Raw genomic sequence first — 56,944 nt, forward strand, 5'->3', positions numbered from 1 at the left:
GGGCACCGCAACATTGCCGCCGGCCTCCGCCACGTCTCCTACGACCCCTTCAGCAGGCCGCTGGACCTGCTCAACATCCCCTGACCTGGCCGCCTACATGATTACCGGGACTTTGAAACACCCCTGGCCGACCGGCCACGGCCGCGTCGAGACCGGCCCTGCCCCGCCGGCGCACGACCGCGGAGCTCGGACTGCTGCGCGCCCGGCTTCGACGGCGTGCCCGTCCGTCAGTGACCTCCCCGTGCCGATTGTCATCGGTCACAATCATCGGCCCCGAATTCTGGGCGCCTCCCAGTCCTGCATTTCGGATGGTCACCCCACCATGGTTGCCAGTTGGTTTACCGATCGGTAACCCGACTGACGCAGACGGTTCACCCTGCCCCCTCGGGACCAACGACCGTCGCACCCCCATGAGAGGAACGGTCCACCATGAGACTGACGCGCAGAGATCGCGGCGACCGGCCACCGGTCGCCCGCAGGCGGACCTGGATAGCAAGCGCCGCAGCGGCGACAGCTCTCGCCCTGCTCGTCGCCGCCCCGTCGGCGACCGCGTCCACCCCCGCCTACCCGGTCGGCGACCTCGGCACCGCAGTCAGCAACTTCCTCCTCAGCCCTGACGCGGTCGCCGGCGCCAACGGCTGGCACTGCACGCCCAGCCCCCAGCACCCGACCCCCGTGGTGCTCGTGCACGCCACGTTCGTCGACCTCGGCGCGAACTGGGCCGTCCTCTCGCCGACGCTGGCCAACGAGGGGTACTGCGTCTACGCGTTCAACTACGGCATGAACTGGCTCTCCGCCGGACGGATCGGCGGCCTGGGCGACATACCGCAGTCCGCCAGGACCCTGCAGTCGTTCGTCGACACGGTACTGCGGCGCACCGGCGCGTCCAAGGTCGACCTCGTCGGGCACTCCCAGGGCGGCCTGATGCCGAACTACTACCTCAAGCGGCTCGGCGGAGCGGCCAAGGTCGGCCGCTTCGTCGCCCTCGCTCCCAGCAACCACGGCACGACCCTGAACGGGATCGTGACGCTCGGGCAGAATCTCAATGCCCTCGGGTTCGCCAACAACGTCCTCAGCCTGCTCCAGCTACCGGGTCTGGTGCAGCAGGAGCAGGGATCGGCCTTCGAGCAGGCGCTGTTCCGTGACGGCGACACCGTCCCGGGTCCCCGGTACACCGTCATCGAGACGAACAAGGACACCGTGGTCACCCCCTACACCCACGCGTTCCTCTCCGGCCCCGCCGTCCGCAACATCCTCATCCAGGACCAGTGCGCCGACGACCCGGTCGGCCACGTCGGCATGTTCGCGGACAGCCCCACACTCCAGAACGTCCTCAACGCCCTCGGCGCCGACGACCCCGCCTTCCGGGCGACCTGCTCCGGCTACGGCCTGCCCCTGTGACAGCACAGCGTGTGCCTTCCCCCGGGAGGGCACACGCCCGCCACCCGCACCCGACCCGCCGTTCGCCGGCGTGTGAACCAGCCTGCCGACCGCGGCACGGCGCATTGCCCTGAACGGGTCGAGGCCATCGTCTTCCGCCCGGTCCCGGTGTTCTTCGCGGCCGCGCTGGTGACGCGCCAGGGTGCTGCCGGGGCCGACCCCCTAACCGGCCAGGCCGCGGGCGGTGGCGACGAGGACCTCGTCCAGCCCGGTCGGGCGGACGCCGAGAGCCAGTTCGGTCACGGTGGAGTCCAGGACGTGCGGCTGCTCTGTGGCATAGAGCATTTCGACGAACTCGCCGTAGACCGGCGCACCGACGGCGAGTTCGGCCAGAGCGCCCCGGTCCAGCCGTTCAAGACGCGGCGCGGGTGCGCCGTTGACCTTCGCGTAACGTTCTGCCAGCGCGCCCGCGGAGAGGTTGGCCACGGCGGGGACGTGCCAGGCGTGTCCCCACGAGCGGTCGCTGCGCGCGGCCGCCACCAGCGTGCGGGCGACGTCTCCGACATCCGCCCAGCAATGCGCGACATCCAGGCGGCCGGGGTACGTCGCGGTCTCTCCGGCGAGGACCTGCGGCGCGATGCCCAGCGTGAAGGTGCTTACAGCGCCCGGTCCGAGGAACGCGGCGGCGCGGATCTCGGTGACACGTACCCGGCCGGCGTCGTGCGCGGCCAGGGCGTCCAGCCACATCTGGGCACGGACCCGGCCCTTGACCGAGACCGGTGCCATCGGCAGGTCCTCGGTCATCGGGCCGTGCACGTGACCGTAGCCGTAAAGGTTGCCGAGCATCACATAGCGGGCGCCACCGCGCTCCGCCGCCGCCAGCAGCGCGGCGGCGAACGCCGGCACCTCGGCGGCCCATCGGTCGTAGGCCGGGATCGCGCAGTTGATCAGAACGTCGGCGTCCGCGGTGAGCGCGATCAGTCGCTCGGCGTCGCGCACGTCCGCTGCCACGCGTTCGATCAGGGGATGCTCCGGTCCGTTGCCACTACGGGTGATCTGGCGGACGGGGACTCCTTGTTCGGCGAGCAGCAGGGCGACGGCGCGACCTGGCGCACCGGCTCCGACGACGACATGACGGGACATGGGGATCTCCAGGGCGAGGCAGTGGGCGGGGGTGGAATGCGGTCGGGCCGCGGGACGCTGACGTCTGCGACGGCGGCGCTCAGTCAGCTTCCGTCAGCCACGGGGCGGGCAACCACCCGTGATCACGACAGCGAACCGGAGGATCTGGCCATGCATCGCGTCGCCGTCCTGGCCGTGCCGCCGGTCACGACCTTCGACCTGTCCATCCCCGAACTGGTCTTCGGTGCGGCCCTGGTGGCCGGTGAGCCCGGCTACGAGGTGCGGGTGGGCACCGCGGAGCCCGGGCTCGTGGATGCCTACGGCAGCCTTCAGGTCCACATTCCGCACGGGCTGGAGATCGTGGCGGATGCCGACACGGTGATCGTCACCGGCACGGGTGCCCGCCGCGACGCCGATCCGCGGGTGCTGGCCGTGCTGCGCGCGGCCGCGGCGTCGAACCCCCGGATCGCCTCGATCTGCACCGGTGCCTTCGTGCTCGCTCAGGCCGGGTTGCTGGACGGTCGCCGGGCCACCACCTACTGGCCGTTCTCCGCCGAACTGGCCGAACGGTTCGCGGCGGTGGACGTGGTGGGCGACGTGCTGTTCGTCGAGGACGGGCCGATCCTGACCTCGGCCGGCCTCGCGGCGGGCATGGACCTGTGCCTGCACCTGATCCGTGCCGACCATGGTGTGTCGGTCGCCAACGCGGTAGCCCGTCTCGCGGTCGTCTCGCCGGCGCGCCACGGAGGCCAGGCGCAGCGGCTGGACGCGCCGCTGCCGGAAGCCGGGGCGTTCTCGCTCGCCGAGACACGGGCCTGGGCGCTGGACCGCCTCGGACAGCCGCTCACCCTGGGCGATCTGGCCGCGCACGCGCACACCAGCGTGCGCACCCTCTCCCGCCGTTTCCAGGCCGAGACCGGCCTTACGCCACTGCAGTGGCTGCTCGAACAGCGGGTGGACCGCGCGCGTGAACTCCTGGAGATCACGGATCTTCCCGTGGACCGCATCGCGGAACGCAGCGGCCTGGGCAGTGCAGATTCCCTGCGCCATCACCTCGTCCGCCGCGTCCGGCTGACCCCCACCGCCTACCGCGCCCGCTCCCGCGCCCGCCGGGGCGCCGATCCGGTAGCGAAGGGCTGAACCGCGCGGGTCCGGCGGCACGGCGTCAGCGCTGCCTCGCCGCCGGTTGCGGCTTCGCCTGAAGTCTGTCCACCTCCGGGCGTGTCGAAGCAGCATCGCCCCTCGGGCCAGAACGAGTGTCAGTGCCGGGTGTCAGGATCATTTGCATGGACGCGAAGACTTTCGACTGGCGGGCCTTCCTCACTCGGTGGAGCGAGGAGTGGGCCGATGCCCAGGGCGACTTGGAGGACCTGAGCCCGGACGACGCCGAGGACCGGCAGCGCAGGTGGCTCGGCGTCGATCCTGCCGCCGAGGCGGACATCGCCACCATGAAAGCGCGGCTCGGGCTCGAAATGCCACCGTCCTACAAGGAGTTCCTGCGGGTCAGCAACGGTTGGCGGCACGCGGGCGGCTTCGTGTGGATGCTGGCCGGCACACGCGAGGCGCACTGGCATGAGGACGCGAGCGGCTTGGGCGAGGACTTCGACGAGTTCTGGGGCGAGGAGGACAATCCCCAGGAGGTCCGGGCGCAGGTCGGCCTGTGGTCGCGCGCGCTGCAACTGGATGTCGAGTCGGACGCCACCTACGTGCTGCTCGACCCGGAGGACGTGGGACCGGACGGCGAGTGGGCGGTGCGGGTCTGGGCGTCCTGGCGGGCCTCGGACCCTGAGCGCTACCCGTCGTTCGCGGCATTCATGGTCGCCATGCACCAGGAGTTCCACAGCCTCGAGGCCGGCCGGAACGAGCCGGAGGGCGCCCCCGCATTCGACAACGAAACCACCCGCGCCCAGGACGCCGCCGTGCTCCGGGCTCGGACCGCAGCGTTGCGCGGCCGCCATGACGACGCGGTCCGACTGCTGTTGGAGGCCCAGCGGTACGGCCGGCCGCGTGCCACCGAGCTCCTGCACCAGCTCGCCCTGTTGGGCGGACCGCACGGGGAAGGTCAGCGGCAGCCGCATCCCGGCGATCCCCGCTTCCTCACCGAATTGTTGCCCCTGCACGCTTCGGACCTCCTCAACAGCGGCCGCCCGGCCGATGACTGGCCCTTCGCCGATCCCGACCACTTCCCTGACACCGCGCACGCCGCGGCGGTCACCCTCCGCGAAGTGAGCGAGGGGACGTACCGCTACCGACCCGGCGGCACGTTCGGCGAGGCGGTCGACCAGGCACGCGAGCTGGCCCGTTGGGGCAATACCGATGCCGCCTGGCGGACCTTGCGGGCCGCGATCCCCCAGTGGGAGCCGCTCGGCCCCGACCACATCGCCCCCGTGGGCCTGCTCGCCGACCCGGTGCTCGCTCCCGTGCTCACCAGCGAGCGACGCACGGAGTTGCTGGCCACCCCTCGTGGCGGCGAGGCAGGCCCCGCTCCGACCCCCACCGGCGACCAGGACCCGGGCGGGCTGTCCTGGCTCGCGCGCCCCGACGCACTGAGACCGGTTCGGTCATCGCCGTGCGACTTCCGGGTGGTCCTGGTCGAGGGCGTCGCTCCGGACGGCCTTCCTATCCGCCTCGGCTCGTCGCCCGATACAGCCCTCTCCCCACCGCTGCGGCGCTGGGAAGTCGACCGCCACCACCGCCCCGCACAGCGGAGTTTCTCCGGCTACGACGACAGAGCGCTGCTCAGCGTCGGCCGGGCGGGAGCGGGCTGGAGCTTCGGGTTCGAGGAGAACCCGTCCACCTCGTTCTCCACGGAGCGGTTCACCTCTCCCGCGCCGGCCGCCTCGGCCGCCGGCGGCCGGGCGATCGTGGTGTGGAGCGAGTGGCGCCGGCACACCCCGGTCTTCCACCTGTCGGTCGCCCAGGGCGGGACACTCCTGTACGCGTTCACGGTGCGGGACGGGGCGATCGAGGACACCACCGGCAACGTCCCCGCCGAACTCACCCCAACCGCTCTCGGATTCGAAACCCGGGACGCGGCCGCCCAGACGGCCGCGGCTGCCCGCGCCCTGGACGCCATCGCCGAGCTCTACGGCGTCACTCTGCCGCGCCTCGCCCTCACCGAGGGCCGGCTGCACTCCTTCGAAACCGTCTCCTGGATACGCCCGCCCGGCCCCGGGGATACCTACATGACGATCACCGTCGGCTGACGTGCGGCCCCTCAAAGCTGCCCGCCCTTCACCGGCAGCCGCAGCGGGTGGCGTAGAACAGCAGGAAGGCGGCCGTCGCGGCGAACAAGGTGAAGCCGGCCGTGGCTGCGGCGGCAAGGCCTCGACGGTTGCGCCCTTTCGCGGGATCGCGGAAGGCATGCCAGGCACCGTAGGCGCAGAGGAGGCTCAGGAGTCCGGCACCCGCGACGGTCAGGCGCGGGCTGAACGACCAGCTCAAGTAGAGGGTCAGAGCGAGGCAGGCGAGCAGGGCGCAAGCCAGCAGGCTGAGGATCACCTCGGCGACGGCTTCCCCGACCGTCTCCATCAGGAACTCACTGATGCCCTTCGCCGTCCTGCCGACCCCCACGAAGCTCCTCCATCGTCGTGTACGAAGCGGCCGAGCGCGGGGCCGCGGTATGGAGGACCGGCGGGGGTCCCGAATGGTTGCAGCCGGCGTTCACAGCGCTCCCTGGTCCGGCTGCGGGTAGCCGATCTCGGCGATGTCCCGGGCCAGGTCCGCCAAGCTGGTCTCAGGGTTCAGCAACGACACGACCTCCTGGTTCAGAGGCCGCAGCGCAGATGGGCAAGGACCGTCACGACAAGGCGACCACCCGACGCCGAGCTCGGGCCAGGCGGCCCCTCGTGCCGCGCGTTAGAGTGACCCGCGAGGCCGCCTGGCCCGTGGCGACATTGCCGGAAACACCATCGTGACCACGGGGAGCGGGCGTTGAGCACCGTGCGAAGCATCATCCATGTGAGCCTCGCCGTGGCCATGACGGCCGTCTTGGCCACGGCCTGCGACAGCACGGGCAGCACCGCGGCCCCGGCACCGGCGGCGTCCGACCCGGCCAAGTGCACGCTGCGCCAGGATGCCAAGCCCATCGCCACCCGGTTCCCCGCGTTCGGGCCGATCGCCGCCACCCAGTGGTGTGCCTTCAGCCTCTACACCGGCCGCGCCGACATACCCGGCCCGGAGGACATTCAGCTCGTCGGACGGCTCACACCGACCGATAGCGACAAGGTCCGCACGATCGCGAGCAACGCGGGATGGCACTTCCACACCACCGCCCTGCCCGACGACCTCCCCGCCGCCCTCGCCACGACCCTGACCGCCGCCCCCGGCGACTGGATGACCAGCGAAGGCTTCGACACCACCCTCCCGTACCCGGCGGACAGCGCCCGGTTCTTCCTCAACCCCACCACGCGCACCGTTGTCTTCGTGGCGGTCAACTCCACCGTCTTCGACACCCCCGCCACCGTCGCCGTCCCCTAACGCACGCCGCCCGCCGCACACCCGGCAAGAGCTCGCTCGACCGAAACGAGCGTCACCTGGATGGCGGCGCCTACCCGGTTCAGCCACGGGCCGACGAGCGGGGCGAACCCGCCTCACCCGATGAGGGTCTTCTTCGGGCGGACCACGCAGAACTCGTTCCCCTCCGGATCGGACAGCACGGTCCACGACTCGCTGCCGCTCTGTCCGACGTCCGCCCTGCGGGCACCGAGTGCGAGGATGCGCTCGATCTCGGCTTCTCGGTCCTCCGCGGCGGACGTCAGATCGAAATGCAGGCGGTTCTTGACGGCCTTGCGGTCCGTCACCGGCATGAAGCAGATACCCACCGGCGCGGTTTCGTCCGGCCCGATCACGACCTCCCGCTGCCGCTCGGACAGGATCCGCCAGCCCAGCACCTCGGCCCAGAACCGGGCCAGGGCGGGCAGGTCGTGGGCGTCGATGACGATGTGATGCAGCGAGACAGGCATGTCTGCCAGTGTGCCCGGTGATCGGCCCGAACGGGCCTCATGCTCCAACCGCCTGAGTTGCTAGGTGGCGGTGGCGGCCGTGGGGTCTTCGGCGTGGTCCTGGCAGAGGACGGTGAGGGCGTCGGCGAGGTAGCTGTCCAGGCCGGTGATGTGCAGGATCTGCTGCTGGTGCGCGTCCAGACCGATGACGTGCAGGCGTACGCCGTCGGTGTCGGTGCAGCGTTTGATCCAGATCAGCGCGGACAGGCCTGAGGAGTCCCAGGCGTCGACCTCGGCGAAGTCCAGCGTCAGGCACTGAGGCGGGGATGCGACGGCCAGGGCTTCGTCGGCGGCCTGCCGCAGGTCTTCGACGGTCTCGAAGTCGCACGGTCCGCTGAGAGCGAGGACGACGCGTCCGGGGGTGCTCTGCTGGACCGTGATGGTGAGCGGCTCGGTGGTGTTCATACGCGGTCCTCGTTCGTACGGCTGTGCGCAGGTCTGCTGGTGGTGGTCACCGCGGATCGGGCGGCGTCGATGATGGCCAACGTGCGGGGGAAGTCACGCAGTTGTGCGGCGATGACGTCCAGGGCCGCCAGGAGCGATCGGGCGGGGACGTTTCGGGCCTCCAGGATGGCGGAGGTCCAGGCAAGGAAGTCGCCGAGCACCTGGGCCTGGTCGACGTACACGGCGGCGATGAGGAAGTCGACGATGTGGCCGACGTCCTCGCGGGTGTGCTCGCGCTGCTGCTCGGTGTAGGCGCTCATCGCGGGCACCTTGTCCTGCAGGCCGGTCATGGTGTGTTCGGTGAGCTGTCGCCGGCTGCGGCTCAGGAGGGTGTACTCCTGGTCGGCCAGGTGCGGCAGGGCGGTGAAGTGGCCGCCGAGGTCCGGGTAGGGCAGCTGTACCGGTCCGGGTTCCTCCAGCCTGGCGGCCGCGCTGTCGGCGTCCGGCGCCCAGGCGTCGGCGCCCAGCAGTTTCGCGAAGCGGCCGTCGGTCCCGAAGGCCGCGCCGCCGACCAGGACGGGGACGCCCGCGGCCTGGCAGGCGGTGATGGTGGCGTGGGCGGTGGGCAGACGGGTGGCCAGCGAGCAGGACAGGGCGACGGCGTCGGGTCCGGTGGCGTGCAGGTGGGCGATCAGGTGCGCCGTGGGGACGTGGGCACCGAGGAAGTCGACCTGCCAGCCGCGCAGTTGCAGGGTCTCGGCGACCAGACGGGCGGGTAGAGCGTGCCACTCGCCGTCCACGCAGGCCACCGTCACCCGCCCGCGCGTCCCTCGCTCCGCGCCGGCGCGGTGGCGGCCCAGAGCGGCGATGGCGCGGTCACTGATGGCGGTGGCGGCGTGCTCGCGGGCAACGGTGAAGCGCCCTGCCGCCCATTCCTCGCCGACCTGCGCCTGGGCGGGGGCGATGACCTGCAGCAGTATCTGCTGCCGGGTCAGGCCGCTGTCCGCCGCGCGGTGGACGATGTCGGTGGCCCGGTACTCGTCCATGTCGGCCAGTGCGGTGAAGAACTCCTGGCACCAGTCGCCCACCGTGCGGGTGTCGACGGCGTGTGTCTGTGTGGTCACCGGTCTTCCCCTCGGCTGCGGCATCGTCCGTTGCGGTGCGTCATCCGGTGTACCTGCCCCGTCCGTGGCCGTTCACCATCGTCAAATGGGATCCACGGCGTGGCGCACCCAGCGCGAGCAGCGCGATGTCGTCGTGCTCTCCACCGCCCAGCCACTGCGCCACGGCGAGTTCCACTCGTTCGACGATCGCTTCCACCGGCATGTCGGCGCACTCGCGCAGGGCCTCCTTGAATCGCTCGTCATCGAACATTTCCTTGCCACTGGGGCCGCCGCGGGCCTCGGTGACGCCGTCGGAGAACAGCAGGCAGGTTTCCCCTGGGTCCAGGATCGTGGTCCAGGTGGTGGACGTGATGTGGGGCAGGGCACCGATCAGGGAGCCGCGGGTGGCGGCCTGTTCGACGGACCCGTCCGCGCGGATGATCATCGGAGCGGGGTGCCCGGCCGAGGTCAGCCGCAACTCCAGGCGCCCGTTGGCCACCGGGGTGACGCCGGCCAGGACCAGCGTCACGAAGCGGGCGTCCTGCTCGTCCAGCAACGTGGCGTTCAGCAGCTCCAGGAGCTGCTTGTGGCGAGGCTCCAGGCGGCGCAGCGCGGCCAGGGTGTTGCGGATCTTGCCGGTCAGGATCGCCGCGGCGGGGCCCTTGCCACAGACATCCCCGAGCATCAGCAGTGTTTCGCCCGACCCCTCGGCCCCGCCCGGCGTGGACAGGGGCGGGTGGACGTCGTAGAAGTCGCCGCCGATCAGGTCCGCCGCGCGGGCGGGGCGGTAGGAGCTGGCCAGGTCGATGCCCTCGAGGCGGTCGATGGGCGGGGGGATCAGGGCGCGTTGCAGGATATTGGTGGTCTCGGTGCGTTCCGCGTACAGCATGGCGGCGGAGATCGCGGCGCCGGCGCGGGCGGCGAAGATCCGTGCGAAGAGCTCCTCCTCCTCGTCGAAGCCCGGACGTCCCGCGCGGCGCAGCAGGATCAGCGCTCCGGCCGGCACGCCGTTGCCCGGCAGCGGAGTGACGATCAGGGATCCCAGCTCGCCGAAGTCCTCGGGGGCGAGCCAGGGCGGGGCGAGGTCGGGGTCCACCCAGCGCGATGGCACGGGCGGGAAGCCGGCCAGCGCGTCGCTGAGGCCGGGCACCTGGTCCACGTTCACGCTCAGCGTCAGTTCCTCGAGCCGCCCGCCGTGCACCATTCGGGTCACCGCTACGCGGCGCCCCCGGGTGGGGGTGACCAGCACGGCGGCGTCGGCGAGCTGTTCGGCGGCCAGCTCGGTGGTCACCCGCAGGCAGCGCCGCTGGTTGAGGGAGGACAGCAGCCGTGCCGAGGCCCGCACCAGGAACTGGGTGCGGGTGCGTTCGTCGCTCAGGCGCTGGAGGGCGGCGCGCTCCTCGGTGACGTCCGTCAGCAGCCAGCCCGTGCACTCACCCGGCAGCGGCTGTGCGGTGGCCCGGAACACCCGTGCGCCCACGGAACCGTCCAGGGCGTCCACGCCCTGTTCCTGCGCCTGGACCAACCAGGGCGCGACCACGTCCGCGGTGAAGGCGTCGCTCTCACCCAGGGAGGGAAAGAGCGCCTCCGCGGCCTTGTTGTGCAGGCGCACCCGGGCCGGGCTCCCGGCCAGGACGAGCACCGGCGCTGCCGCGTCGACCAGGGCACGCAGCAGTGGGGCCCCGACGGCGGGACGTGGCGCCTTGGGGACGGTGCTCGGCAGGGACGGTGAGGGGTCGGGGGCGGTGGGAGTAGACGTCATAGAGGGTCACGGGCCAGGTCACCCGGGGTGCCAGGCCAACTCATTTCTCTGTCTCGACGGCCGACAACAAACGTTGCCGTATGGCAACCGTCTCGCACCGGAGACGGATAGGGCAAGCCCGGTCCCGGGTCGCCGGAAGAACGATCGACTCTATCCATCGCCTCGCCTACCCCGAGGGGCGCGGCGCATTCCCATCGATCGGCAAACCCCGGCGAGCCGGTGGGCGGGCCCCACCGTGTACCGAGAGTCCCGCGCGAAGGGGATTTCGGGGCTCGGGCCATGGGCGGGCCGAGCGGTCCGCGCCGTACGTAGGGTCGGGCGGATCACCCTCGGGGCGGATGCCGGTCAACTCGCCCGCGGCGGAGGGCTCCCGGTGCCGAAGGGCTCCTGCAGACCCAGGGCGTCCAGGACCCGGACGACGTGGCCCGGAGTCGCTATCAGCACGAGGCCGGCCTCGGCGCTGATGGCCAGATTGCGGGCGGCGAGCAGCGCGCGGACCCCGCTGGAGTCGAAGAACTCGACGCCCTCGAGGTTCACGGACAGATGCTGGCCCGGGAGCAGGACCACCGTGCGCAGGAGGTCATGGAAGTCCTGCGCGGTCTCGTAGTCCAGCGCCCCGCCGGCCGCGATGAGCGGCCCGTCGGCGGTGGCGTGTGCCTGAAGCGTCAACGGCACCATGGCCGTCCTCCGCATCCCCCTGCCGCACCCCTCGTGGTCACGATGGCGGCATCATCGCGACTACGGGCGGGCGCATGGCCCGCACCCCGCACCCCTGTGACCGTCGTCCGCACCCTCATGGCGCACATCTTCGCATCCCCGTCCGCGACCCTGCCGTATCGGGCCGAGACCCTGCCGTACTGGGCCGCAAGCCAGGCGGCGGCGTCCGCCGGCTCACCCGGCGAGCAGCGCGACGGTAGCCGTCACGGTCTTGCCGCTCGCGCCGTGGACGCGGACCTCGACCCGTTCCGACAGCCGGTGGACCAGGTGCCAGCCGAAGCCGCCGCCACCGGCCGACAGGTCCGGCGGGCGCGGAACCGGGCCGCCAGAGCTGCCGTCACTCACCGCGATCAGCAACCGGGCACCGGTCTGGGAAAGCTCCAGAACGTAAGGACCGGGGGCATGTCGCACCGCGTTGGAAACCAGTTCGGCGACCACCAACAGCACTTCCTGAACCACGGGGACCGCGGGAACGTCGGCACCTGCGTCCAGGAACCCCCGGGCGTGCTCCCGGGCCAGGCCCATGGTTCCCTTCAGGCCCGTCAAGGGCCACCTGCCGGAGCGCGCGGGCGGACCGGACGGCTCCTGCACCCTCTGCACCATGCCTCCCGAGGGCCGGTTCGTCGCTTCCGGTCGCTGCCCCGGCATCCGTCCCAGACTAACGCCGCCGCATCCCTCGACCGCGTGCGGTCGCCCACGGGAGCGGTCCCGGAGAGCGGTGCGGCCCCGCCCGGCAGCCTCCGGCGCCTGCGGGACGTACGCGTACGCTGGACCGAACCCACCGGCAGCCGGCTCGCCTGGTGCGCAGCACTGAGGAGAGGCGCCCGTATGGATCCCCCCGCCCTTCCCGGCCCCCGAGCGCCGGGCACCTTGTCCGCCCCGTGTCCGCACGACCACGCGCCCTACGGCAGTGCCGCCCTGGAGCGCTTTCAGAACGCCTGCGTCAGCTACTTCGACCAGGGCGAGGCACATGTGGCGATCCTGCGGGGGGTGCTGGACTGGCGGGCCGAGGGCTTCGTCAGCGCCGTGATCGCCGACGCACGCATGAGCGGCCGTCCGCTGGTGGTGGACCTCTCCGCCGTCACGCACCTGCACATCGACGTCCTGGCCCAGCTCCTGGCCGCCCGCCATCACCCTGGCATCAGCCTGCTCACGCCGCTGCCCGCGGCCTTCCTGAAGATCGCCGACTTGACCGGCACCACCGGCTTCTTCGCCACCCATCCCGGCCTGGTCCACGCACTGGGCGCGACAGCTCCGCCCGTCAGCACCTCGTGACGACAGCCGGCCAAGCGCCGGTCCGCCAGGCCGCGAGGGTGCGGAACCGGCCGGTCCACCCCGGCTGAGCGGTCGCCGGTCGCCGGTGACCCGTTGCAGGACATCAGCAGGGCCCGCGTGGCTGTTGTCAGCGGTCGGTGTCGCGGCGGCGGTGGCGCAGTTCTCCCAGTTCCTCGGTCATCCGGTCGAGGAAGCGGGTGACGGTGCGCAGCTCGACGTCCGTGAACTCGGAGCGGACGGAGTCCGTCGACGCGCCGACGGGCTGGAACCACGCGGCGGCCAGCGATCCGGCGCCGGGGTTGTAGTGGACCTGGACCTGGCGGCGGTCCGCGCCGTCGCGGGCGCGCCGCACGTGCCCGGCGCGTTCGAGCCGGTCCAGGACCGCCGTCACCGCACCGGAGGTCAGGCTCAGCTCCTGGCTCAACGAGCTCGGCGTGGCGGGGGCCGGATGCTCGCTGTGGGCGGCGTTCATGACGGCGAGCAACGCATGGACGTCGGTTGCGTGGAGCCCCTGGGCCGCGGCGAAGTCGTGGCTGAGCATGTTCATCTCCGCCGACAGCCGCTGCAGCAGACGCGCGAAGTCCTGGCGGCCGGTGCCGTCGGGTGTGGGGGGTTCGGGGCGGGGCACCTGTCCTCGTACCTTCCGACGGTGGCGGGGTGGCAAGTCTATGCGCCGACTCGCCCGCCGCTCTGTGCTCCGGGAGGGCGCATCGCCACTTGCCTCAATCAACAAGTATCTCAATGATTGAAGTATATTGCTTGCGTTCCCCCGCCGCCGCGCCAGAGGACCCCATATGCGCCCCCGCACCTCCCCCGCACCCTCCGGCCGGTCACGCCGCCCGCGCCTCGTGGTGGCCCTGCTGCTGCTCGTCGTCTGGCTGGGCCTGGGCGGAGCGCTCGGCCCCTACGCCGGCAAACTGGGCGAGGTCTCCAGCAACGACAGCGCGGCCTTCCTGCCGCAGAGCGCGGAGTCCACGGAGGTCGCCACACTGAAGAAGTCGTTCCAGAGCGCCGCCACGCTGCCGGTCATCGTGGTGTGGCAGGCGGAGCGCGGCGCCGCCGTCCAGCCCTCCCAGCAAGCGGCGGCGACCGCGGCACTGCGGCGCGCCGCGACCGTGGACGGGGCCGTCGGCCCGCCGTCGCCGGCCCTGGCGTCGAAGGACGGACGGGCCCTGGAGGGCGTCGTCCAGGTGCGGTCCGACCTCGGCGACCGGCTCGGCACCACAGTGGACGCCATCCGGGCCGAGGTGGCCGCGGTGCCCGGCACCCGGGTCGGTATCGCCGGACCCGCGGCGCTGCAGCAGGACCTGAAGGGCGCGTTCGCCGGAATCGACGGACTTCTGTTGGGCGTCGCCCTGGCCGTGGTGCTGGTGATCCTGCTGTGTGTCTACCGCAGTGTGGTCCTGCCGTTCCTGGTGATCCTCGGCGCGGTCTTTGCCCTGGGCGTGGCCTGCGCGGCCGTCTACGTCCTCGCCGAGCACGACCTGGTGCGGGTGGACGGACAGGTGCAGGGCATCTTGTCGATCCTGGTGATCGGCGCCGCGACGGATTACGGGCTGCTGCTCTCCGCCCGGTTCCGGGAGGAGCTCCAGGTGGTCGGCGACCGCTGGGCGGCGATCCGGGTCGCCTGGCGCCAGTGCGTCGAACCGGTGGTCGCGTCCGGGCTGACGGTCGGCCTGGGCCTGCTGGTCCTGCTGCTCTCGGACCTGACGAACAACCGGGCCCTGGGGCCCGTGGGCGCGATCGGCATCGCCTGCGCGGTCCTGTCCGCCCTCACCTTCCTTCCCGCCGCCCTGGTGCTCTGCGGCCGGGCCGCGTTCTGGCCGGCCCGCCCCCGCCAGGACGGCACCGCGCCCGTGCACGGCATCTGGCGGCGCATCGCCGCCCTCGTGGGCCGGAGCCCCCGCCGCGTGTGGGTGGCCGGCGCCCTGACCCTGCTCGCCCTGGCCGGCTTCGCCCCGACCCTCGACTCCGGCGGCGTACCGCAGAGCGAACTGTTCACCACCACCCAACCCTCCGTCACCGCCCAGCGGATGCTCGCCGCGCACTTCCCCGGCGGCTCGGGCAACCCCGCCGTCCTGATCAGCGACGCCGCCCACGCCGACGAGGTGGCCGCCGCCGCCCGAAAGGTCCCCGGTGTCAGTTCGGTCGGCCCCGGAGGCGGCGGAGCGCCCGGCACCCCCGCGCGGGTCGTGAACGGACGGGTCGCCCTGGACGCCACGTTGACGGACGCCGTCGACAGCGACGCCGCGATCCACACCGTCGGCGCACTGCGCACCGCGGTCCACGCCGTCCCCGACGCACACGCCCTGGTCGGCGGCTTCACCGCCCAGCAGTACGACACCCGGCAGACCGCCGCACGCGACCGCACCGTCATCATCCCCGTCGTCCTGCTCTGCGTGCTGCTCATCCTGATCGCCCTGCTGCGCTCGATCGTCGCCCCGCTCCTGCTGGTCGCCAGCGTCGCCCTGTCCTACCTGGCGACCCTCGGCGTGGCCGCGCTCGTCTTCCCCCACGTGTTCGGCTTCTCCGCCACCGACCCGTCGGTGCCGCTCTACGGTTTCGTCTTCCTCGTGGCGCTGGGCGTCGACTACAACATCTTCCTGATGACCCGGGTCCGGGAGGAGACCGCCCGGCACGGAACCCGCGACGGGGTGCTGCGCGCGCTGACCGCCACCGGCGGGGTGATCACTTCGGCGGGCGTGGTCCTGGCCGCGACCTTCGCCGCCCTGGGCGTGATCCCGCTCGCGTTTCTGGCGCAGATCGCGTTCATCGTGGCCTTCGGTGTCCTGCTCGACACCCTGCTGGTGCGGTCCTTGGTGGTACCGGGACTCGTCCACGACCTCGGCGACCGTGTCTGGTGGCCGGGAAGGACCGGGACGATCAAGAACTAGCGCTGCGCCGGCAGCGGTCGGCTCACCGGCTGTTGAACAGGGCGACGGTGTCCGCGTCGGCGAACTGCGGCGTCTCCGCTTCCGCGACCATCAGTGCGGCGATACCCGCGCGTGGCGCCGTGGGCGGGATCATCCGAGGCGTGAACTCCGCGGCCCGGACAAGGGAGCCGTTGCCCCGGTAGGGCTTTCGGGTCAGCGGCCCGGCGTAGACGGTGGTCCCGCCCGCGTCGCGGACGGCACGGCCGGCAACCTCCTTGGCGTCCCATTCATGGCGCAGGATGCGCCTGAGGAGAGCCCCGTTGAGGGCGCCGAGCGCTCCTTGGGTGGCGCCCATGCCCAGCGAGGTGAGCCAGATGACCCGGGGCGCGGCCGAGACGACCTGGCGGGCGCCTTCGGTCAGAATCGCGGGGTCCTGCTTGTTGGTGATGCCCAGGGCGCTCACCACGACGTCGGCGCCTTCGATCGCGGCGGCGACACTGCCGGGATCGGTCACGTCCGCGCGGACCACCCGCAGGTTCGCGGCGGACATCGCCTGGAGTTGTTCCGGCCGACGGGCCAGGGCTATGACGTCATGCCCGCGCTCAACGGCGCGCGCGATGACCAGGCGGCCGGTGGGTCCGGTGGAACCGAGGACGGCAATCCGCATGATGATGTGTCCACTCTTGGTTGCAGGGGAGGTCGGGGGCCGCGCGGCAGGGCAGCCCGCCCGGTCCCGGGCCGGCTCGAGGCGACGTCGGACCGGGCGGTGTGGGTCAGTCGAGGTCGGACAGGACGTCGACGACTCGGGTGTGCAGAGCGGGAGCGGAGGCCAGGAAGTCGGCGCTTGCCAGGCTCCACGGTTCCCCCCGGGTGTCGGTGACCGTGCCGCCGGCCTCGTGGACCAGCAGCGCGCCGGACAGGAGGCCGGAGCGCACGTCGGAGAACTGCCAGAAGGCGTCCATGCGGCCGGACGCGACGTGGATGAGCTGCATCGTGGCCGGCACCGAGACCCGCACGACCAAGGCGTTGATCAGCATGGCGGTCACCGAGGCGCCCATGCGACGCAGGGCGCTCTCCTCTTCACCGGGCTTGGCCTGGCCGGTGCCCACCAAAGCCGCCCGCAGGTCGGTCTTGGCGGAGGAGCGCAGCGGCTCACCGTTGAGGAGAGCTCCCCTGCCCCGCAGTGCGGTGTAGGTGTCACCGGTCAGCGGCAGATGGACCACGGTCAGCACCGGGGCGTTGTCACGTACCAGCGTGGCGGTCACTCCCCACTCCCCCATGCCGTGGATGTGGTTGATGTTGCCCTCGGCGGTGTCCACGACCCACCACTCACCGTCGGGCAGGCTGCCGCCGCCCAGCTCGTCCTCCACCCAGCGAGAACCCGGACGCGCCGCGAGCAGCGGCTGCTGGATGAGTGCCAGGACCGCGTCGTCGTTGGCGTCGATGGCGCGGACGATCTCGTTGAGGTCACCGGGGCGTGCGCCCTCGTCGTGGCGCTCGAGCAGATGCGCTCCGGCCGCCTTCACGGCCGTCACGGCGTGCTCCAGGACCGCCTCGAGCTCAGCGGACGCGGCGAGCTCAACGGAGGCGGCGGAGTCGGAGACATGGCGGGGGTCGGAGAAGGCGTTCATGAGCGCTCCTGATGCGAAGGGTTGAGGCCTTTCGGCCGTTCGCCTTTGACGCTAAGACCCGGCATGATTAACTTCAAATGCAATCTGGCTAAGACTGGATTTACCACCATGCAACTTGACATGAATCTGCTCACCGCGCTCGACGCCCTGCTGGAAGAAGGCAGCGTGACGGAGGCCGCCGCCCGCCTGCACCTGTCGACCCCCGCGATGAGCCGCACCCTGGGCCGCATCCGCCGCGCCACCGGGGACCAGATCCTCGTACGCACCGGCAGGACCATGACGCCCACCCCCCGCGCCGTGGCCCTGCGGGCGACCGTGCACGACTTGGTCCAGCAGGCCCAGGCGGTCCTGTCCCCCTCCACCGAAGTCGACCTGTCAGCGTTGGAGCGGACCTTCGTCCTGAAGTGGCACGACGCCCTGGCCGCAGCAGCCGGCCCCGCCCTGCTCCACTCCTTGCGCGCCGCGGCGCCCGGCGTGCGTCTGCGCTTCCTGGCCGAGGCCAGTACCGACACCCACGATCCGCGACGAGGGGACATCGACCTCGAAGCCGGATCCAGCGCACCCTCCTCGCCCGAGATCCGCCACGAGATCATGGCCCATGACCGGCTTGTTCTCGCCCTGCGCCCCGCCCACCCCCTGAGCAGCGGTCCGCTCACCGTCGAGGACTACGCGGCCGCCGAACACCTCACCGTCTCGCGCCGGGGACGACTGCGTGACCCCATCGATGACGCGCTCGAGACACAGGGCGTGAGCCGGCACGTAGTGGCCGCCACCCCCACCAACGCCACAGCCCTGCAGTTCGTGCACCACCACGACCTGGTCGCGGCAGTCCCCGAACTCATCAGCCGCCCCCTGCTGAACGCCCTCGGCCTGCGCACCCGGCCCCTGCCGCTGGCCATGCCCCCTGTCCCCATCTACCTCGCGTGGCACCAGCGCTACGACAACGACCCCGCGCACGCCTGGCTGCGCGGCCAGGTCCGCACCGCCCTGCACGACGCGTGCACGCACCCCGACGACACCGCCGAGGAACCCGCACGCGTCGCCGACGCTACCTGAAGGTCCATCAGGGCAGGATCTCGACGTACCCGTCCGTTCCGTGCACGCGGATCCGCTGCCCGTCCCGGATCAGCCGGGTGGCCTGCGCCACGCCCACGACGGCCGGCAGGCCGTACTCCCGGGCGATCACCGCACCGTGGGTCATCAGACCGCCCACCTCCGTCACCAGGCCCGCGATGCCGACGAACAGGGGCGACCAGCTGGGATCGGTGAAAGCCGTGACGAGGATGTCGCCCGGCTCGAGATCGGCCTCCGCCATGTCAAGGATGACGCGCGCCCGCCCCTCGACGGCCCCGGCGGAAACCGGCAGTCCCACCAGAGCACCGGCCGGCACGTCGTCGCGCCGGTACGACCCGGCGACGGCCTCCCCCTCCGAGGTGAGCACCCGTGGCGGCGTGAGCGCCCGGTACGCCCGGAACGCGTCCTGGCGCTCCTGGATGAGCCGGCCATCCACCCGGTTCGAGCGCACGACCTCGTGGAGTTCCTGGAACGTGAGGTAGAAGATGTCCTCCTTCTCGGACAGCACGCCGGCCCGCACGAGGCGTTCGGCCTCCGCCATCAGGGCCTGCTTATAGACGAACGAGCGGCTGACGATGCCGTACTTCGGATACTCCCGGTACCCGATGAAGGCCCGGACCTGGTCGATCATCCGCTTGGCCGCGTCCGCTTTGCGCTCCCCGTCCGGCAGGGCACGCAAGCGCGACAGCACGTCCAGTTCCTTCTTCCGCGCCTCCTGCCGCCCCTGCTCGAAACGCCGCTCGGCCACGCCCGGTTCGAAGATCCGGACGTTGTCGAGGATCACCGGCACGAGCGTGGTGGGGCGCTCGCGCCAACGCGGCCTCGTGATGTCGATCTCGCCGACGCAGCGCATGCCGTACCGGTCGAGATAGGCCTCGATGGCGTCGCGGGCCTCGGTTCCGCCCGTGACCTTCGCCAGGTCGTCCAGGAAGCACTCGTCCTCGACCCCCTGGAGGAACGTCACGACCTCCGGATGGGGGCGGATGACGTCCGCGACGTCGAGCAGCGCCAGCCCCATCTCCGACGTGACGTTGTCGGGGGCGGACAGCGTGAGCGTGTCCGCCGCGTTCTTCTCGCCCAGCCACTCCTGCAGGTTGTCGTTGATCCACCAGGTGGCCTCCATCCCCGCCATGATCGCCTGCATGTTCAACGGGTCGCCGAGGATGCGCTTGTGCTCCTCGAAGGCGTCGAGCAGGAAGTCGAACAGCGCAGGTCCGGTCTTTGTCCGGATGTCCCGCCGCAGGGCGGCGACCGACGCCCTGCTGCGCTCGATCAGCTCGGAAACGATAGCCGGATCGGGCTCGATCGGAGCGGAGACGCCGCCTGCCGGCGGCCCGCCGGGACCCGCGTCCGGGAGCGACGGGACGAAGTCGTCGCGGTCGAGGACGGTCTCCAGCGCGTCCCTGACCAGTGGATCGCCGCGCCCCACCAGGTCCAGGAGACCGGCGCGGCCCGCGGGCGAGGCCAAGCGCGCGGTGACGTCGACGAACAGCCTCCCCCCGGCCTCGTGCATCGCCACCATGGCCGTCAACTGCCAGACGGAGATTCCCAGGGGCTTCATGGCGTCGGTCATCATCTGCTGATGCCCGACGGAGACGTAGACGTGCGGGTCCGCGTCGTCGGATACCGGGATGGGGAACAGCGTGGTGATCGGCCGGCTCTGAACGATCTGGAACTCGTCGCCGACCAGGCACCATTCGATGTCCTGCGGGCGGCCGAAGTGCGCTTCGATCCGCCGCACGAGCCGCACGAGCCGCACGGCCTGCGCGTCCGTCAGCGCCGGCTGCTCCTGCCGCTCCGGGTCGATCGCCACTTCCCGCGTGCCGCCGGTCGGCAGGGCGTGAACGGCGAGCTGTTTCGCCGCGATCCTCCTGGCGACGATCTCTCCGTCGCGCACCGTGAAGGCGTCCGGGTTCACCAGGCCGGAGACCAGGGCCTCACCGAGGCCGAAGCCGGCGTCCACGGTGGCGAGCTTCCGGTTGCCCGTGACCGGGTCGGCCGTGAACAGGATGCCGGCCGCATCCGGGAAGACCATCCGCTGCACGACCACGGCCATGTCGACCGTGCGGTGGTCCATGCCGTTCCGCAGCCGGTAGGTCACGGCCCGCTCGGTGAACAGCGATGCCCAGCACCGGCCGACATGCCGCAGGACGTCCGCGGGGCCCATGACGTTGAGGTACGTATCCTGCTGGCCCGCGAAGGACGCCGTCGGCGAGTCCTCCGCCGTCGCACTGGACCGGACCGCGTAGGCGCCCTGCTCGCCGAGCCGGACGAGCGGGCCGGCGATCGCCTCCGCGAGATCATCCGGGATGGCGATCTGTTCGATGCTCCGGCGGATCTCCGCGCTGAGGGTGCGGATCCCCTCCCGGTCATCCGGGTTCAGCCGCGACAGCTCATCGAGCCGACCGTCGATCGACGGCGCCTCCGCCATGATCCGCCGGAAGGCGTCCGTCGTCACGCAGAATCCAGCCGGCACGCGGATGCCCTCGATCCGCGACAGCGCCCCCAGCTGCGCGCCCTTGCCACCGACGACCGCGACGTGCGTCTCGTCGACCTCGTGGAAATCCACCACGTACTGCTCGCTCACTGCGATACCTCCGAGTCGGCCGTGCCCTGTCCCACCGCACTCATTGATCGATTCACCGGCGCCACAAGCTCCGTCGACCCTCCTGTCAGGCACGTCGTCAACTCTGTTTGCCTTCCCTCTGACGAACCGGCCGGCCGCACCGCCGGCCCCGCCACATCGTCGTCACCGAGGCGACCCCGCGTCGCCCACGACACCCGCACCCCGTGCCCTCGTTTCCGCAGGTTGTGGCCTCGGCCGACGATTCTGCGACACGACCGGGGCCTTGCCGCAAGCCCCCCGGTGCGCTATAAATTAGGAGAGGCAAGGAGAGAGATCTCCTTGCCTTCGCCATTTTCCGCTCGCTGAAATCGACGGCCCTGTTGCCGGCCGCGGACGCACGCCGCGGTCCGTACCCGCTGCGGATCGAGCAGCGACACCCCGCCGGTCCCCGCCCCCGCCCCAACACGGTAGAGACAGCGCACGAGCGCCCGTCACCGCGCCGGCGCGGCACACGCGCAGCGAGGGGCGGGCCGGGCGGCTGCGGGTTCCCTGGCGTCCCGTGGTGCAATGTGACCTGTGCGGTGCCGGGTTCGACACGGGTCCTCCACGCTTCGCGACAGAGTTCTGAACGCCATTGAGCACTGAGGAGTCGCTGTGACCGCAGGAGAGCCGGACGGGGACAGTGGGAAAGCCTCTCGTCCAGCCCAGGGCGGGAGCCGCCGAGGCAGGGCGATGACTTTGGCGGGGACGTTGGAGGCGGCGGAGGCCGCGGCGCCCGTGGAGTCGCTCGACGTGGTCGCACGCATGCTCAAGGAGCACCTCGGTGCGGCGTCGGTGTCGTTCCTGATCACTGACTTCACCGGCAGCTCGGTCGTGCGGCTGGGCGCTGCGGGCAGCGTCGAGACCGGTGAGCCGGCCCAGCGGATCCCGCTGCGGGGCACCGTGTACGACGACGTGATCCGCACCCAGCGGCCGAGCGTGGAGGACGGGGGCGGAGGTGCGCTGGTGCAGGTCGTCGCCCCGGTGACCAACCGCGGGGACGCCATCGGGCTCCTGGAACTGTTTCTGACCACGGCCCCGAGCGACCAGGTGATGCAGGAGATCGGCGAGACCGCGCATGCGCTGGCGTACATCGTCATCGCGAACCGGTCCTTCACCGATGTGTACCAGTGGGGGCGCCGCACCATCCCGCTGAGTCTGGCCGCGGAGATCCAGCACCGGCTGCTCCCGGCGTCGCTGGCGTGCGAGGCGGCACAGTTCGCGGTGGCCGGGGCGCTGGAGCCTGCCGACCACGTCGGGGGTGACACCTTCGACTACGTGATCGACCGGGACACCGTCCAGCTCTCCGTCACCGACGCCATGGGGCACGACGTCGAGGCCGCGCTGCTGGCCACGCTCCTGGTGGGTGCCTTGCGCCGGGCACGGCGCGCCGGTGCCGACCTCGCCGAGCAGGCCTGCCAGGCCGACCAGGCCATGCACGAGCACGCCGGCCGGGGCTACGTCACCGGCCAACTCCTGCGCATCAGTTTGATCGATGGCACGAGCGAGTTCATCAACGCCGGACACCCCTGGCCGCTGCGGATGCGCAACGGCCAGGTGCAGGAGCTCACTCCGAAGGTCGACATGCCGTTCGGCTTCCATGCTCCGCACACCTACCGGGTCCAGTCGCTGGACCTGCAGCCGGGTGACCGGCTGGTCATGCTGACCGACGGCATGCTGGAGCGCAACGCCGGCCGTCTCGATCTGGCGGACCTGATCGTGCGCACCCGTGCGCTGCATCCCCGTGAGGCCGCCCGCAACCTCATCGCCGCGATCGTCGACGCCAACGACGGCCACCTGCAGGACGACGCGACCGTCATGTGCCTGGACTGGCACGGCGTCGACCACTCCGAGCGCGACGCCGCCACCGGCGCCGACCTCACCGACGCCTCACAGCCGTGGGGGACGGGACGGCCGGCTCCCGGCCGCTGACTCGCCGAGAACAGCAGACCGTTCGGTGCCTTGGATGACGCGGCCGCGGAAGGTCCCCAGGCGCCAGGTGACGTCTCCCGGGCGCTTCGGCCCGGCTCAGTGGTAGAGGCGCAGGTCCGCGAGGCTCCACCAGCTGCCGGACGTGCCGGTCTGGGTCACGCGCAGGTAGCGCGCGCTCGTCGGCCGGTGCACGTCGACGGTGGTGAGCTGGCCGGTGCCGGTGCCGGCACCGACCGCCCGCCAGTGGCTGCCGTCGTCGCTGACGCTGAGCTGCCACCCCCGGGCGTAGTCGCCGAGATCGTCACCGCTGTCGACGGCCACGCTGCGGAAGGTGGTGCGACGTCCGAGGTCGAGCTGCACGTACTGACCGGGTGCCTGGGCGGTGCCGCTGCTCCAGCGGGTCGTACCGTCGGCGTCCGCGACGAGCGCCGGATCGCCCTGGCCGGCCGGCGACGCGGTGGCGGTGGCGCCGGTCAACGGGATCTCGTGCGAGCGGCTGTCGAGACGCGCGGAGGCCGGCCAGGTGAAGGTGGCCAGCGCACCGCCGGGCAGGGTGTAGTCCAGGGACTTGTCGCCGACCGCCACGGAGAACGAGCGCGGGTCGTCGTTCTCGTTGTGCACGACGAGCGCGGTGGATCCGTCGGGGTTGCGGAAGGCGACATCGGTGAGCCGGCCGTTCCACCCGGTGGTGCCGTAGTTGGTACTGCCGATCCGGACGGCTCCGGGCTTCACGAACTTCGAGAGGTGCCCGATGGTGGAGTACTCGGCGTTCGTGGTCACGGTGTGATCCGGGTTGACGGTCAGCAGGGCCGTGCAGGTGTCGCAGCCGCCGTTGTGCGGGCCACCGGCCGGGTCGAGCGCGAGGTTCCAGTCGGCGACGGATTTCGCCCAGTTGCGGGTGGTGCCGATGGTGATGGTGCGCGCGTGCCAGGTCAGGGTGCCACGGAAGATCTGGGCCGGGGTGTCGGTGGCGCCGTGCGATCCGGAGCACTCGGTGAACCAGATGCCCTTGTCCGGGCGGGCGTTGTGCAGGGCGGTCTGCGCGCTGGGGTCCCCGGAATAGCAGTGGTAGGCGGTACCGGCGATCCACCGCGCGGCCGGACTGTCCAGGACGTCGTAGGGGTAGCGGGGCTGCGGGTCTTCACCGAGTTCCTCGGCGGTGGCGATGTCGTCGGGGTGGGTGGCCCAGTTGTGGTCGTAGGCGAGGATCTTGGTGCGGGGGCTGGCACGGTGCAGCAGCGGGCCCAGCGCCTCGATGACCTTGGCCTCCTGCTCGACGGGCAGGTCGGTACCGGGGTAGGCGTGCGGCTTGCGGTTCTGCGGCTCGTTCTGCACGGTGAGGTAGTCGACCGGGACGCCTGCGGCCGCGTAGGCCTGCACGAACTTCACCAGGTAGCGGGCGTACGCCTGGTAGACGGCCGGATCGTCTTTGAGGTGGCCGCCGACCATGGAGTCGGAATCCTTCATCCAGGCCGGCGGGCTCCACGGGGAGGCCATCACGGTCAGTTGCGGGTTGAGCTGCTTCGCGCGGCGCAGCAGGGGCAGGATCTGCTGCTGGTCGTGCGCGATGCTGAAGTGCCGCAGGGAGAAGTCCGTCTGGCCCGCCGGCACGTCGTCGTACGTGTAGTGGGCGGCCGCGGCGGTGAAGTCGGAGGAGCCGACGGGCTGGCGCAGGAAGCTGACGCCGATGCCCCGTACCGGGTCGAAGAGCTGCCGCATGGCCGCGTCCCGTTCGGGAGCGGGCAGTTGCGTGAGCACGGCGGCGGTCGAGTCGGTGAGCGCGCCGCCGAAACCGTCGACGCTCTGGTAGCGCTGCCGCGGGTCGACGGTGATGGTGGTCAGGTCGGAGCCGCCGTCGTGGAAGGCGACCGGCGCTTGCGGGTACAGCTTCTGCACACCGTCTGCGGTGGTCAGCCAGACCTGCGCCTGCGGAGCCGCGGGGCGGGTCGGAGTGTGGGGCGGCGAGGCGGTGGCAGGCAGGCCGGTCAGACACAGTGCGGCGGCCGTGATGGCCGACACGCCGAGGGCGCGTCTCAAGGGTTTCTCCTCTGCTGGCGGCGTGCTGCTGGCGTGAACGGCGCAACGGAAGCGGGACGGGGAACCAGGCCGTACTGTGCCGGTGACGAGGAATCCGGAACCGCGTGAAACAAAATGAAACACATGCGAAACGTGGCGTCTCACAGGAAAGTCGCAACTCCTTGGCCTGTCAAGCCTTCACGGGAAAGAGCCACGCAGGCAGTAGGCTGCATAGATGAAACAAGGCGATGTAACGGTGGGCGGGACGGAGGGGTCCCGGGCGACGGTGCGGAGCATCGCGGCCGAGGCGGGGGTGTCGATCGCCACGGTGTCGCGGGTGATGAGCGGACAGGACAACGTCGCCGACGCCACCCGCCGGCGGGTGCGTGCGGCGGCGGACCGGCTGGGGGCCGCGCCTGCGCTACGACGCGGCACTGCGGAAGGGGCCGTGTACGTGCGGTGCCCGTACGTGCTGACCGACTACTTCGGGGTGATCGTCTCGTCCATCGCGGAGACGCTGGACCTGCACGGCCGACGGCTGGTGCTCAGTGCGGGCGACGCGGCTCGGGACCTCCAGGTGCTCGGCGGGCTGCCGGACGACCCCACCATCGCCGGCGCGCTCTTGATCGTCCCACCGGAACCGGCACGGGAACTGGAGGAGCTGCGGGCACGGGACTTCCCCTTCGTGGTGGTCGACCCGCGCACTCCGCTGCGCAGTGACATCGCCTCGGTCTCCGCGGCGAATCTCACCGGAGCCCGCAACGTCAGCGCGCATCTGGTCGAGCTCGGCCATCGACGGATCGGCGTGATCGGCGGCCCCGGCTACTGGCTCGCCGGCCAGTCCCGCGTCGCGGGCCACAACTCGGCGCTCGCCGACGCCGGGGTACTGCCCTCCTCCGAACTGCTGCGCAGCATCGAACCCACCGCCGACTGGGGTTACGCGGCCGCGTGCGAGCTGCTGGACCTCCCGGAGCGGCCGACGGCCCTGGTGGCGTTCAACGACAAGGCCGCGGTGGGGGCGCTGCGGGCGGCATACGAGCGGGGGCTGCGCGTTCCCGAAGATCTGTCGATCACCGGTTTCGACGACATCGACCTGAGCCGCAGCACCCTGCCACGCCTGACGACGGTGCGTCAGCCCCTGGAGGAAATGGGCAGAATGGCGGCGTCCTTGCTGATGCGCCTGCTGGAACGCCACACCGTGGACACGCTCCACGTGGAACTGGCCACCCAGCTGATCGTGCGGGATTCGACCGGGCCGGTGCCGCTGTCACCGCACTGACCGCGGCCAACTCCCCCCTCCCGCCTTTGGCTCGCACTGCCTGACGGGAACACATCCACCCTTCCGGAGGGCTACGGCTCCACCGCCCCAGCCTTACGGGCGAGCAGGTGAACCTCCCGGAACTGACGTCGGTCGGTGGGCTGAGGTTCGCGAACCATCCGGGCCACCTCGGCCAACCCGGACGCGCGCAGCATCGTGGCGAGGTGATCAGGCGACCACCGATAGGCCGGCGCGACCGTGTGATCGAAGACCTGCGTCGGGTGGGACGGATCGTCGCTTGCCGAAAAGCCGAGCAGGAGGTGGCCGCCGGGCGCCAGTACCCGATGGAACTCCGCCAGGATGGGCGGGAGTTCGGGCGGCGGAGTGTGGATGATGGACCACCGTGAGAGTACGCCGCCCAGCGCGCCGTCAGCGATGTCCAACGCGGCCATCGCGCCCACCTCGAACCGCAGGCCCGGACAGGCCTGTCGAGCCAACTCGATCATCGCAGGAGAGGCATCGACGCCGAACGCGGTGAGCCCCAACTCGTCGAGATAGGCGGTGATATGACCCGGCCCACACCCCAGGTCCGCGACATGGAGCCCCCCACCGGCGCTCACGGCCTCGGCGAAGACATTCAAGATCGCGCGGTCCAGAGGCCTGTCAGGCAGCGTGTCGCGGAACAGCTCCGCGTAGGTGGGGGCCACGGCGTCGTAGGCCTCGCGGGTGACGGTGAGGGCATCGTGTTCGACCATGCCCGCGACAGTAGTTCCCGGCATTCAGCCGGGCCGTGAGATCCACGATCTCCCCTCCTGCCTCAGCGCCACTCCCTGATGTCGAGACGCCTGTGTGCGCCGCCCCGCCCGACCTGACGAACGCCAAGCCGAGCGCGATGGCCGGTCCGGCATGGACGGGAGGGCGAAGGACCCGCCGGGTCACGGGCCGACGGGGAGCAGCAGTCCGCCCGTGAGTCGCAGGAGTTCGTCGGCGGTGGTGGGGAACACCGTGTGGGGAGTCCCGGCGGCGGCCCAGAGCTGGGGGTAGTCGGTCAGGGCCGCATCGACCACGGTCGGAAGGGCCTGGGGATGGCCGACCGGAGCAACGCCTCCGATGGCCTGCCCGGTGGCTTGACGGACCTGCTCCGGGGTGGCGCGCCGGAGTTTGCCACGCCCCCACCGGGCGGCAAGGGCGGAGGTGTCCACCTGGTGCCGACCGCTGGTCAGTACCAGGACGGGCTCGTCGTCGGAAATGAACACGAGGCTGTTGGCGATGGCGCCCACGTCACACCCCAGGGCAGCGGCAGCCTCGGCTGCCGTGCGCGCCGATGCGGTCAACTGGCGCACGCGGCCGCCGATGCCGGCCTCGGCAAGGGCACGGGCCACCTCCTCGCTGCGCGTGGGCAGGGACGTGCCTTCCTTGGGCACCATGGGACTCCTCCAGGCAGCGTGACGCTGTCATGTGTTCCATATACGGAACGTTCTGTATGTGGAACGATAGGGGCACCGGGGGCTGGGATCAATCAGTTTGCGCAGACGAGGCAGACGAGAAGGAGCACCATGGATCTGGCCGCCAGCGTCGGCTTGCGTTTGCGGGAGCTGCGCGAGGCGCAGGGGATATCACTGTCCGAGCTGGCGCGCCAATCCAAGATCGGCAAGGGAACGCTCTCCGAACTGGAGAGCGGCCGACGAAATCCCACTCTGGAGACGCTCTACGCGCTGACGACAGCGCTCAAGGTGCCGCTGAGCACCGCGTTGCACGAACTCTCGCCCTCCCCCGCCGCGATCTCCGGCCACGCCGTGGACGCCGTCCTCACCGAGCGGTTCGAGACCGACACCTCGGTCACGGAGACCTACCGGATCCGGATCCGCTCCGGAACGACGCAGGAGTCCGCCGCCCACTCCCCCGGCACGACCGAGCACATCATCGTCCTCGCCGGCACGGCGCGCGTCGGCGAGCTCGACGATCCCGTCCCGATCGGCCCCGGCATGCACGCCAGTTGGCCCGCCGACGTCCCGCACCTGTACCAGGCACCCGCCGGAGACGTCGAAGCACTGCTGATCGTGCGCTATCCGCGCTGACGCTCCATCGACCTCAGTTCGCGGGGAAGAACGGCTCCATGAACGCAACAGCTCACGGGGCGCTCGTCCGCCCGGTGCACGGCCACGACTACCAGCACGTGCCGGCCCCATGGCCGACAGGACAGCAAATCCTGCACCGCTCGCGCCGAACCCGGGCAGGAAGTCGGACAGGAACAGGAACAACTATTCGAACGCATTCCGATGGAAGCCTTGTGGACGCCAAGAGGAATCGGCCAAAGACTCCCGTGATGCCGCACTTCCGCGCGTAGCATTTCCCTTGGGCGCGATTCGTACGCGGAGCGGGGTGGCGGATGCTGGTATCAATTGCACTTCCCAGTGGACGGGAGATCCTCCTTCCGGTCGAGGGTTCGAGTCACACCCATAACGGCGGCAGCAGCCCTGACAGCGCCGGCGCCACCGAAGGTACGTACGACGACGTGTCGTTCCAGGTCGACTTCTCCGATCTCGTGGACACCGCCGGCGAAATAGGCGAGTCCTTACGTCTGGCGATGGAACGGATCAGGCCGCGACGAGCTCGCGTCGAGTTGAGTGTGGGAGTGGACGCACCCTCCGGCCAGATCGTCGCGTTCTTCTCGGACACCGGAGCGAGCGGCGCCCTGAAGCTGACCCTTGAGTGGGAGTACCCCACTCAGGACCCGGCATGACGGCCGCGCTCGAGGCCCACCTCCGGAGCTGCACCGTGCTCCTGCGCGACGCTCAGGACAAGGCACTGGGGTCCGGCTTCTTTGTGACGGAACGTCTCATTCTCACTGCGGCCCACGTCGTGGCGTCTGCTCGCCACTGCGCCAGCGCGAGCTGGAACGGCCTGGACCTCGGCATATTGGCAGAAGAGTGGTTATGGCCTGAGACGGTCACCGGTGCCCGTCCGTACCCCCTGCCCGACCTGGCGTTGCTGCGGGTGGTGGGTGACACTGCCAACGGCCATCCCTGCGTGCTCCTTGGGGATGACCGGCCTCGAGGACCCCTGTTGGCCGAGGGACACTCCCTCGGTGCCACCGGCCGCAGCAAGACGCCTGACAGCGCGCGGTTGAACTTCGAGACCGTCAAGCCCGACGAGGGCTTCCCCCTCATCAAGTGCGCCGGCGGGTACGTCGATCCCGGATTGAGTGGGGGACCCCTGCTCGACCTGCTGTCCGGCCAGGTCGTCGGAGTGACCAAAGGAAAACGCAGGGGTGATCAGTCGCTCGGTGGCCTCGCGGTGAGCGTGCAAACGATCCGGGACCATAAGCCGGAACTCTGGTCTGCGAACGCGGCCTTCCACCAGAAGGATCGACGCTGGGCGTTCGCCCGACTGTGCGGTGATACGGTCACCGACCTGAACACGGCGACCCGCCGCTACTTCGAACTCGTTCGCGCCCTCGTCGTAGAGCGCCCTGTCATCAAGCCGCCCGACAGGACCATCGGCGATCTGGAGCAGATACCGTCGGTACGTGCCATCAGATCGGGTGCCAGGAACGATCACGGTCACGACGCCGGCGCCTCTTCAACGGTAAGGGAAAGCGGCGCATCGGCAGTCGGCGGGGCTGAGGCCGCAGGAACCGAGAACGGCGTCTTCCGCTGGGTACCACTCACCACGCGATGGGCTGTGGTGGTCCTGACCGGGACACCCGGAATGGGCAAGTCCCATCTCTTGAGCATGCACACCGACGCACTCGCGCGCGAAGGGCTCGCCCGGCTCAACGCTGAGAACAACCCGTCGGCGTCCGAACGTATCCCGCTTCTGACAGATTGCTCGGCTCTGGGAAATGCCTTGTCCGGGCGCATTACCGACGACGTCGCAGTGGAAGCATTGATCGAGGCGCTCCGGACAGAGGCTGCGATCCGGCTCACGGATGAGCCTGTCGGGCCGGACATCGAAGCGGTCGTCCGTTTGGCCTACGCGGACGGCCGACTGGTCACCTGCCTGGACGCCCTGGACGAGGCGAGCACGTTTGAATGCGGGCGCGTGCTCGGTGCGCTCAAACCGCTCGTGAATCATGGCAACAGCCTCGTCCTGACATCCCGTCCGCAGGCTGCAGGGCTCAGAGATGTGATGTCGGTGCTTCCTGCCGGGTGCTTCCGAGCCGACGTCGTAGGCTTTTCCGTCGGCCAGGTCTACGCCTTCGCCCGTGCTTGGTTCGCGGACAATCCGGTGCTCGCCGCGCGCTACGAAGCGGGTTTGAAGGACCGTCCTGAACTGCGGGCGCTGGCGCGCGTTCCTCTGCTGGCCGCATTTCTCTGCGGTCTGGTCTCCGAAGGCGACGACGTACGCGCTCTGCCCACCTCTCGCGCCATGTTGTATCAGGCGGTCGTGGCGGCTTCGCTCTCCGGTTCATGGCGCTTCCCCACAAGCCAGGCGATGGATCCTTGCAGCCCGCCGGATTCCCGGCTCCGTCTCGAAGTGCTCGTTCAGGCGCTGGGGTCGCTCACCCGATCCTGGAGGTCCAGGATCGACCGCTTCCCCGTGGCGGAACTCGATGCGGCTCTCGCCGCCCATCCGCGGTTCGAGCAGGCCGTGGAAGGTGCGCGGATCCGACGTGCCATGTGGCAGGTGCTGCAGCCGCAGAAGGACGCGGAGCTGCCGCGAGCAGCCCTCCTGCGGTGGGAGTACATGTTCGACGGCCTCCTCTCCTTCGATGGTGGCGACGGCGGCGCCTCGACGATCCGCTTCGCTCACCCCGTGCTCAGCGAGTTCTGCGTGGCCGCCTATGTCGCGGGCTTGGACCCGTCGGACCTGCGGGAGGTCGTGCGCCGCCATCGGTGGTTCGACTCGGCCTGGGAACAGATCTGGCCGCTGGCAGCCGCCCTCATGGCACAGCCGGATCGGTTGGTCCGGCTCTTCATCGACGCCGATCAGGACAGCTGGCGTGAGCAGACGCTCCTCGCCGGCCGCTGCCTGATCGGGGTCGTCGGGCGCCTCGACCCGGAACTGACCCGAAAGGTGGTCAGCCGGACGGCCGCCGCGGCGACCGCCCCACGGCCGTTCGACCGTGACCGTGCCCTGAATCTGCTCGGGGACATGGTCCTCGCCGGAGTGGAGGGCGTGGCCGCCACGGCGCAGAAGATGATCGACGACGCGGATCTGTCCCGGCGGACCAGGTTGAAACTGGTCGCTGCACTAGCCGAGACCGGTGACGTCAAAGGCCTCGAAGAAGCGCGCGCACGCGTCGCGGATGCAGAGATCCCGACCGGCTACCGGGCGGGGCTCGCCCGAGCAATCGTGAGAGCCAACGACACGGAGGGCTTGGCTCAACTGCGGCGAGCTATCCATGGATCACGCACCCTGGTGGGACGCCAGCGCCTGATCGCGGCGGTCCCGGTAGAGACGGCGGCAGGGGGCGCGCTGATGGCCGAGATCCTTCGCGACCAGAAAATGCCCGTCCTGATCAGATCCGCCGCAGGACAAGTTCTCGTCCACCTTGGCGATATCCATTGGATCGCCCTCGCCAAGGAGATGGCCGCCGATCCACTCACGACCTGGGCGCTCAGGGCCTCGCTCATTGCCGAATTGCTGGGATTGGGCGAGAACGACCCGCCTCCTGACACGATCACCGTGCTCCGCGACCCCGGTATCCCGGGGGGCACTGTCGTCACCCTTCTGGAGAATCTGTTGCGCAGGGGCGAGGCAGACGTCGTCGCCGACGCGTGCGCGCTGCTGGGTCAGACGAGCGTGCCTTGGCTGGAACGAAAGCGCCTGGCCAGTGCACTTGCCGAGCTGGGACCGGTCGGGATTGAGGCGCTCCAGGCGCATGTCAAGTCGCCGCTACCGGTGGATCTGAAACTTCGGACGATCACGGCGCTACTGGAGGTCGGCGAGGCGCAGGACATGGCCGTCGGGATTGTGAACGACTCCGGGGCGCCATCGTGGATCCGCACCAGGCTGGCGTGCACCTTGCTGGCGCCCGGGAGACGCGCACGGCAGACCGGTCTTGACATGGCGGCTGTCATCGGCCTGGCCCGTGAAGAGAAACCGGATCATTCGTTCCAGGGGGATCTGATCGCGGTTCTGGCAGCCCATGACGTGCCCGGCAGCGGCGAGGCTGCACTGGGACTGCTCCGGCGGGCCCGGTTGGAGCAAGGGGCTCTCTACATGGGGAGCAGTCAGTTCATGGACGCACTGGCTGAGGGCGGGTGTGCGGCGCTGCTCGCCCGGATCGCAGAGGAGCCGAATACGGCGGCGGAGGCACGTGTGCTCGCTCTCGCCCGACTCGCCGACATCGAGGCAGAGCAGGCGGGCAGGGTTGCGCGCCGCGTCCTCGACACGTTCACTCCGTTCTTCCGATTCCGGACGGTGATTCTCCTCGCGGAGAAGGGAGTGGTCGAAATCGGAGAGGACCTGACGGATATCTTGGGGTCATCGTTAGCGGCCCACACGGCCTTGTATCAGCTACTGAGCAGCCCGCGCGCATCGTCCAGCCTGGTCGATCGCCTAGTGGAATTTGGCGCGCGCTTCCAGGACATCGAGCCAGAACAGGGATACAGCATTTCGATCAATGCAGAAATGATATCGTCCTGCGATCTCACCTGGTCGTCCGACGTCGAGCTGGAAAAGATTGGCCTGGAGTTCCGCCGGCAGTTGGAAATGCGCGTCGGAATGAAGAGCCGGGCGTTCCTCGGCGAAGACGAGGTCGACGAATTCTCCACCCTGGAAAGCGAGGAGGAGGGTCTCGATTTCCTGACGTCAAAACTTGGGGGCTCCTCTGATCTGGTGAAAGAGCAGTTGGAGGCTCTCACCTCGGAGATTCGCGATGATCCTCGAGCGTTCTTACGGATAGTATTTCCCGGCGAAGAACCAGCGATCCGAAGGATAGCCTACGTTTCGGACGTCATCTGCGAGTGGCTGACAGTGCCCCGCAGCAGCAATTCGCTTGCCTTCGCGCACTTTCTGCGGGCGAACGAGGACGTCCTGACCAGTCGCGTAAGTTCCGAAATTATTGATCTGGCCCGCAGGATGACGGGTTATTACAACCCGTACGAGGGCCTCGGATATCTCACATACTTGGCGGTAAGCCAGGGTATCGAGGCAGCAACTGCATTCATCACCGATGGAGCCGTTCGGCAAAAGGTCATGGCTGCGCACCTCACCGATGGACAGGGACAGCTCCTTCTGGACACAGCTCTGGCAGGGCTTCTCCTCACTCCCAACTCAGCCTCGACGAACTTCTATGCGTCGCTCGGTGCACATCTCATGGGGCTGAGCGAACTGGCGATAAACTTTATGCGAGCGAGCGGGACGTCAGCTCTCATGGACCAGCGGGCCGCGGGTCGGGTCACGGTCCTTCGTGAGAGCGTGCGATTCGGGTGGAGTGCCGAGGAGACCGATGCTCTGCTCACGGCACTGGCAGGGCCGGGAGGGCCGGATGCACGCGATGCGGATCCCGGATCAACGGGTAGCCCTTCCGCGGAGTCGTCATGACCCTTCCCTTGGGGCCGGCGCCAGGTCTGCCGGACGTCCTCCACGGGGCCGTCGTCGCGACGCCTACGTCCGTCCCGACCACCCTCGTCCTGGCGCTGGCCGGCGGGGCGGGTGTGGTCGGCGGAGCCGCGATCAACTACGTGTCGGCAAAAAGACAGCTGGCTCTTCAGAACAGGCAGGCAGCCGCACAGGAAGCACAATTCGAGATCCAGTTGCGTGCCCAGCGAGAGCAGATTGAACGGCAGTTGGAGGTCCAAGAACGCCAGAGCCAGGTGCAGGCCGAGGTCCGGCGTGCGGAGTTCCAGACGCGACTGGCCGACGACCGGAGTCGCGCACTCGTCGCCCTGCGACGCGAGTCCTACCTTCACGCCCTTATGGCGGTCGAGGTGCTGCGCGACCTGCTGGCACCGTTGAACGACCTGTTCACGCACCGAGCGGCCTCTCCGGTCGACGACCGCTCCTTCACGAGTCAGCAGCTCGAGCAGACCGTGCGGGAGTTCGCAGAACGCTTCGATCGGGCCCGTCTCCAATTACAGAGCGTTCGAATCGCCGGTCCGGATGTCGTTAGTGGAACCGCGGCCGAGCTCGCCGACTGCCTATCACTCATTCGGGCGGCCGCAGCGCAACGCACCCGTGCGAGCAGTGCGAACGCCGTGTCCCAGGCAGCAGTTCAATGGCACGCGGACATCGCCGCAACGGACGCCGCCCTCGAGCGATTCATCACTGCCTCGGCAAGGGTTGTCGACGACTCACCACACCCGTGAGGGCGCGCAAGCCGTGGCCGGTCTCCAGCTGCTGGGGTCAGTGGTAGGCGTGGACGACGGCGTGGCCCTTGCCGCGGCCGATCATCCACTTGTTCACCGGGGTGGTGAGCAGGAAGGCGATCACGAAGCCGCCCAGCAGTGACGTCCAGAACAGGGCTTCGTTCAGGTGCGCGTCCATGGCGCCGGGGACCAGGGCGATGATCCCGTTGTCGACGAGTTCCATCACGATGATGGAGACGGTGTCGGCGGCCAGTGCCACCTTGAGCGCGGTTCTGAAGTCCAGGCCGGCCTTGCGGATCGCGAACAGGGTCAGGGAGTAGCCGAAGACGAAGGCCAGCACAATCGCCAGGACCATGGTGGGAACGTTGCCCCACATCAGGGCGGTGCCGACCGCCATGCCGAGGATTTCGCCGATGGCGCACCCCGTCAGGCAGTGCAGCGTCGCCTTCGCGGCGGCTCCCCATGTCACCCCGCCCATGTGATGCCCGGCAGGACCGGCGTGCGCTTGGTGCTCACTGTGCTCGCGAGCGGCGCCGGTGCGGTGTGCGCTGTGATCCATGACCCTCGTCCTCCATTCCGTCCAGTGTGGCCCGTGCTCTGGTCACACCACAGAACCATATACCCCATGGGGGTATTCCGTGAGGGTGCGGCGGGTCTCCGCGCTTGCTCCGTCCCGCGGCGCCGGCCGAGTTGTGGAGCGACCAGCGGTCAGAGCCGGCTGACGTTGTCCAGGACGCTCACTCCAGCGGGAGCGGATCACCGCAGTCCTTGACGGCTGCCGGGCAACGGGCGAAGCGCGCTATCTGACCTCGTCCGCGCGGAAGGTGCGGCGATAGGCGGCGGGTGTGGTGCGCAGGGCCTCGTGGAAGCGTCGGCGCAGGTTGACGGCCGAGGAGAGACCGACCCGGTGCGCGATGGTCTCCACCGGCAGGTCGGTCTCCTCCAGCAACGCGCGGGTGGCGGCGATCCGCCGGTCCAGCAGCCAGCGTCCGGGGCTGATGCCCAGTTGCTCGGTGAAGCGGCGGGTCAGTGTGCGGGCCGAGACCTGGGAGCGGACCGCCATTTCGGCGACGCTGACCGGCTGGTCGAGGCGCCCGGTCACCCACTCCAGCAGGGGGGCCAGCGAGTCGGCGACCGGTCCGGAGGTGGGGAGTTCGGCGTACTGCAGCTGGCAGCCCTCGCGGTGGGGCGGCATCACCATCTGCCGGGCGATCCGCATCGCGTACGCGGCACCCTGGTCGGCACGCACCAGGTGCAGGCACAGGTCCACGCCGGCCGCCGAGCCGGCGCTGGTGGCGACGTCGCCGTGGTCCACATAGAGCACCGCGGGGTCGACCTGCACCTGCGGGAACCGGGCGGCCAATTCGGCGGCCTGGGCCCAGTGGGTGGCGGCCCGCCGGCCATCCAGCAGCCCTGCGGCGGCGAGGACGAAGGCGCCCGAGCAGATGCCGGCGATCCGTGCGCCGCGCCGGTGCGCTCGCAGGACCGCCGCGACCACCGCCGGCGGCACCTCGGTGCCGGGTGCCTGCTGCCAGCCGGGAACCAGGACGGTGTCCGCGTGCTCCAGCGCGTCCAGGCCCGCCGTGACCAGCAGGCCGTATCCGGCCTGGGTGCTCACCGGGCCGGGCTGCTCGGTGCAGACCTCGAACGCGTAGCGGGCGGGGATGGCCGGCCCGTGGTCACCGAACACCTCGGCGGCGCAGGCCAGCGGGAAGGTCGACTGCGGAGGCTGCAGCAGTGCCACCACCCGGTGCGGCGCCGGCGATTTCGGCAACGAGCGAAGCGTCATGGCGGGAAAGTACCCCATCATGTCGTTCAGGACACTGGGATGGCCGATTAGTCCGGACCAGGATGACGTGTTGTGACCACCACGCAGGCTCGAACCCCGTCCTCACCGCTCACCGATACCCCCGGCGTCGACCGGCCGCCCGCCCGGCCCCCGTTGTGGGACCGGCGCTTCTCGCTCTATTTCACCGCCCGCGCGGTCTCGCTGGTCGGCGACGCGATGATGCCGGTGGCCGCCGCGCTCGCGGTCGGCCCGCTGTACGGGATCTCCGGGGTCGGCCTGGTCCTCGGCACCTGGACCGGGACGTTCGTCGTCCTGGTCCTGTTCGGCGGGGTGTTCGCCGACCGGATCGGCGCGCGCCTCATGATGGTCGGCGCGGACCTCGTCCGGGTGCTCACCCAGGGCGTGCTCGCGGCCGCGTTCTTCCTCGGGTCCCCGCCGTTCTGGCTGCTGGTGACCATGGCGGCACTGGCGGGTGCGGCCGTCGCGATGTTCCTGCCGGGGGTGAACGGGATGGTCCCGCTGGTCGCCCGCGAACCGCAACGAGCCAACGCCACGCTCAAAGTGGCCGACGCGCTCGCCCAACTACTCGGCCCGGCCCTGGCAGGGTTGCTGATCGCGCTGACCGGCGCCGGGACCGTGTACGCCATCGACGCCGGCACCTTCGTGCTCAGCGCCCTGTGCCTGGCACTGATCCGCCTCGCCCCCGTCGGCACTCCCGCACACACCCCAGCCGATGCCGACACCCCAGCACGCAGCGGAAGTTCCCTGCGCCGCGACCTGCGCCAGGGCTGGCACGAGTTCCGCTCCCGCACCTGGATGTGGGCGGTGATCCTGATCTGGGTGGCCTACGGCATGCTGCTGTTCGGCCCGCTGGTCCCACTCAGCTCGGCCCTGATCGGTGCCCGACTCGGCCCGAACACCTACGGCCTGGCCGTCTCCTTCCTCGGTGTCGGAACGGTGCTCGGCGGCCTGCTGGCACTGCGGCTGCGACCGGCCCGGCCGCTGGCCGCCGGCGCGCTGGCGATGGCGCTGTTCACCGCTCTTCCACTGTGCGTGGCGTTGCACGCCGCGCTGCCCGTGCTGCTGGCGGGCCACGCCCTCGCCGGCGGCGGCTTGGCGTTCTGGTCGGTGATGTGGGCGACCAGCGTGCAGACCCACACCCCGGCCGCGGTACTCAACCGGGTCAGCGCGTACGAGTTGGCCGGCTCGGTGTCCGGGATCGCGCTCGGCCAGATACTGGCGGGCCCGGCCACCGCGCTGGCCTCCCCCGAACGGCTGCTGCTGCTCTCGGCGGGCACCTGCCTGGCGGGCTGCGTGGCCCTCCTCGCGATCCCGGCAATCCGCACCCTGCGCCGCGCCACTCCCACGGCCGGAACGAAGCCGGAAACACCAGGCGGCGCGCCCGCGGAATGAACGCCCCCGCGACCACCCGATCCCGGCACCACGTAGCGGCCGGCGGACCACCGCCGACCCAGGGAGTCTCATCCACGGCCTGCGCCACCAACCAAAGGGCCGACCTGGGCCCGTGGCCTCTTCCCGTCAGCAGCTCGGGTCGTTCACGCGGGGCCGCCGATCAGCCTGGCCGTGGTGCAGGCCGACCAGGGCCGAAGGCGGCCGGTCTCCGCACGGGCGATCTCCGCATCGTAGGCGGCCGCGCCGAAGCGGTATTCCGGCAGTTCCGGCAGGGGCTCCTCGGAATGTCCCGCGGTCGGCGGGCGCCGCCAGCCCTGCCACAGCACATGGTCGCCTGCCCGGCGGATGGTGACGTAGAGCGCCCCGCAGCACCCCTCCGTGCAGGAGGCCTCCGCCAGTTGCACCTCACGGGGTTCTGGCCCCGCCCGCAGTCTTCCCCCGTCCAACAGGTACACCGGGGCGTTTGCGTGACCCCGCCCGAAGGCCGACGGGACCAGCGGGCGCCCGTCCAGCAGGATGCGGGTTTCGTGGGGAGGCAGGTGAGCCGGATCGCCCGTCACCACTTCGACGCGCAGTCGGCTGGACGTGGCCGGGCCGGCGAACGGCTGTCGGGAGGTACGCCGGATCCACGCGGCGCGGCGCTGCTGGTCAGTGTTCCCGTGGCGGGAGGCGGCGTCCGGCACCGCGGCCCACGGGGCCGTGGACAGCAGCCGCCCGAGTGACTCCAGCAGATCCCCGCGCCGGCCGGGGGCCCACTCCAGCAGCGCGGCGGGGCCGCTCTTCAGCTCCAGGACGAGCGACAGCAGCAGGACGTAGTGCTCGACGCAAGGCGCCAACTGCCCGGCCCGTGTGGCGACGGCCTCGCAGACGGTGAGAGCGTCGCGGTAGGCAAGGAGTTCGATCTGGTGTGACCTGCTCCTCGCCATGTGCGCGAGGAGGGCACCGGCCTGGGCGACAAGTTGCGCGTCGCCGGGGTGGTCGTCGAGCAGGGCCGGCAGTCGCGCGGCCTCCGCGATACGGCGCGCGACCGTGCCGTCCATGCAGTTGCGTGACGTAGGCACGGCCACCAGTTCCTGATGGACGGCAGCCGCGTCCCGCGCCCAAAGGGCGTTGACGAGGGGGCGCAGGGCTTCGCGGCGCGTGTAGCCGGCAAGCCAGGTCAGCGCGGCGTCCGGACGATCAAGGATGTCGAGCGCGTCGACAGCCGGGCTCAAGAAATCCCTGAGCAGACCCAGGACGCGCAGATGGGGCACATCCTCCGGCTCGCCGAAACGGGTGAGCAGGGCCATGCCGGTGGCGACGGTGAGCCACGTGGTTCCCGCACGGGTCAGCCGCCGGCCGAGAGCACGGGCTGGCGCCTCCTGCCCGGCGGGAACGGTCAGTTCCGCCACGGCCGACCGGATCATGTACCGGTGATGGCCATGGACACCGAACTCGGTGAAACGTCGCCGCAACTCCTCAGGGCCGCCGGGCAGCGGCGTCAGTGCATCCTGGATGGCGGCTCGCGACCCGTCCCAGGTCAGCGCCGGGAACTCGATCGGTTCGGGGCTCGAGGGGAGGGGGAAACCGCCGCGGCGCGGGATCCCGCCAGGAGCCTCCCGCAACTGCCGTAGTGCGTGGTCGTACAAAGCGAGCGGGGCCGGGGGCGCGTCGCGCCCGTCGCGGGCGCTCACAGGGCGCGGTGGGACTCGATTCCATAGGTCATGTGCGTACTGTGCCAGACGGGTCTGCGATCTGTCGAAGGGACTGCCCGAGCCCTGGCCTTGGCCCGCAGTTTCGCCAAGGCCAGGGCTCGGCCGGCGACAGCCGTCTATGTGATCGTGCCGTTGGATCGGGCTTTCCAGAGCAGGGTCCGTGCCTCGGGGGTGTCGAGCTTGGTCAGGCCCGCGGCGGCCCAGAACCGCAGGAACTCGTCCGGGCTGTTGAGTTGCGCGCCGAGCGTCGGCAGAGCAGCGGGAGATCGGGCGGCCCCGATGAGCTCGAGCAGCCAGCAGCGCAGACCTTGGTCGTCCTGCTCCAGTTCGAACTGCTCGAGGAGCTCGTCGAGATGCTCCGCGGCATGCGGCAGGAGTCGGTGGAAGCCGTCCTCCCGACGTTGTGGATCGCGCGTTCGCATCAGCCGCATGGCCTCACGGAAGTCCTTCGTCACGCCCGTCAGGCTATGGCCACGAGCGCGATGCCGCCGGAGTCCTGGAGGAACCCGCGGGCAGGTCGTGCCGGTGCCACCGATTCATGCGCACTCAGGTCAGGCCGGACACATTCCACTCCCAGACTGCGCCGCCCGTGTCGTGGCGGAAGCCCACTGACTCGTTGACGTGCACCATCGCATCGTTTCCGATGGCATTCCATGCCGTGACGGTAGTCAGCTCCGGCTCGTGCTCCATGGCCCACGACATGTTCGCCCGCTTGAGGCTCGCGCCGAGGCCATGGCCCCGATGGGACGGGCGGACGATGGTGTCCCACTGGCTGGCGTGTCGGTGGTGCGATTCGGCCAATCCGAGAGAGGAGTAGGCGACCAGCTCACCCGTCAGCACGTGCCGCACGGCGCTCACATACGTTCGGTAGCCCCACATTTGTAGGGATTTGTACAGGGCGTCGATCTTCTCGCCGTCGGTCTTCTCGGGTGCTCGCTTGCTGTCGGAGCGGGCAGCCTCTTCCGCCGCAAGGCTTGAGGACAGTTGTGCGAAGGCAGGCAAATACTCCGGGGGAACACCTCCGCGCCAACGGAGGGTCTCATATCCAGGATGGTCCCTACCGGAATCGATCGAACCTGCTTCGATACGCAGCGTCAGCCGTTGGTAACGCGTTCTGCACACAGCGCCGGTTGCCTCGGCGAATGCCTCGCCAGAGCTTGAGCCCGTCTCCGGATCGATGACCAGCGCGGAAGCGCTCAGGACTCTTCGCCCTTGCAGGAGCTGGGCGGCGCTTGCCATCAGCGCGCTTCCGATACCCCTGCGGCGGAAATCCGGGTGAACGAAGAAGTGCACGATGTCCGCGCCCTCCTCGCCGTCCCCCACACCGATGGACAGGATCCCCACCGGCTGTCCTTCGACCCTCGCTCCCCAGGCCAGCGAGGTATTCCCGGGCCTCGGGTACTGCACCTGCCCGAGGAACGCTGTGGGGCACGCCGGGGGGTCCGACGGGCGCTCCCACCTCAGCGTCTGTCGATACGGCAAGGAGAAATCATCGATTGCACCGACCTCATCGACGGCGAGCGGCTCGACGGCTGCGGAGCTTTTCCACACAGGTGACTCCTCGTATTCAACTCCCTCGAAGGAAAGCATCCTGACGCCGGCAACGTCACTCCATTATCCGAACGAGCGGCGGAGTCAGCGGCCCGTGCCAGTCACGGCCGCAGCCTGCTCATCGGCTGTGGTGAACCGGTGCTGCAGCCACGCTCAGCTCCGAGCAGCCCACCACCGTGCCGAACCGCGGGAAGTTGAGCCGGATCGCCGCCTCATGCTCCTCCGCGGACAGGGCCGTCATCGCGTCCTCGGCGAACACCAGCTCGTAGCCGAGGTCACTTGCGGCCCGAGCCGTGGACTCCACACCCATGTTGGTCGCGATGCCGCCGAAGACCAGCGTGCTGACGCCTCTTGCGCGCACCAGCTCGTCCAGGCCGGTGGCATGGAAGGCACCGACCGTTCCCTTGACCACCACGCTGCCCGCCAACCGGGCGACAGACGGGTGCAGTTCGCTGCCGGGCGGTTGCTCCGCCACCCCCGGCCGATCCACCCGCACCGCCACCACGAGCGCCCCGGCCGCGGCAAACCGCTCCGCCAGCCCGCACGCCGCCAGCAACGCCTCGTCGCCCGAGCGCGGAGCCAGGGGCAGGGCGACGATGCGCGGCATGAAGTCGACAAGGACGAGCGCGGTGCGGGCCGGATCCAAGGTCATCGTCATGGGCGCACCCTACTGCCCGGTCTCACCGTCGAGGGGCCGCAGGAAGCGGCGCTCGTACCGCTTGATGCAGCCTGTGGAGCGGGCCAGTTGCATCGTCTCCTGGCCTTCCGGGTCGGTCAGGCTGTCCTTGCGGTACTGCTCGTACTCCGCGAAACCGGGGAAGGAGAAGAGGGCGTACGCGATATCGCTGTCACCCTCGCTCGGCAGGAAGTAGCCGTGGTGCGTTCCGCCGAAGCGGTTGACGAGTCGGACCCAGCGGCGACCGTACTCCTCGAAGTCCGCGAGCTTGTCGGCGTCGATCTCGTACTTGAGATGAATAGTGATCACAAGCGACATCATGCCGCATGGCCCCCTGGCCGAGGACCCTACGGCGACCGCCGTGTACCGGAGCGAGCCGGATCTAGGGCCGCAGCACGATCTTGCCGTGGGTATGCCGCTGTTCCAGTTCGCGGAACGCATCGCGCACCCGCTCCAGCGGGTACGTGCGGGCGATCGGCACTTCCAACTCGCCGCGTGCGGCGAGCCGGGCCAGCTCGCCGAGCACGACCGCGCTCGCCGCCGAGCCTTCTCCGTAGGTCCGCGCACCGACCCTGGCCGCAGCCTGCCAGTCGCGGATCGTGTTGATGCGCTCCGGCTGTACACCCAGCTCCACTGCCAGATCGACGTAGCCCTCGCCGAACGTGTCGATGAACGCGTCGACGCTCCCGCCGGACGCCTCTCGGATCCGTTCCGCCACGCCCTCCCCGTACCCGACCGGGATGACTCCGCGGTCCTTCAACCAAGCGTGGTTCCGCTCGCTCGCCAGCCCGATCACCGTGGCGCCGCGCCGCCGCGCGAGCTGCACGGCAAGGGACCCGACTCCGCCGGCCGCACCGGACACGACGACCGTGTCGGCGGATCCGGGGTCCACCGCGAAAACGGTGGCGTATGCGGTCGTGCCGGCCACGTACAACGACCCGGCCACGTCCCAGGACAGCCCCTGCGGACGTGAGGTCACTGTCACGTCTTCGACCGCGACGAACTCCGCGTGGCTCGCCCGGTTGTGGGTGAAGCCCAGCACCTCGTCCCCCACCGCGAAGCCGCGCACCTGCGGTCCTGCCTCCACCACGACTCCGGCCAGGTCGCTGCCCTGTCCGGAGGGGAAGGTCGCCGGCCAGCGGCCGTGCCGCGCGCCCTCGCGGATCATCACCTCGCCGGGCTGGATCCCGGCAGCGCGGACCTCGACCAGCACCTGTCCGGGGCCGGGCACGGGCCGCTCGACCTCCTCCACCCGCAGCACATCGATCCCGCCGTACTTGTAGAACCGCACCGCCCGCATCGCGTGACCACCGCTCCTTCTCGTTCGGACAAGCCATGGGACGTTCCCGTACCGATGGCTCCACCTCGACCGTGTCATGGGGTGCAACAGCTCACGTGCCGGCGGTCTTCCCCTGGGCCCCACGGCCACCGGGCGTACCGGACAATCGGGGGTATCCCCTCGCGCCCGCAGCAAATGATTCGCAGTCGGCGGCCCGCGCTTCTAGTCTGCGTCGGGTGATGACAGCCGATGACGTGGTGTTCGTCCTGGCCCTGTTGCGGCGGGCGAAGGTGGATGTCTGGGTCGGTGGAGGCTGGGGAGTCGACGCTCTGATCGGCGAGCAGACCCGGGACCACCGCGATCTTGATCTGATGCACCGACAGGACCAGGAGGCCGCGGTGCTGGCGGCCCTGTCCACGGAGGGCTTCGGGGAGAGCTTGGACATGAGGCCGATCCGCTTCGTGGTGACGGCTCCGGACAAGCGCGAGATCGACCTCCACCCGCTGGTCTTTTCCGCCGACGGTTCAGCGGTGCAGGCGTCGCCCGAGCCGGAGCGTCCCTTCGTCTATCCCTCCGCGTGCTTCGTGACGGGCAGCGTGCAGGGGACGCCTGTTGCCTGCCTGTCCGCCGAGCAGCAGGTCTCCTTCCACCAGGGGTACGAACCGTCCGATCGCGATCTGCACGACATGGCGCAACTGCGTCGCGTCTTCGGAATCTCCACGCACTTTTGACGAGCCCTGTCGGCGGGCCGGGACCACGCCCCTGGCCCCCGCCCGCCGACGACGGCCCCGTCGACGAGAGCATCGATCGCGCGTCCGGCTCAGACGAACGCTCCGATGCCCGTCACCGCCCGCCCGGTGACCAGGGTGTTGATCTCCCGCGTGCCCTCATAGGAATAGAGCGCCTCGGCGTCGGCGACGAACCGCCCGATGCCGTAGTCCAGGACGATGCCGTTGCCGGCCAGCAGTTCGCGGCCCCAGCCGACGGTCTCCCGCATGCGGCTGGTGCAGTACGCCTTGGCCAGGGCGGAGTGCTCGTCGCGGAACGTGCCCGCGTCCTCCAGCTGCGCCAGCCGTACGACCATGCCCAGACAGGCGGTGGCGTTCCCGAGCATCCGCACCAGCAGGTCCTGGACCAGCTGGAATCGGGCGATCGGGCCTCCGAACTGTTCGCGTTCGAGGCTGTAGTCCAGCGCGATCCGGTAGGCCCCGAGCATGACCCCGACCGCTTCCCAGGCGACGCCGCTGCGGGTGTGGCGCAGCACGTCCGCCGTGTCGCGGAAACCGTTCGCGTTCTGCAGGCGGTCGGCTTCGGGGACGCGGCAGTCCTTCAGGACGATGTCGGCGTTCTCCACGGTCCGCAGCGCGATCTTGTTCTCGATCGGGGTGGCGGTGAAACCGGGCGCCGAACCGCTGACCACGAATCCCAGGACGTGTCCGCTGTCCTCGTCCTTGGCCCACACGACGATCAGGTCGGCGAAGGTGGCGTTGCCCGTCCAGCGCTTCGCCCCGTTCAGGACCCAGGTGTCGCCCTCGCGCCGGGCGGTGGTCCGCAGACCCGCCGCGACGTCGGAGCCGCCTTGTGGTTCGGTGAGGGCGAAGGCGCCGATCTGCTCCATGCGGCCCATCGACGGCAGCCAGCGACGGCGCTGCTCGGGCGAACCGCAGCGGGCGATGCTGCCCATGGCGAGACCGGAGTGCACGCCGTAGAAGGTGGCCATGGACGCGTCGACGCGGGCCATCTCCAGGGCGATGAAACCGGTCAGCAGGCTGGTGACGGGGGTGCCGCGGCACTCCTCGTACGGCAGGCCGGCGATGTCGAGCTCGGCGTAGCGCGGGATGAGGTGGTGGGGGAAGGCGGCCCGGCCCCACCAGTCGTTGGCGTGGGGCGCCACTTCCTTCTGCAGGAACGTCCGGACCCGCTGCAGGATCTCCGCCTCCTCGGCGGGCAGCAGGTCTTCGAACCGGTAGAGATCCTCGTCCAGCGTGCCGTCGCTCATGTCCTTCGTCCCCATTCGTTCCGGGGTGGCGGATGATCCACCACGGCTTGCCCCTACCCGGCCGCCGTCCGCCGATACCTCCTGTCACCAGGACGGACCCCCGAGCCGGGCGTCGCGGGGAGTGGCAGACCCGCACCGTGACCAGCACCTAACTGCGCTCCACCGAGACGGAGTTCCAGCTGCACGCCACGCTCGGCGCGTACGAGGGATCGGAGCGGGTCTTCGCCCGCAACCGGACGCAGACCTTCCCGACCCGGTGCTCAGGGACGGCGCTCAGGCCCGGTGCTCAGGGGCGGCGCCACTCACCGCAGGACGGCCGCCAGCAGGTCGGTGCCCAGTGCTGTCAGGTCGGGCAGGTTGAGGGTGTAGCGGACGTAGCGACCGTCCCGTCGGGCCGTGAGCAGGCCCGCGCGGCGCAGGACGGCGAGGTGGCGGGAGACCTCCGGAGGTGAGAGTTCCCAGGCGTGGGCCAGCTCACCGGTGGTGTGCGGGCCACGGGCCAGGGTGCGCAGCAGCCGCAGCCGCACCGGGTGCGCGAGCGCCTCCAACCGCAGGGTGACCGTTTCGAGCGGCACCGGCTCCGACGGACCCGGCTCGGCCACGGGGTACTGCACCACCGGCTGCCAGCCCGGCGCGTGGACCGCCACCAGGTGCGGGCGGCCGAAGACGCTGGGGATGAAGGTGACCCCGCTGTCGCGGGCCGCGGTCGCCTTGTCCTGCAGCTTGTCGACAATGATGCAGTCGCCGTCCGGTGCCAGGGTGACCGCGCCGGAGACCGATGCGAGCGCCGCCCCGATGCCCTGCCGTTGCAGCAGGCCGTTCTTCAGGCGCAGGTCGGTGGCGAGCTGCACGGCCACGCCCGCCCAGGCGGAGTCGAAGAACGCCTCGGCACACTGTTCGAGGGTGTGGCGCACCCGCGCCCGCACGGCCGACGGGTCCGCGAGCAGCCGTTCCGCGAACGCCTCCTGCAGCGCGCCCCGGGCCTGGGCCAGGTCCAGGGCCCGCTCGCGCGCGGTCGCGTCGGTGAGCGGCGACGGCGCGCCGAAGTGGATCCGGTTGCTGCCGCACGTGGTGACGAGTGCGGCGGTCACATACGTCGCGTCGTCGATCCGGTCCACGTCGTCCAACTCCTCGGCCAGCGTCGGCCGAGGCCGGGCGGGAATCAGGAAGTCGGCTTGCGAGGAGCGCCACAGGAACTCCGCCTCCCGCAACCGCTCGGCCAGCTCCGGCCGCAGCCCGGCCCAGACCTCCGCGGCCCAGCCGGCGAGCTGCGGATGATGCCCGGGTTCGGCCAGCACGTGCAGCATCGCGGTCAGCTCGGCCAGCGGGGAGGCGGCGAATCGCAGTCGCTCGGACAGCAGGCCGCTGATGTCGATCCTCAACGTCACGCCCTCATCATCACCGATCGGACGGCCGGCGCCGCCGTCGGTTGACGGACACCGTCAACCGACGCAACCGGCCCGGCGTCCGAACGCACCGTTGACGCCATGACAACCACCACCAAGATCCAGCCCCGCGCCCTCGTCCGGGCTTCGGGAGGCCCCCGCTATGCCGTCGCGCTGACCGTGGACGCGCTCGGCACCGGCCTGCTGCGACCCTTCCTGCTGCTCTACGGGGTGACGGTGCTGAGGCTGTCCGCACCGGCCACCGGCATCGCCATGACGGTCGGCATCGTCGTGGGTCTGGTGTGCATGCCCGCGGTGGGCCGGTGGCTGGACCGCGGCGCACGCAGCTCGGTCGTGGCAGCGTCGATGCTGATTCGGGTGCTGGGCGTGGCGCTGCTGCTGGCCACCCCGGCGGGGCACATCTGGCTGTTCGCGACCGCGGCGCTCTTCCTGGGCATCGGCAACCAGGCCTGGCCGGCCGCCCACGCGGCTCTCGTGGCCACGGTCACCCACGGCCGGGAACGCGACACCGCTCTCGCGGCCGGCCGCGCCCTGCGCAACGCCGGCCTCGGCGTGGGCGCACTCCTCGCCACCGCGTGCCTGGCGGGCGGCACCACCGCGCTGCAGGCGCTGGCAGCCGTCACCGGTCTCGCCTATCTGACAGCGGCGGCCCTGGCGTGGTCGGTCCACCTCCGCGCGCATCCGGGCGCCACCGCGGCCAAGGGCGGGGACGACGGGCCGGCACCCCGGATGCGCGCACTGCTGGGCGCCAACGTGATCTACGCCTTCTGCCTCAACGTCCCCGAAATCGCCCTTCCCCTGGTCCTGGTGACGCAGTTGCACGCGTCCCCGGTGTGGTCGGCGGCCATCTTCGTGGCCAACACGGTGCTGGTGGTCACCCTGCAGGTTCCGGTCACCGTGCTGATGTCCCGATACTCCCGGCGGACCGTTCTGGCCCTCGCCGGCGTGGTGCTCGCCGCGTCCTACCTCGGCTTTCTGGTGGCCACCTCACTGGGACACGGCTGGGGCGCCCCGGCGGTCGCCACGGTGTCCGTGGTCTGCACTCTCGGCGAGATCGTCTATGCCGGCAGCGCCACGGCGCTTGCCACCGCCCTCGCCCCGGCTCACGTCCTGGGACGTACCCTCGCCCGCTTCGAGCTCTCCACGGGCTTCGGCCTCGCGGTCTCCCCTGCGGTCATCACCGCTCTCGCACCCCACGGCTCGACCGCCCTCTGGGGCAGCCTGGCCGCCGCGACGCTCCTGTCAGCCGGCGCCGTTGCCACCGAGAAGGATTGAAGAGCGCCGGTGACGTTCCGGTCAGCGGCTCGCCATGTGGGGGAGGCCGCCACTCCTTGCCGAGTAGTGGCGGGACCGGCCGCTTCACACGCGTCCGCCGAGCGGGGACCCGCCCCCGCGGGTGGCTTCAAGCGGGTTGTCACTGCGAGTCGAAGCCCGTCGCCCGCGAGACCTTCTCCCACGCGGTGAGCTCGGCCCGCACGGCGTCCATGTGTCCGGTCAGCGCGTCGACCGCGTCGCCGCCGAGCGCGAGGCGCAGCGGGGTGTCGTCGGCGTCCAGCGCCACCAGGACGACGAACGTCCCCTGGTACTCGCCTACCTCGCCGCCGCCCACGAAGTGGGGCGGCCATGTCCTGATCGAGGGCCGACACGGCCGGGCACGTGGCCCACTCCCGGTGGTTCTCAGTTGCCGAACCAGACGACGAGCCGAACGCTGTCATCCCCGTGCAGCAAGGCAAGCGCCTCCATGACGGTCCAGACCGGTTTCCAGTCACCGGGCTCCAAGACGGCATCCCGGCGGCGGATCGTCTCGGACTTGTACAAGGTGTCGCCGACGAGCCATTCGCTCCCTTCGGGCCACTCCTGGGCTTGACCTGGTTCTTGTTCGGGAAGGCCGATCGCCTGAGCGACCTGTGGGCTCCAAGTCCTCTTGCCCGTCAAGATCCACCCGTCTGCGGTCCGACGGTACTGATGGAGTCGACTGTCGGCCCTCTCAGCAGGCTCGTTCCAGTCGACTGCCTTGAGCTCGGCCCAGGTGATCCAGGTGGTGCCGTATGCCTGGTCCTGCCATGGGGCCAGCCGGTCGAGTTCAGCACGGACCGTTTCGGACGCATCGACCGGAAGACCACGGTCTGCCGCCAACGGGCGGAAGTTGGCGTAGTTGCGGACTCCGAAGAGGCAGCCGAAGGCATCGTAGTCCCTGTTGACATTGAGGAATATCAGGTCGATAGCGGCTCGCCAGACCGACTCCTCGCCTTCCTCGTGAAGGTGCCACGCACGGCACTCGACAAAGCCACTCATATCCGTTCCCATGACAACGAGTCTGCAGGTGCCGTCAATCGGATTGCGATCATGGCTTTGGGAGCACCGTCCTCGGGACGTGCTGTTTCGAGCCGCACTCACCTCGGATTCAGCGTGTGGTGTGCGCGGGGGCGCTCTGGCTGCTGGAACCGGGCTGCCGGATGCGGTGTACGACCTGGTCGCCCAAACCGCGGAGCGCGAGGAGATCCTCGCCGAACTCTGGGAATCGGGCGAAGAGAAGCCATCGGTGCTCCACGAGGACGACGTCAAGCTGGTGCCCTGGGCGTTCGTGGAAGGTGCGGGGCACTTCCTGTACTGGGTGGTCCGGCCCGATGTCGCGCCGGAGGAATGGACCGTCATCCTCAACGAGGGGCGCGGCCCCCTCTGGGAGGCCTACCCGACGTCGTGCAGCCGGTTCATCCTGGACGTGGTGGCCGGCACATCGACGTCGTTCTACTTCACCCACCTCGACGACATCGTCGATCCGGACGACAGGACTCGCTTCCTCCCCAACTCCCAGGTCCTCATCCGGTAGGGGCAGGCAGGGGTGAGTCCGGCAGTCGCCCTGCCGCCGGCCCCTGCCTGCCGCGGCGACCTGCGAGGATCGCTTCCATGTTGCAGGTATGTCTGAACGGTGCCCGAGACCGCGCCGAATGCGCTCACCTTCCGGTCACTCCGCGCGAGCTGGCAGCCGCGGCCAGGGCTGCTGTCGCCGCGGGGGCTCGGAACATCCATCTCCATCCCAAGGACCGGCACGGTGAGGACACCCTGGAGGCTGCGGCGGTGGCCGCGGCGGTCACAGCCGTCCGGGCCGCCGTCCCTGGCATTGCCGTCGGCGTCACCACGGGGGCCTGGACCACGCCCGATCCCGACGAACGCGCCGCCCAGGTCCGCTCGTGGACCGTGCTCCCCGATCACGCCTCCGTGAACTGGCACGAGGACGGGGCCGCCACCGTGGCCACCGCGCTGCTGGATCGCGGTATCGGCATCGAAGCGGGCATCTACTCCGGCACTCCCGCGGCACAGCGCTTCCTCGCGTGGCCCCACGCCCACCGTGTGGTGCGCGTCCTCGCGGAAGTCACCGACACCGTCCCTCGGACCGCGCCCGACTCCGCCCTCGGGCTTTTGGACGAGCTTCGCACCGCCCCAGCACCGCCCATCCTCCTGCACGGAACGGATGCCGCCGCCTGGCCCGTCCTGCACCTGGCCGCCTCGCTCGGCCTGGACATGCGCATCGGCCTCGAGGACGTGCTCCACCTCCCGGACGGCACCCCCGCCGCCGGCAACACCGACCTCGTCCTCGCCGCACACCACTTGATCCAGGAGCCATTCACGCCACTCGCATGAGCCCTCACGGCCCTGCCCCGTCCGTGCCGCCCGGGGTTGTCGGGCCCTGTGTGTGGAGGACTTCGCGGGCCTGCTCGGCGGCGCGGGTGATGCTCTCACTGACGAAGTCGAGGAAGCGGGCGATGTTCTCCAGGCGGGCGGCCGCAGGAGTGTCGCGGCCGAGGACGCCGACGCCCTGTCGTGCGGTGTCGATGATCTGGGCGTTGGACCGGACGCTGGAGATCATCGCCTGGTACCAGACGTCGTCGTCGACGACGTAGCGCTCACGGCGGCGTTCGTCGCGTTCCCGGCGGATCAGGCCCTGACTGTCGAGGAACGTGATCGCTTTGGAGATGGACGCCGGGCTGACCTGCAGGCGCTGGACGAGTTCGGCCGCGGTGAGGCAGCCCTCGTCGGTGGTGTAGAGGCAGACCAGGACCCGCGCCATCATCTTGGGCGTGCCCGCCTGCATGAGCACGGTGGTGAACATGTCCTCGTACGCGCGCACGGCCTCGGCGTCGCGCCCGTGGGGCGGTGGGGGCGCCTGCGGCCCCCGGGGGGCGGTCGGGGGGCGGTGCGTGCGGCGTTCGGTGGCGCGGTGGGCCAGGTCCGCGCGGTAGGCGGTGGGGCCGCCGTTGCGCATCACCTCGCGCGTGATGGTGGAGGTCGGGCGGTCGAGGCGTCGGGCGATCTCCGCGTAGGCGAGGTCGTCGGCAAGCCCCAGCGCGATCTGCCGGCGCTCCTGCTGGGTGAGTCTGCCTCCCGGCATCGCGGTCTCCTTCGTGCTCCGTGGCGCCCGCAGCATAGCGTTCACTTCCATCTCATTGCAACAATTCGGGTCGAGCTCGTTGCATTGACGTCCAGAGCCATTGCAACAATTGCGCAGCTACTACCTGCAGTTATGGATTCCCGGCGCACTGAAATCGTTGTCAGATCAGTGAATGCAACGTAGCGTTTCTCTCATCGGAAACAACGAGGTCGAGGAGACCACCATGCAGAAGTTCGACACCCCCGCGCCGATCTCCGCCGTCCTGGACATCCCTGCGGGACGCATCCGGTTCATCGCCGCCGACCGGGCCGACACCACGGTCGAGGTCCTGCCCGCGGACCCCTCCGACGGTCGCGACGTGAAGGCGGCGCAGCAGACCGCGGTCGCCTACGGCGACGGCGTCCTGCGGATCGAGGCCGCTTCGGCCAAGCGCCGGATCCTCGGCAGCAGCGGATCGATCGAGGTGACCGTCCAACTGCCTGCCGGATCCCGCGTCGAGGCGAAGGCAGCCAGTGCCGACCTCCGAGGCGTCGGACGGCTGGGCGATGTCACCTTCGACGGCGCGCAGGCCTCGGTCAAGCTCGACGAGGCCGCAAGTGCCCACCTCACCCTCCTCGCCGGGGACATCGCCGTCGGCCTGCTGGGCGGCTCCGCGGAGATCAGCACCCGCAAAGGCGACCTGCACATCACCGAGGCCGTAGGCGGCACCGTGGTGCTGCGCACCGAGGCCGGCGCCGTGTCGATCGGTGCGGCCCCCGGCGTATCGGCTTCCTTGGACGCCGGCACCACCTACGGCCGGATCCACAACGCGCTGAAGAACACCGCAGGCACCCCCGACCTGACCATCCGCGCGACCACCGCGTACGGCGACATCACCGCCCGCAGCCTGTGACCCGCAGCCCCGGGGGTCCCCGACCCCCGGGCAGGTGCCGGTGCCCCACCGCCCGTCACGTACGTGGACAGGTGGCTCCGGAAACTCACGCGACACCAACCGCGCGCGCTTGACAGAATCGATCGCCACCCCGCCCGGCCCGGTTTCGGAGGAATGCCACGGCTATGAACTACGAGCTCTTCCCGCCCCGGCTGCCGTGGTCGGCCGTCGACCCCCACGTCAACTCCTTCGCGTGGGACGACGAGGAGAGCTCCCGGACCACCGCCTTGATCGCCTCGCTCATGCCGTGTCCAATCACCGACCGGGACGCGAAGCATCACTTCACGACCGAGGTCACGGCGCTCCTGGCAGCCCGGTACGGCCGGTGGGCGTGCGGATGGGACTGGGCAGTCGGCGAGGGCGGTGGCGGAGGCGTGGTCGCCAGCTGGTGCTGCTCCTCCCATTCCGTGGGTGAGCCCGCAGCGACGGCCCGCGCGGTGGTCGCGTCGCTGCTGCAGTGGCGCGACTGGCTGGAGGAGCTGGCGGAGCAGTTCGCGCGGTTGGCACCGCCCGTGGGAGCGGATGCCGAGGATCGCAGCTGGTACCTGGAACGGGCGGCATGCCGCCTGGTGACGGTGGTCATCGACCGCACCAACACCGAGTGCGTCTGGTACGGGCTGTGCCACACGGTGCTGACCTGGTTCCTCTCCTTTGCGGGAATGGAGGAGGAAGCGGCGAAGAAGGCGGTCGGCGCCGCAATCGGTGGACGGTTCAAGAGCTGGGTGGAGCCGTCCCGAGCTCTGGTCGACGCCGTCGGAGAGGACCTCGCCGTCGGACTGACCGGAACGCACCCCTACCGTGACTACTGACGCCCTGGCCACCTGGCCACCTGGTGCACCATCAGGACTGGGATCGACTGGGCCTCCGCAGCACGTGACACACCGGCTCCCGTCACCGCGACCGTGGACGGCCTCGCGCAGTGGTGCGCTGCGGGGGGCCGCCTCTCCGACCCGGCCCGAGGCGAGCACCTGCTCGCCGCGCTGGCCCGATCGCGCGCAGACGCCTTCCACCGGCGACCCCTCACCTACACCCTGCTGGCCGGATGGCAGCGGCTTGTCCTCGACCTGCCCCAGGTTCCGTTCCGACAAGGCGACGCTTTCGCCAAGGGGGGCCGGGAACGCTACGCGCTGACCCCGCACACCCGGCGGGACTTCGAGCACTGCCTGCGCCAGAGCGCCGACCGGGCACTCCCCCTGGCCTCCCGTGCGGCCAGGGCCTACCTGGACGTGGCGTTCTTCCACCCCTTCGCGGACGGCAATGCCCGCCTGGCCATGCTCGCCCTCGCCTACATCCTGGAGCGGGAGGGAATCCGGCTGGATCAACCCGGTCCCCTGCAAACGACCCGCTACGCGGACGATGCCGCCGGCGCCGCCGACCTGGCCACCCTGGTCTCCGTCCTCATCCGCTCAACCCACCGCCGGGCGACCGCGGCCCGCGCTGACGAGCACGACCCGCTCCGGCTCACCTGACCGGTGGCCAAGGCATGACCGCTTGAGTCTCCCGTCGGGGGAGACAGCAAGGTGGAGGACATGAACGGCGACACGCTCTACGCGATCGGTGACATTGCCCGGCGGACCGGGCTGACGGTGAAGACCATCCGGTTCTACTCCGACGCGGGGATCGTGCCGCCGACCGACCGGAGCCCTGCCGGCTACCGGCTCTACGACATCGACGCGGTCACCCGTCTCGACCTCGTGCGCACGCTGCGCGACCTCGGGCTCGACCTTGCCGCCATCAGGAAGGTCCTCAACCGGGAGGTCTCCGTCCCCGAAGTGGCCGCGGCGCACGCCGACGCCCTGGAGGTGCAGATACGAACTCTCCGACTGCGGCGATCAGTGTTGAGAGCGGTGGCGAAGCGTGGCCCAACACCTGAGGAGCTGGATCTCATGCACAGACTCGCCAAGCTGTCCGACAGTGAACGACAGCGGCTGGTGACCGACTTCATCGACGACACCTTCGGCGGCCTCGACGCCAACCCGGAGTTCGTGGCCATGATGCGTTCCGCCATGCCCCAACTTCCCGACGATCCGGCCCCCGAACAGGTCGAGGCCTGGGTCGAACTCGGAGAGCTGTGCCAGGACACGGACTTCCGGGCCTCCATACGACGGATGGCCGAGCACCAGGCTGCGGAGCGAGCGCAGGGCGACACGACCGGGCTGCATCATGATCTGACCACGGCCGTGCGTGAGCAGGTCAGTGCCGCTCTCGCAGCGGATATTGAGCCAACGTCCGCCCAGGCAGAGCATGTTGTCGATTCCCTCACCCATCTCTATGCGGAGACCTTCGGCCGGGCCGACGACGCAGACCTGCGCCAGTGGCTCGTCACCCGGTTGGAGACCGGCACCGACCCCAGGGCGGAGCGCTACTGGCAGCTTCTGTCGACCATCAACGGCTGGCCGGTACCGCCCACGCTCACGCCGGTCTTCGCCTGGTTCACCACCGCTCTGCGCGCTCACATGTCCCAGTAGGGCAGGCCTGACGAAGCCGCGCGCAGAGCTCCCGGCGGGCACGTGGTGATTCTTCTTGGCCCGACGCTTCGCGATCGTGAGCGGAGCGTCGGGGCATGCCTTGCACCGCGGCAGACAGCGCGCCGTGGGGGTTGCCGCGTGCACCGTGCTCCTCAGGTCATCTGCGCGGCCGGATCGTCGCGCGAGCAGGTGGCGGAGGACGGGCAGCGCGCCCTGGCAATGGCCTGGTAGCGGCCTGGATGGTCTGCACGGTTGCTGCGGATGGCGCTCCGCGCACCGTCGCCCCGACTCTTCGTACCCCTGCCTGCGCATGGCGAGCCCTTCAGAAATGGCGCACGCAGACGTCTTGTCACTGACTGACGCCCAGACCTACGCTGCGGTAACTGACCCGCGAGTAACCACGCTGTTCCGTACGGTCCTTGGCATGCGCCGGCTGCATCCGAGGAGGTCAGGTGCCATCCACCGCCGCGGACCCGGTCCTGGTTGGGCAACCCGACGGCCGCCTGATCGGACGGCAATCCCCCCTGAAGGAGTCGCTCATGCTCACGGCAGGCAGACGTGTGCTGCTCCCCGATGCCGCCGGGCTCACAGCCACGAGCGCGAAAGGGAGCCGGACGGTCCGCGGCACGAGGCGTGGGACGACCCCGACGCCGCGGCCACGATCCTCCGAGCGTCGCTGACGTCCTCGACGGTGCGCTGATCCCCGGCACGAACCGGCGCCCGCGACCCGTCGATGTCCATCGCCGCTGTGGCCTAACGCCCCAGGGACATCACCGCGAACGACATCGGCACGCTCATCTCAACGACGAACGAGGAGCACACCTTGAGCCGCAAGAGAATCCGTTCCCGTTCCACCCTCGCCGGCCCCGCAACCCGATACACCGCACATCCGGCCGCGGTAACGGACCGCCGCAGCCCGTCCGCCGGTCTGCGTCTGCTGGCCGGCGTGGTGGCCGCCGGCACAGTCTGCGCGGGCCTGTCGGCGGTCCCGGCCTCTGCGGCCACGACGGAGCCCGTCGTCTCGCGCGGGGTCACCATCCCCGAGTTCTACAACCCACCGACCGAACTGCCCTCCGCGAACGGCGCGTTGATCCGCACCGAGGCCTTGCCGCTCGGGCTGAGCATCCCCGGTCTGGACGGCCGCCCCATGCCGGGCACCGCGACCCGCCTGATGTACAAGTCCACCGACTCGTCCGGGCTGCCCGTCGCCGTGACCGGCGCCTACATCGAGCCCACGGCCGCCTGGAAGGGCACCGGACCCCGCCCCCTGGTCGCGCTGGCCTCGGGCACCATGGGCCAAGGCGACCAGTGCGCACCGTCCTTCGCCCTGCAGCACCCGCTGACCCTCACCGGCGACACGGTGATCGTGGGCTACGAGGCGCTGGCGATCTACCGTCTGCTGGCAACCGGCGCGGCGGTCGTCGTCACCGACTACGTCGGACTCGGCTCCACCGACCGCCTGCACACCTACGTCAACCGCCTCGACGAGGCGCACGCCCTGCTGGACGCCGCCCGCGCCGCCCACGCCGTCCCCGGAGCATCGATCACCCCGGCGTCCCGCACCGGCCTGTACGGCTACAGCCAGGGCGGCGGCGCGAGCGCCGCCGCCGCGGAGCTCCAACCGTCCTACGCGCCCGACGTCCCGCTCGCCGGCACCTATGCCGGCGCACCGCCGGCCGACCTCACCTCGGTCATGAAGGGCATCGACGGCAGTGCGCTCGCCGGTGCGCTGGCCTGGTCGATCAGCGGATTCGCCCAGGCCGACCCCGATCTGCGCGCGGTCGTCGAGGCGAACATCAGCACCACCGGCAAGGCCGCCCTCGTGGACGCGTCGACCATGTGCGTCGGCGACGCGCTCTTCGGCTACGGCTTCACCAAGAGCGGCAAGTGGACCAAGAACGGCCAGTCCATCGCCGACATCATCGCCGCCGAACCCAGCGCGCAGGCCGCCTTGAACAAGCAGCGCATCGGCACGCTCAAGCCGACCGGCCCGGTGCGGGTGGCCACCGGCGTCCAGGACGACATCGTTCCCCACGCGCAGGCGCGGCAACTGGCCGTCGACTGGTGCCGCAAGGGTGCCAACGTCACCTACGACCCCATCAACCTGCCGAACCTCGGCGACAAGATCCTCACCAACCACGTCGTGCCGCTCATCACCGACCAGGGCGACGCCATCGCCTGGCTGACCGACCGCCTCTCCGGCAAGCCGTCCCTCTCCAACTGCTGGACGATGCCCCTCCAACCCTGACCCCACCCGCACCCGCCCCAACCCGCCGCGTCCACCGGAGAGCAACACCCCGGTGGACGCGGCATGCCGTGCGACTGGGCGCGGTCAGTGGCCGGCGGCCGTCCAGACGCGACCGGTCAGACCGCGACCGACTCTTCCAGTTCTTGCTCCACCTCGGCCGGCGTCTCGGCGGGGGCTTCGGTGCCTCGGCGGGCGGCGCGGGCCTCGACGATGCCCGCCACGCAGGCCAGGGCCAGGCCGCCGATCAGCCACAGGACCAGCTTGGCCACCTGCGCGGCAAGTCCGTCGCTGCCGAAGTAGACCAGGCTGCGGGTGCCCTCGACGAAGCCTGATCCGTTCCAGAAGGTGTGGAGGGCGGCGAAGAAGCCGTTCTGCATCTCGGGCCGGAAGATCCCGCCGGAGCTGGTGAAGTTGAGCATGACGAAGAGGACCATCAGGCCGAGCGTCGTCCAGCGCTTCAGGAACGAGTGCAGTCCGGTGCCCGCCAGCAGGATTCCCGCGGAGTAGACCCAGGCCATCCCCCACACCCCCCACAGGCCGTGGTCGACGAGGTGGAAGAGCGGACCGGCGAGGGCGACGCCGATCACGCTGACGACCAGGGACGTCGCGACCGCCAGCAGGGCGCGTACCCGCATCGGCAGGACGCCGCCCACTCCCCCGATCACCGCGACGGAGGCGTAGGAGCCGATGCTGAGCGCGACGAGCAG

Annotated in this window: 52 protein-coding genes (1 of these 52 cut by a window edge); 23 read left to right on the forward strand and 29 right to left on the reverse strand. The window is 70.3% G+C overall.

Features of this window, described 5'->3' with window-relative positions; genetic code table 11:
- The first annotated feature begins 429 nt into the window (after positions 1-429).
- Positions 430-1,401 (forward strand): esterase/lipase family protein, encoded by a 972-nt coding sequence (locus tag O3X23_RS10370; RefSeq protein WP_269270980.1) that lies wholly within the window; start codon positions 430-432, stop codon positions 1,399-1,401.
- Positions 1,402-1,602: 201 nt separating this feature from the next.
- Here the strand turns inward: O3X23_RS10370 and O3X23_RS10375 are convergent, their stop codons facing one another.
- Positions 1,603-2,523 carry an NAD-dependent epimerase/dehydratase family protein gene (locus O3X23_RS10375; RefSeq protein WP_269270981.1) on the reverse strand — a complete coding sequence of 307 codons (921 nt, stop codon included), beginning with the start codon at positions 2,521-2,523 and terminating at the stop codon, positions 1,603-1,605.
- A 150-nt stretch (positions 2,524-2,673) separates the two neighbouring features.
- On the opposite strand from O3X23_RS10375, the gene O3X23_RS10380 reads away from it, so the two are divergent.
- Positions 2,674-3,642, forward strand: coding sequence for a GlxA family transcriptional regulator (locus O3X23_RS10380; RefSeq protein ID WP_269270982.1), 969 nt, complete (start codon positions 2,674-2,676; stop codon positions 3,640-3,642).
- A gap of 146 nt (positions 3,643-3,788) precedes the next feature.
- Positions 3,789-5,708, forward strand: coding sequence for an SMI1/KNR4 family protein (locus O3X23_RS10385; protein WP_269270983.1), 1,920 nt, complete (start codon positions 3,789-3,791; stop codon positions 5,706-5,708).
- 28 nt (positions 5,709-5,736) lie between these two features.
- Here O3X23_RS10385 and O3X23_RS10390 read toward each other — a convergent pair whose 3' ends face one another.
- Positions 5,737-6,075 carry a lysine transporter LysE gene (locus O3X23_RS10390; RefSeq protein ID WP_269270984.1) on the reverse strand — a complete coding sequence of 113 codons (339 nt, stop codon included), beginning with the start codon at positions 6,073-6,075 and terminating at the stop codon, positions 5,737-5,739.
- 360 nt (positions 6,076-6,435) lie between these two features.
- On the opposite strand from O3X23_RS10390, the gene O3X23_RS10395 reads away from it, so the two are divergent.
- Positions 6,436-6,981: a hypothetical protein gene (locus tag O3X23_RS10395; protein WP_269270985.1), complete on the forward strand. Its 546-nt coding sequence runs from the start codon at positions 6,436-6,438 to the stop codon at positions 6,979-6,981.
- 113 nt (positions 6,982-7,094) lie between these two features.
- Here the strand turns inward: O3X23_RS10395 and O3X23_RS10400 are convergent, their stop codons facing one another.
- The 6 genes from O3X23_RS10400 to O3X23_RS10425 all read right to left on the reverse strand — a co-directional run bounded on the left by O3X23_RS10400 (position 7,095) and on the right by O3X23_RS10425 (position 12,017).
- Positions 7,095-7,466, reverse strand: coding sequence for a VOC family protein (locus tag O3X23_RS10400; protein ID WP_269270986.1), 372 nt, complete (start codon positions 7,464-7,466; stop codon positions 7,095-7,097).
- 60 nt (positions 7,467-7,526) lie between these two features.
- Complete coding sequence (locus tag O3X23_RS10405) at positions 7,527-7,910, reverse strand: STAS domain-containing protein (RefSeq protein ID WP_269270987.1); 384 nt, start codon at positions 7,908-7,910, stop codon at positions 7,527-7,529.
- Positions 7,907-9,037 (reverse strand): cobalamin B12-binding domain-containing protein, encoded by a 1,131-nt coding sequence (locus O3X23_RS10410; RefSeq protein WP_443047815.1) that lies wholly within the window; start codon positions 9,035-9,037, stop codon positions 7,907-7,909. Before O3X23_RS10410 ends, O3X23_RS10405 begins: the two co-directional genes overlap by 4 nt.
- 16 nt (positions 9,038-9,053) lie before the next feature.
- On the reverse strand, positions 9,054-10,754 hold the full coding sequence (locus O3X23_RS10415) for a PP2C family protein-serine/threonine phosphatase (protein WP_269270988.1): 1,701 nt from the start codon (positions 10,752-10,754) through the stop codon (positions 9,054-9,056).
- Positions 10,755-11,099: 345 nt separating this feature from the next.
- Positions 11,100-11,432: an STAS domain-containing protein gene (locus O3X23_RS10420; RefSeq protein WP_269270989.1), complete on the reverse strand. Its 333-nt coding sequence runs from the start codon at positions 11,430-11,432 to the stop codon at positions 11,100-11,102.
- Positions 11,433-11,645: 213 nt separating this feature from the next.
- Positions 11,646-12,017 carry an ATP-binding protein gene (locus O3X23_RS10425; RefSeq protein ID WP_269270990.1) on the reverse strand — a complete coding sequence of 124 codons (372 nt, stop codon included), beginning with the start codon at positions 12,015-12,017 and terminating at the stop codon, positions 11,646-11,648.
- A 282-nt stretch (positions 12,018-12,299) separates the two neighbouring features.
- Here O3X23_RS10425 and O3X23_RS10430 point away from each other — a divergent pair, with 282 nt between their 5' ends.
- On the forward strand, positions 12,300-12,746 hold the full coding sequence (locus O3X23_RS10430) for a hypothetical protein (RefSeq protein WP_269270991.1): 447 nt from the start codon (positions 12,300-12,302) through the stop codon (positions 12,744-12,746).
- 127 nt (positions 12,747-12,873) lie between these two features.
- Here O3X23_RS10430 and O3X23_RS10435 read toward each other — a convergent pair whose 3' ends face one another.
- Positions 12,874-13,374, reverse strand: a complete 501-nt coding sequence (locus O3X23_RS10435; protein WP_269270992.1) for a MarR family winged helix-turn-helix transcriptional regulator — start codon at positions 13,372-13,374, stop codon at positions 12,874-12,876.
- Positions 13,375-13,540: 166 nt separating this feature from the next.
- Here O3X23_RS10435 and O3X23_RS10440 point away from each other — a divergent pair, with 166 nt between their 5' ends.
- A complete protein-coding gene (locus tag O3X23_RS10440; protein ID WP_269270993.1) occupies positions 13,541-15,640 on the forward strand; it encodes an MMPL family transporter in 2,100 nt (699 codons plus the stop codon).
- A gap of 22 nt (positions 15,641-15,662) precedes the next feature.
- Here the strand turns inward: O3X23_RS10440 and O3X23_RS10445 are convergent, their stop codons facing one another.
- Both O3X23_RS10445 and O3X23_RS10450 read right to left on the reverse strand, forming a co-directional pair.
- The gene (locus tag O3X23_RS10445; protein ID WP_269270994.1) at positions 15,663-16,286 is read right to left on the reverse strand and encodes an NAD(P)-dependent oxidoreductase; all 624 of its coding nucleotides are present in this window, start codon (positions 16,284-16,286) and stop codon (positions 15,663-15,665) included.
- Positions 16,287-16,392: 106 nt separating this feature from the next.
- Positions 16,393-17,250, reverse strand: a complete 858-nt coding sequence (locus O3X23_RS10450) for an inositol monophosphatase family protein (RefSeq protein WP_269270995.1) — start codon at positions 17,248-17,250, stop codon at positions 16,393-16,395.
- 108 nt (positions 17,251-17,358) lie between these two features.
- Between O3X23_RS10450 and O3X23_RS10455 the strand changes: the two genes are divergently transcribed.
- Positions 17,359-18,306, forward strand: a complete 948-nt coding sequence (locus tag O3X23_RS10455; RefSeq protein ID WP_269270996.1) for a LysR family transcriptional regulator — start codon at positions 17,359-17,361, stop codon at positions 18,304-18,306.
- Between the two features lie 7 nt (positions 18,307-18,313).
- Here O3X23_RS10455 and rph read toward each other — a convergent pair whose 3' ends face one another.
- Positions 18,314-20,911, reverse strand: a complete 2,598-nt coding sequence (gene rph, locus O3X23_RS10460; RefSeq protein WP_269270997.1) for a rifamycin-inactivating phosphotransferase — start codon at positions 20,909-20,911, stop codon at positions 18,314-18,316.
- 711 nt (positions 20,912-21,622) lie between these two features.
- Between rph and O3X23_RS10465 the strand changes: the two genes are divergently transcribed.
- The gene (locus tag O3X23_RS10465) at positions 21,623-22,861 is read left to right on the forward strand and encodes a PP2C family protein-serine/threonine phosphatase (protein WP_269270998.1); all 1,239 of its coding nucleotides are present in this window, start codon (positions 21,623-21,625) and stop codon (positions 22,859-22,861) included.
- Between the two features lie 96 nt (positions 22,862-22,957).
- On the opposite strand, the gene O3X23_RS10470 is transcribed toward O3X23_RS10465, so the two are convergent.
- Positions 22,958-24,898 carry a discoidin domain-containing protein gene (locus O3X23_RS10470; RefSeq protein WP_269270999.1) on the reverse strand — a complete coding sequence of 647 codons (1,941 nt, stop codon included), beginning with the start codon at positions 24,896-24,898 and terminating at the stop codon, positions 22,958-22,960.
- 214 nt (positions 24,899-25,112) lie between these two features.
- Here O3X23_RS10470 and O3X23_RS10475 point away from each other — a divergent pair, with 214 nt between their 5' ends.
- The gene (locus O3X23_RS10475) at positions 25,113-26,156 is read left to right on the forward strand and encodes a LacI family DNA-binding transcriptional regulator (protein WP_269271000.1); all 1,044 of its coding nucleotides are present in this window, start codon (positions 25,113-25,115) and stop codon (positions 26,154-26,156) included.
- Positions 26,157-26,227: 71 nt separating this feature from the next.
- On the opposite strand, the gene O3X23_RS10480 is transcribed toward O3X23_RS10475, so the two are convergent.
- A complete protein-coding gene (locus tag O3X23_RS10480) occupies positions 26,228-26,890 on the reverse strand; it encodes a class I SAM-dependent DNA methyltransferase (RefSeq protein WP_269271002.1) in 663 nt (220 codons plus the stop codon).
- Between the two features lie 180 nt (positions 26,891-27,070).
- The gene (locus tag O3X23_RS10485; RefSeq protein ID WP_269271003.1) at positions 27,071-27,562 is read right to left on the reverse strand and encodes a YbaK/EbsC family protein; all 492 of its coding nucleotides are present in this window, start codon (positions 27,560-27,562) and stop codon (positions 27,071-27,073) included.
- A gap of 129 nt (positions 27,563-27,691) precedes the next feature.
- Here O3X23_RS10485 and O3X23_RS10490 point away from each other — a divergent pair, with 129 nt between their 5' ends.
- The 4 genes from O3X23_RS10490 (at position 27,692) to O3X23_RS10505 (ending at position 34,393) form a co-directional block, all read left to right on the forward strand.
- The gene (locus tag O3X23_RS10490) at positions 27,692-28,213 is read left to right on the forward strand and encodes a helix-turn-helix domain-containing protein (RefSeq protein ID WP_269271004.1); all 522 of its coding nucleotides are present in this window, start codon (positions 27,692-27,694) and stop codon (positions 28,211-28,213) included.
- A gap of 311 nt (positions 28,214-28,524) precedes the next feature.
- Complete coding sequence (locus O3X23_RS10495) at positions 28,525-28,878, forward strand: CU044_2847 family protein (protein ID WP_269271005.1); 354 nt, start codon at positions 28,525-28,527, stop codon at positions 28,876-28,878.
- Entirely contained in the window at positions 28,875-33,629 is a 4,755-nt protein-coding gene (locus O3X23_RS10500; RefSeq protein ID WP_269271006.1) for a serine protease, read from the forward strand. Before O3X23_RS10495 ends, O3X23_RS10500 begins: the two co-directional genes overlap by 4 nt.
- Positions 33,626-34,393: a hypothetical protein gene (locus tag O3X23_RS10505; protein WP_269271007.1), complete on the forward strand. Its 768-nt coding sequence runs from the start codon at positions 33,626-33,628 to the stop codon at positions 34,391-34,393. The genes O3X23_RS10500 and O3X23_RS10505 overlap by 4 nt, the downstream gene beginning before the upstream one ends.
- A gap of 37 nt (positions 34,394-34,430) precedes the next feature.
- Here O3X23_RS10505 and O3X23_RS10510 read toward each other — a convergent pair whose 3' ends face one another.
- Positions 34,431-34,952, reverse strand: coding sequence for a DUF4396 domain-containing protein (locus O3X23_RS10510; protein WP_269271008.1), 522 nt, complete (start codon positions 34,950-34,952; stop codon positions 34,431-34,433).
- 240 nt (positions 34,953-35,192) lie between these two features.
- Positions 35,193-36,182 (reverse strand): GlxA family transcriptional regulator, encoded by a 990-nt coding sequence (locus tag O3X23_RS10515; protein ID WP_269271009.1) that lies wholly within the window; start codon positions 36,180-36,182, stop codon positions 35,193-35,195.
- Between the two features lie 72 nt (positions 36,183-36,254).
- Between O3X23_RS10515 and O3X23_RS10520 the strand changes: the two genes are divergently transcribed.
- Entirely contained in the window at positions 36,255-37,595 is a 1,341-nt protein-coding gene (locus tag O3X23_RS10520) for an MFS transporter (RefSeq protein WP_269271010.1), read from the forward strand.
- A 143-nt stretch (positions 37,596-37,738) separates the two neighbouring features.
- Here O3X23_RS10520 and O3X23_RS10525 read toward each other — a convergent pair whose 3' ends face one another.
- The 6 genes from O3X23_RS10525 to O3X23_RS10550 form a co-directional block, all read right to left on the reverse strand.
- The gene (locus O3X23_RS10525) at positions 37,739-39,268 is read right to left on the reverse strand and encodes a hypothetical protein (RefSeq protein ID WP_269271011.1); all 1,530 of its coding nucleotides are present in this window, start codon (positions 39,266-39,268) and stop codon (positions 37,739-37,741) included.
- A gap of 137 nt (positions 39,269-39,405) precedes the next feature.
- Complete coding sequence (locus tag O3X23_RS10530) at positions 39,406-39,744, reverse strand: HEAT repeat domain-containing protein (RefSeq protein ID WP_269271012.1); 339 nt, start codon at positions 39,742-39,744, stop codon at positions 39,406-39,408.
- Positions 39,745-39,835: 91 nt separating this feature from the next.
- Positions 39,836-40,879, reverse strand: a complete 1,044-nt coding sequence (locus O3X23_RS10535; RefSeq protein ID WP_269271013.1) for a GNAT family N-acetyltransferase — start codon at positions 40,877-40,879, stop codon at positions 39,836-39,838.
- A gap of 79 nt (positions 40,880-40,958) precedes the next feature.
- Complete coding sequence (locus O3X23_RS10540; RefSeq protein WP_269271014.1) at positions 40,959-41,498, reverse strand: isochorismatase family protein; 540 nt, start codon at positions 41,496-41,498, stop codon at positions 40,959-40,961.
- A 9-nt stretch (positions 41,499-41,507) separates the two neighbouring features.
- The gene (locus O3X23_RS10545) at positions 41,508-41,825 is read right to left on the reverse strand and encodes an NIPSNAP family protein (RefSeq protein WP_269271015.1); all 318 of its coding nucleotides are present in this window, start codon (positions 41,823-41,825) and stop codon (positions 41,508-41,510) included.
- Between the two features lie 73 nt (positions 41,826-41,898).
- Complete coding sequence (locus tag O3X23_RS10550; RefSeq protein ID WP_269271016.1) at positions 41,899-42,816, reverse strand: NADP-dependent oxidoreductase; 918 nt, start codon at positions 42,814-42,816, stop codon at positions 41,899-41,901.
- A 218-nt stretch (positions 42,817-43,034) separates the two neighbouring features.
- Here O3X23_RS10550 and O3X23_RS10555 point away from each other — a divergent pair, with 218 nt between their 5' ends.
- Positions 43,035-43,526 (forward strand): nucleotidyltransferase domain-containing protein, encoded by a 492-nt coding sequence (locus O3X23_RS10555; protein WP_269271017.1) that lies wholly within the window; start codon positions 43,035-43,037, stop codon positions 43,524-43,526.
- 89 nt (positions 43,527-43,615) lie between these two features.
- Here O3X23_RS10555 and O3X23_RS10560 read toward each other — a convergent pair whose 3' ends face one another.
- Positions 43,616-44,794, reverse strand: a complete 1,179-nt coding sequence (locus O3X23_RS10560; protein WP_269271018.1) for an acyl-CoA dehydrogenase family protein — start codon at positions 44,792-44,794, stop codon at positions 43,616-43,618.
- A gap of 302 nt (positions 44,795-45,096) precedes the next feature.
- Positions 45,097-46,182, reverse strand: coding sequence for a helix-turn-helix domain-containing protein (locus O3X23_RS10565; RefSeq protein WP_269271019.1), 1,086 nt, complete (start codon positions 46,180-46,182; stop codon positions 45,097-45,099).
- Positions 46,183-46,281: 99 nt separating this feature from the next.
- Here O3X23_RS10565 and O3X23_RS10570 point away from each other — a divergent pair, with 99 nt between their 5' ends.
- The gene (locus tag O3X23_RS10570; protein WP_269271020.1) at positions 46,282-47,475 is read left to right on the forward strand and encodes an MFS transporter; all 1,194 of its coding nucleotides are present in this window, start codon (positions 46,282-46,284) and stop codon (positions 47,473-47,475) included.
- A gap of 139 nt (positions 47,476-47,614) precedes the next feature.
- On the opposite strand, the gene O3X23_RS10575 is transcribed toward O3X23_RS10570, so the two are convergent.
- Together O3X23_RS10575 and O3X23_RS10580 are read right to left on the reverse strand one after the other, a co-directional pair.
- Entirely contained in the window at positions 47,615-47,809 is a 195-nt protein-coding gene (locus tag O3X23_RS10575) for a hypothetical protein (protein ID WP_443047816.1), read from the reverse strand.
- A gap of 68 nt (positions 47,810-47,877) precedes the next feature.
- The gene (locus O3X23_RS10580; protein ID WP_269271021.1) at positions 47,878-48,507 is read right to left on the reverse strand and encodes a hypothetical protein; all 630 of its coding nucleotides are present in this window, start codon (positions 48,505-48,507) and stop codon (positions 47,878-47,880) included.
- 109 nt (positions 48,508-48,616) lie between these two features.
- Between O3X23_RS10580 and O3X23_RS10585 the strand changes: the two genes are divergently transcribed.
- Both O3X23_RS10585 and O3X23_RS10590 read left to right on the forward strand, forming a co-directional pair.
- Entirely contained in the window at positions 48,617-49,030 is a 414-nt protein-coding gene (locus O3X23_RS10585) for a hypothetical protein (protein WP_269271022.1), read from the forward strand.
- Between the two features lie 77 nt (positions 49,031-49,107).
- Entirely contained in the window at positions 49,108-49,842 is a 735-nt protein-coding gene (locus O3X23_RS10590; protein WP_269271023.1) for a 3-keto-5-aminohexanoate cleavage protein, read from the forward strand.
- Positions 49,843-49,846: 4 nt separating this feature from the next.
- Here the strand turns inward: O3X23_RS10590 and O3X23_RS44125 are convergent, their stop codons facing one another.
- Positions 49,847-50,590, reverse strand: a complete 744-nt coding sequence (locus O3X23_RS44125; protein WP_443047817.1) for a helix-turn-helix domain-containing protein — start codon at positions 50,588-50,590, stop codon at positions 49,847-49,849.
- Between the two features lie 223 nt (positions 50,591-50,813).
- On the opposite strand from O3X23_RS44125, the gene O3X23_RS10605 reads away from it, so the two are divergent.
- From O3X23_RS10605 to O3X23_RS10625, 5 genes are all read left to right on the forward strand, one after another.
- Positions 50,814-51,482 carry a DUF4097 family beta strand repeat-containing protein gene (locus tag O3X23_RS10605; protein ID WP_269271024.1) on the forward strand — a complete coding sequence of 223 codons (669 nt, stop codon included), beginning with the start codon at positions 50,814-50,816 and terminating at the stop codon, positions 51,480-51,482.
- 164 nt (positions 51,483-51,646) lie between these two features.
- Positions 51,647-52,330 (forward strand): hypothetical protein, encoded by a 684-nt coding sequence (locus tag O3X23_RS10610; protein WP_269271025.1) that lies wholly within the window; start codon positions 51,647-51,649, stop codon positions 52,328-52,330.
- A gap of 93 nt (positions 52,331-52,423) precedes the next feature.
- Entirely contained in the window at positions 52,424-52,990 is a 567-nt protein-coding gene (locus O3X23_RS10615; protein WP_269271026.1) for a Fic family protein, read from the forward strand.
- A 60-nt stretch (positions 52,991-53,050) separates the two neighbouring features.
- On the forward strand, positions 53,051-53,989 hold the full coding sequence (locus O3X23_RS10620) for a helix-turn-helix domain-containing protein (RefSeq protein WP_269271027.1): 939 nt from the start codon (positions 53,051-53,053) through the stop codon (positions 53,987-53,989).
- Positions 53,990-54,917: 928 nt separating this feature from the next.
- Entirely contained in the window at positions 54,918-56,237 is a 1,320-nt protein-coding gene (locus tag O3X23_RS10625) for a lipase family protein (RefSeq protein ID WP_269271184.1), read from the forward strand.
- A gap of 116 nt (positions 56,238-56,353) precedes the next feature.
- Here the strand turns inward: O3X23_RS10625 and O3X23_RS10630 are convergent, their stop codons facing one another.
- Positions 56,354-56,944 carry the 3' portion of a hypothetical protein gene (locus tag O3X23_RS10630; protein ID WP_269271028.1) on the reverse strand. It continues 474 nt past the right edge of the window, so 591 of the gene's 1,065 nt are visible here — the last part of the coding sequence; its start codon lies beyond the right edge, outside the window — the gene reads right to left on this strand; the stop codon is at positions 56,354-56,356.

The sequence above is a fragment of the Streptomyces sp. H39-S7 genome, from assembly GCF_027158205.1.
GTDB lineage: Bacteria > Actinomycetota > Actinomycetes > Streptomycetales > Streptomycetaceae > Actinacidiphila.

Bases quoted from the DNA above. Each gene is read 5' to 3' on its own strand.
- O3X23_RS10370 (WP_269270980.1), top strand. From the start codon at position 430: ATGAGACTGACGCGCAGAGATCGCGGCGACCGGCCACCGGTCGCCCGC.
- O3X23_RS10375 (WP_269270981.1), bottom strand. From the start codon at position 2,523: ATGTCCCGTCATGTCGTCGTCGGAGCCGGTGCGCCAGGTCGCGCCGTC.
- O3X23_RS10380 (WP_269270982.1), top strand. From the start codon at position 2,674: ATGCATCGCGTCGCCGTCCTGGCCGTGCCGCCGGTCACGACCTTCGAC.
- O3X23_RS10385 (WP_269270983.1), top strand. From the start codon at position 3,789: ATGGACGCGAAGACTTTCGACTGGCGGGCCTTCCTCACTCGGTGGAGC.
- O3X23_RS10400 (WP_269270986.1), bottom strand. From the start codon at position 7,466: ATGCCTGTCTCGCTGCATCACATCGTCATCGACGCCCACGACCTGCCC.
- O3X23_RS10405 (WP_269270987.1), bottom strand. From the start codon at position 7,910: ATGAACACCACCGAGCCGCTCACCATCACGGTCCAGCAGAGCACCCCC.
- O3X23_RS10410 (WP_443047815.1), bottom strand. From the start codon at position 9,037: ATGCCGCAGCCGAGGGGAAGACCGGTGACCACACAGACACACGCCGTC.
- O3X23_RS10415 (WP_269270988.1), bottom strand. From the start codon at position 10,754: ATGACGTCTACTCCCACCGCCCCCGACCCCTCACCGTCCCTGCCGAGC.
- O3X23_RS10420 (WP_269270989.1), bottom strand. From the start codon at position 11,432: ATGGTGCCGTTGACGCTTCAGGCACACGCCACCGCCGACGGGCCGCTC.
- O3X23_RS10430 (WP_269270991.1), top strand. From the start codon at position 12,300: ATGGATCCCCCCGCCCTTCCCGGCCCCCGAGCGCCGGGCACCTTGTCC.
- O3X23_RS10440 (WP_269270993.1), top strand. From the start codon at position 13,541: ATGCGCCCCCGCACCTCCCCCGCACCCTCCGGCCGGTCACGCCGCCCG.
- O3X23_RS10445 (WP_269270994.1), bottom strand. From the start codon at position 16,286: ATGCGGATTGCCGTCCTCGGTTCCACCGGACCCACCGGCCGCCTGGTC.
- O3X23_RS10450 (WP_269270995.1), bottom strand. From the start codon at position 17,250: ATGAACGCCTTCTCCGACCCCCGCCATGTCTCCGACTCCGCCGCCTCC.
- O3X23_RS10455 (WP_269270996.1), top strand. From the start codon at position 17,359: ATGCAACTTGACATGAATCTGCTCACCGCGCTCGACGCCCTGCTGGAA.
- O3X23_RS10465 (WP_269270998.1), top strand. From the start codon at position 21,623: ATGACTTTGGCGGGGACGTTGGAGGCGGCGGAGGCCGCGGCGCCCGTG.
- O3X23_RS10475 (WP_269271000.1), top strand. From the start codon at position 25,113: ATGAAACAAGGCGATGTAACGGTGGGCGGGACGGAGGGGTCCCGGGCG.
- O3X23_RS10480 (WP_269271002.1), bottom strand. From the start codon at position 26,890: ATGGTCGAACACGATGCCCTCACCGTCACCCGCGAGGCCTACGACGCC.
- O3X23_RS10485 (WP_269271003.1), bottom strand. From the start codon at position 27,562: ATGGTGCCCAAGGAAGGCACGTCCCTGCCCACGCGCAGCGAGGAGGTG.
- O3X23_RS10490 (WP_269271004.1), top strand. From the start codon at position 27,692: ATGGATCTGGCCGCCAGCGTCGGCTTGCGTTTGCGGGAGCTGCGCGAG.
- O3X23_RS10495 (WP_269271005.1), top strand. From the start codon at position 28,525: ATGCTGGTATCAATTGCACTTCCCAGTGGACGGGAGATCCTCCTTCCG.
- O3X23_RS10500 (WP_269271006.1), top strand. From the start codon at position 28,875: ATGACGGCCGCGCTCGAGGCCCACCTCCGGAGCTGCACCGTGCTCCTG.
- O3X23_RS10505 (WP_269271007.1), top strand. From the start codon at position 33,626: ATGACCCTTCCCTTGGGGCCGGCGCCAGGTCTGCCGGACGTCCTCCAC.
- O3X23_RS10510 (WP_269271008.1), bottom strand. From the start codon at position 34,952: ATGGATCACAGCGCACACCGCACCGGCGCCGCTCGCGAGCACAGTGAG.
- O3X23_RS10515 (WP_269271009.1), bottom strand. From the start codon at position 36,182: ATGACGCTTCGCTCGTTGCCGAAATCGCCGGCGCCGCACCGGGTGGTG.
- O3X23_RS10535 (WP_269271013.1), bottom strand. From the start codon at position 40,879: ATGCTTTCCTTCGAGGGAGTTGAATACGAGGAGTCACCTGTGTGGAAA.
- O3X23_RS10540 (WP_269271014.1), bottom strand. From the start codon at position 41,498: ATGACGATGACCTTGGATCCGGCCCGCACCGCGCTCGTCCTTGTCGAC.
- O3X23_RS10550 (WP_269271016.1), bottom strand. From the start codon at position 42,816: ATGCGGGCGGTGCGGTTCTACAAGTACGGCGGGATCGATGTGCTGCGG.
- O3X23_RS10555 (WP_269271017.1), top strand. From the start codon at position 43,035: ATGACAGCCGATGACGTGGTGTTCGTCCTGGCCCTGTTGCGGCGGGCG.
- O3X23_RS10560 (WP_269271018.1), bottom strand. From the start codon at position 44,794: ATGAGCGACGGCACGCTGGACGAGGATCTCTACCGGTTCGAAGACCTG.
- O3X23_RS10570 (WP_269271020.1), top strand. From the start codon at position 46,282: ATGACAACCACCACCAAGATCCAGCCCCGCGCCCTCGTCCGGGCTTCG.
- O3X23_RS10580 (WP_269271021.1), bottom strand. From the start codon at position 48,507: ATGGGAACGGATATGAGTGGCTTTGTCGAGTGCCGTGCGTGGCACCTT.
- O3X23_RS10590 (WP_269271023.1), top strand. From the start codon at position 49,108: ATGTTGCAGGTATGTCTGAACGGTGCCCGAGACCGCGCCGAATGCGCT.
- O3X23_RS44125 (WP_443047817.1), bottom strand. From the start codon at position 50,590: ATGCCGGGAGGCAGACTCACCCAGCAGGAGCGCCGGCAGATCGCGCTG.
- O3X23_RS10605 (WP_269271024.1), top strand. From the start codon at position 50,814: ATGCAGAAGTTCGACACCCCCGCGCCGATCTCCGCCGTCCTGGACATC.
- O3X23_RS10610 (WP_269271025.1), top strand. From the start codon at position 51,647: ATGAACTACGAGCTCTTCCCGCCCCGGCTGCCGTGGTCGGCCGTCGAC.
- O3X23_RS10620 (WP_269271027.1), top strand. From the start codon at position 53,051: ATGAACGGCGACACGCTCTACGCGATCGGTGACATTGCCCGGCGGACC.